The 54,171-nt window shown below is 68.8% G+C and carries 61 protein-coding genes and 1 tRNA gene (2 of these 62 only partly in view); 27 read left to right on the top strand and 35 right to left on the bottom strand.

The genetic code is table 11. The features are described 5' to 3' along the window. On the top strand, nt 1-116 hold the end of the coding sequence (locus ACIOTO_RS10760) for a right-handed parallel beta-helix repeat-containing protein (protein ID WP_400857786.1). It extends 3,064 nt beyond the left edge of the window; 116 of the gene's 3,180 nt are visible here — the last part of the coding sequence; its start codon lies beyond the left edge, outside the window; its stop codon occupies nt 114-116. A 30-nt stretch (nt 117-146) separates the two neighbouring features. Here ACIOTO_RS10760 and ACIOTO_RS10765 read toward each other — a convergent pair whose 3' ends face one another. Together ACIOTO_RS10765 and ACIOTO_RS10770 are read right to left on the bottom strand one after the other, a co-directional pair. Then, a complete protein-coding gene (locus ACIOTO_RS10765; RefSeq protein WP_400857787.1) occupies nt 147-869 on the bottom strand; it encodes a GDSL-type esterase/lipase family protein in 723 nt (240 codons plus the stop codon). Then, nucleotides 866-1,492, bottom strand: coding sequence for an HAD family hydrolase (locus ACIOTO_RS10770; RefSeq protein ID WP_400857788.1), 627 nt, complete (start codon nt 1,490-1,492; stop codon nt 866-868). The genes ACIOTO_RS10765 and ACIOTO_RS10770 overlap by 4 nt, the downstream gene beginning before the upstream one ends. Nucleotides 1,493-1,575: 83 nt before the next feature. On the opposite strand from ACIOTO_RS10770, the gene ACIOTO_RS10775 reads away from it, so the two are divergent. Beyond that, entirely contained in the window at nt 1,576-2,337 is a 762-nt protein-coding gene (locus tag ACIOTO_RS10775; RefSeq protein ID WP_167634596.1) for a glycosyltransferase family 2 protein, read from the top strand. Between the two features lies 1 nt (nt 2,338). Here ACIOTO_RS10775 and ACIOTO_RS10780 read toward each other — a convergent pair whose 3' ends face one another. Next, nucleotides 2,339-3,229, bottom strand: coding sequence for an alpha/beta fold hydrolase (locus tag ACIOTO_RS10780; RefSeq protein ID WP_400857790.1), 891 nt, complete (start codon nt 3,227-3,229; stop codon nt 2,339-2,341). A gap of 59 nt (nt 3,230-3,288) precedes the next feature. After that, entirely contained in the window at nt 3,289-3,903 is a 615-nt protein-coding gene (locus tag ACIOTO_RS10785) for a TetR/AcrR family transcriptional regulator (protein WP_400857791.1), read from the bottom strand. A gap of 33 nt (nt 3,904-3,936) precedes the next feature. Between ACIOTO_RS10785 and ACIOTO_RS10790 the strand changes: the two genes are divergently transcribed. The 5 genes from ACIOTO_RS10790 to ACIOTO_RS10810 are packed head-to-tail and all read left to right on the top strand — an operon-like array spanning nt 3,937 to nt 8,847. Beyond that, nucleotides 3,937-4,914 carry a DMT family transporter gene (locus tag ACIOTO_RS10790; RefSeq protein WP_400857793.1) on the top strand — a complete coding sequence of 326 codons (978 nt, stop codon included), beginning with the start codon at nt 3,937-3,939 and terminating at the stop codon, nt 4,912-4,914. 31 nt (nt 4,915-4,945) lie between these two features. Then, complete coding sequence (locus ACIOTO_RS10795) at nt 4,946-6,712, top strand: MDR family MFS transporter (RefSeq protein ID WP_105710562.1); 1,767 nt, start codon at nt 4,946-4,948, stop codon at nt 6,710-6,712. A gap of 1 nt (nt 6,713) precedes the next feature. Continuing rightward, complete coding sequence (locus ACIOTO_RS10800) at nt 6,714-7,169, top strand: MarR family winged helix-turn-helix transcriptional regulator (RefSeq protein ID WP_400857794.1); 456 nt, start codon at nt 6,714-6,716, stop codon at nt 7,167-7,169. Nucleotides 7,170-7,222: 53 nt separating this feature from the next. Continuing rightward, nucleotides 7,223-7,720, top strand: a complete 498-nt coding sequence (locus tag ACIOTO_RS10805) for a MarR family winged helix-turn-helix transcriptional regulator (RefSeq protein WP_029262195.1) — start codon at nt 7,223-7,225, stop codon at nt 7,718-7,720. A 38-nt stretch (nt 7,721-7,758) separates the two neighbouring features. Beyond that, on the top strand, nt 7,759-8,847 hold the full coding sequence (locus tag ACIOTO_RS10810; protein WP_400857796.1) for an alkene reductase: 1,089 nt from the start codon (nt 7,759-7,761) through the stop codon (nt 8,845-8,847). Here the strand turns inward: ACIOTO_RS10810 and ACIOTO_RS10815 are convergent. From ACIOTO_RS10815 to ACIOTO_RS10830, 4 genes are all read right to left on the bottom strand, one after another. Next, nucleotides 8,811-9,545, bottom strand: a complete 735-nt coding sequence (locus ACIOTO_RS10815) for a hypothetical protein (protein WP_400857798.1) — start codon at nt 9,543-9,545, stop codon at nt 8,811-8,813. The two genes, ACIOTO_RS10810 and ACIOTO_RS10815, sit on opposite strands and share 37 nt — an antisense overlap. Nucleotides 9,546-9,642: 97 nt before the next feature. Then, a complete protein-coding gene (locus ACIOTO_RS10820) occupies nt 9,643-11,172 on the bottom strand; it encodes an alpha-N-arabinofuranosidase (protein ID WP_400857799.1) in 1,530 nt (509 codons plus the stop codon). Between the two features lie 66 nt (nt 11,173-11,238). Further along, a complete protein-coding gene (locus ACIOTO_RS10825; protein ID WP_400857800.1) occupies nt 11,239-12,093 on the bottom strand; it encodes a carbohydrate ABC transporter permease in 855 nt (284 codons plus the stop codon). Beyond that, nucleotides 12,090-13,040 carry a carbohydrate ABC transporter permease gene (locus ACIOTO_RS10830; protein WP_400857801.1) on the bottom strand — a complete coding sequence of 317 codons (951 nt, stop codon included), beginning with the start codon at nt 13,038-13,040 and terminating at the stop codon, nt 12,090-12,092. Before ACIOTO_RS10830 ends, ACIOTO_RS10825 begins: the two co-directional genes overlap by 4 nt. A 247-nt stretch (nt 13,041-13,287) precedes the next feature. Between ACIOTO_RS10830 and ACIOTO_RS10835 the strand changes: the two genes are divergently transcribed. The 3 genes from ACIOTO_RS10835 (at nt 13,288) to ACIOTO_RS10845 (ending at nt 18,232) form a co-directional block, all read left to right on the top strand. After that, nucleotides 13,288-14,544 (top strand): ABC transporter substrate-binding protein, encoded by a 1,257-nt coding sequence (locus ACIOTO_RS10835; RefSeq protein ID WP_400857802.1) that lies wholly within the window; start codon nt 13,288-13,290, stop codon nt 14,542-14,544. 120 nt (nt 14,545-14,664) lie between these two features. After that, entirely contained in the window at nt 14,665-15,897 is a 1,233-nt protein-coding gene (locus ACIOTO_RS10840; RefSeq protein ID WP_400857803.1) for a family 1 glycosylhydrolase, read from the top strand. 106 nt (nt 15,898-16,003) lie between these two features. Further along, nucleotides 16,004-18,232, top strand: coding sequence for an RICIN domain-containing protein (locus tag ACIOTO_RS10845; protein WP_400857805.1), 2,229 nt, complete (start codon nt 16,004-16,006; stop codon nt 18,230-18,232). 80 nt (nt 18,233-18,312) lie between these two features. Here the strand turns inward: ACIOTO_RS10845 and ACIOTO_RS10850 are convergent, their stop codons facing one another. The 3 genes from ACIOTO_RS10850 to ACIOTO_RS10860 all read right to left on the bottom strand — a co-directional run bounded on the left by ACIOTO_RS10850 (nt 18,313) and on the right by ACIOTO_RS10860 (nt 20,691). Beyond that, a complete protein-coding gene (locus tag ACIOTO_RS10850) occupies nt 18,313-19,332 on the bottom strand; it encodes a LacI family DNA-binding transcriptional regulator (RefSeq protein ID WP_400857806.1) in 1,020 nt (339 codons plus the stop codon). 64 nt (nt 19,333-19,396) lie between these two features. Further along, complete coding sequence (locus ACIOTO_RS10855) at nt 19,397-20,182, bottom strand: DNA/RNA non-specific endonuclease (RefSeq protein ID WP_400857807.1); 786 nt, start codon at nt 20,180-20,182, stop codon at nt 19,397-19,399. Nucleotides 20,183-20,271: 89 nt separating this feature from the next. Then, nucleotides 20,272-20,691 (bottom strand): GNAT family N-acetyltransferase, encoded by a 420-nt coding sequence (locus ACIOTO_RS10860; RefSeq protein ID WP_400857808.1) that lies wholly within the window; start codon nt 20,689-20,691, stop codon nt 20,272-20,274. Between the two features lie 259 nt (nt 20,692-20,950). On the opposite strand from ACIOTO_RS10860, the gene ACIOTO_RS10865 reads away from it, so the two are divergent. Both ACIOTO_RS10865 and ACIOTO_RS10870 read left to right on the top strand, forming a co-directional pair. After that, nucleotides 20,951-21,388: a hypothetical protein gene (locus tag ACIOTO_RS10865; protein WP_400857809.1), complete on the top strand. Its 438-nt coding sequence runs from the start codon at nt 20,951-20,953 to the stop codon at nt 21,386-21,388. Nucleotides 21,389-21,392: 4 nt separating this feature from the next. Next, a complete protein-coding gene (locus ACIOTO_RS10870; protein WP_400857810.1) occupies nt 21,393-21,596 on the top strand; it encodes a hypothetical protein in 204 nt (67 codons plus the stop codon). Between the two features lie 138 nt (nt 21,597-21,734). On the opposite strand, the gene ACIOTO_RS10875 is transcribed toward ACIOTO_RS10870, so the two are convergent. Together ACIOTO_RS10875 and ACIOTO_RS10880 are read right to left on the bottom strand one after the other, a co-directional pair. Further along, entirely contained in the window at nt 21,735-22,436 is a 702-nt protein-coding gene (locus tag ACIOTO_RS10875; protein WP_400857811.1) for a cache domain-containing protein, read from the bottom strand. Nucleotides 22,437-22,473: 37 nt separating this feature from the next. Then, nucleotides 22,474-23,265: a FadR/GntR family transcriptional regulator gene (locus ACIOTO_RS10880; RefSeq protein ID WP_029273944.1), complete on the bottom strand. Its 792-nt coding sequence runs from the start codon at nt 23,263-23,265 to the stop codon at nt 22,474-22,476. A gap of 117 nt (nt 23,266-23,382) precedes the next feature. On the opposite strand from ACIOTO_RS10880, the gene ACIOTO_RS10885 reads away from it, so the two are divergent. The 8 genes from ACIOTO_RS10885 to ACIOTO_RS10920 all read left to right on the top strand — a co-directional run bounded on the left by ACIOTO_RS10885 (nt 23,383) and on the right by ACIOTO_RS10920 (nt 31,347). Then, nucleotides 23,383-24,450 carry an ABC transporter ATP-binding protein gene (locus tag ACIOTO_RS10885; RefSeq protein WP_105710605.1) on the top strand — a complete coding sequence of 356 codons (1,068 nt, stop codon included), beginning with the start codon at nt 23,383-23,385 and terminating at the stop codon, nt 24,448-24,450. A gap of 73 nt (nt 24,451-24,523) precedes the next feature. Continuing rightward, on the top strand, nt 24,524-25,711 hold the full coding sequence (locus ACIOTO_RS10890) for an extracellular solute-binding protein (protein ID WP_105710547.1): 1,188 nt from the start codon (nt 24,524-24,526) through the stop codon (nt 25,709-25,711). A 74-nt stretch (nt 25,712-25,785) separates the two neighbouring features. After that, complete coding sequence (locus ACIOTO_RS10895) at nt 25,786-26,613, top strand: ABC transporter permease (RefSeq protein WP_400857812.1); 828 nt, start codon at nt 25,786-25,788, stop codon at nt 26,611-26,613. Between the two features lie 7 nt (nt 26,614-26,620). Further along, a complete protein-coding gene (locus ACIOTO_RS10900; RefSeq protein ID WP_029262206.1) occupies nt 26,621-27,433 on the top strand; it encodes an ABC transporter permease in 813 nt (270 codons plus the stop codon). A 64-nt stretch (nt 27,434-27,497) separates the two neighbouring features. After that, nucleotides 27,498-28,859 carry an aminotransferase class I/II-fold pyridoxal phosphate-dependent enzyme gene (locus tag ACIOTO_RS10905; RefSeq protein ID WP_400857814.1) on the top strand — a complete coding sequence of 454 codons (1,362 nt, stop codon included), beginning with the start codon at nt 27,498-27,500 and terminating at the stop codon, nt 28,857-28,859. A gap of 11 nt (nt 28,860-28,870) precedes the next feature. Next, on the top strand, nt 28,871-30,106 hold the full coding sequence (locus ACIOTO_RS10910) for an aminotransferase class I/II-fold pyridoxal phosphate-dependent enzyme (RefSeq protein WP_400857815.1): 1,236 nt from the start codon (nt 28,871-28,873) through the stop codon (nt 30,104-30,106). 13 nt (nt 30,107-30,119) lie between these two features. Next, nucleotides 30,120-30,190, top strand: a tRNA-Cys gene (locus tag ACIOTO_RS10915). Nucleotides 30,191-30,234: 44 nt separating this feature from the next. Continuing rightward, nucleotides 30,235-31,347: a DegT/DnrJ/EryC1/StrS aminotransferase family protein gene (locus tag ACIOTO_RS10920; protein ID WP_105710542.1), complete on the top strand. Its 1,113-nt coding sequence runs from the start codon at nt 30,235-30,237 to the stop codon at nt 31,345-31,347. 21 nt (nt 31,348-31,368) lie between these two features. Here ACIOTO_RS10920 and ACIOTO_RS10925 read toward each other — a convergent pair whose 3' ends face one another. Then, on the bottom strand, nt 31,369-32,220 hold the full coding sequence (locus ACIOTO_RS10925) for an AraC family transcriptional regulator (RefSeq protein ID WP_400857816.1): 852 nt from the start codon (nt 32,218-32,220) through the stop codon (nt 31,369-31,371). Nucleotides 32,221-32,341: 121 nt separating this feature from the next. On the opposite strand from ACIOTO_RS10925, the gene ACIOTO_RS10930 reads away from it, so the two are divergent. After that, nucleotides 32,342-32,887, top strand: a complete 546-nt coding sequence (locus tag ACIOTO_RS10930; RefSeq protein ID WP_029262212.1) for a carboxymuconolactone decarboxylase family protein — start codon at nt 32,342-32,344, stop codon at nt 32,885-32,887. Nucleotides 32,888-32,942: 55 nt separating this feature from the next. On the opposite strand, the gene ACIOTO_RS10935 is transcribed toward ACIOTO_RS10930, so the two are convergent. From ACIOTO_RS10935 to gabT, 3 genes are all read right to left on the bottom strand, one after another. Continuing rightward, nucleotides 32,943-33,683, bottom strand: a complete 741-nt coding sequence (locus tag ACIOTO_RS10935; RefSeq protein ID WP_400857817.1) for a glutamine amidotransferase — start codon at nt 33,681-33,683, stop codon at nt 32,943-32,945. Then, nucleotides 33,680-34,690, bottom strand: a complete 1,011-nt coding sequence (locus ACIOTO_RS10940; RefSeq protein WP_400857818.1) for a type I glyceraldehyde-3-phosphate dehydrogenase — start codon at nt 34,688-34,690, stop codon at nt 33,680-33,682. Before ACIOTO_RS10940 ends, ACIOTO_RS10935 begins: the two co-directional genes overlap by 4 nt. Nucleotides 34,691-34,753: 63 nt before the next feature. Continuing rightward, nucleotides 34,754-36,091, bottom strand: coding sequence for a 4-aminobutyrate--2-oxoglutarate transaminase (gabT, locus tag ACIOTO_RS10945; protein WP_400857819.1), 1,338 nt, complete (start codon nt 36,089-36,091; stop codon nt 34,754-34,756). Between the two features lie 78 nt (nt 36,092-36,169). Here gabT and ACIOTO_RS10950 point away from each other — a divergent pair, with 78 nt between their 5' ends. Then, nucleotides 36,170-36,949, top strand: coding sequence for a YggS family pyridoxal phosphate-dependent enzyme (locus ACIOTO_RS10950; RefSeq protein WP_400857821.1), 780 nt, complete (start codon nt 36,170-36,172; stop codon nt 36,947-36,949). Between the two features lie 24 nt (nt 36,950-36,973). Here the strand turns inward: ACIOTO_RS10950 and ACIOTO_RS10955 are convergent, their stop codons facing one another. Then, nucleotides 36,974-37,180, bottom strand: a complete 207-nt coding sequence (locus ACIOTO_RS10955; RefSeq protein WP_400857822.1) for a CDGSH iron-sulfur domain-containing protein — start codon at nt 37,178-37,180, stop codon at nt 36,974-36,976. Then, on the bottom strand, nt 37,177-38,244 hold the full coding sequence (locus ACIOTO_RS10960; protein WP_400857823.1) for an iron-containing redox enzyme family protein: 1,068 nt from the start codon (nt 38,242-38,244) through the stop codon (nt 37,177-37,179). The genes ACIOTO_RS10955 and ACIOTO_RS10960 overlap by 4 nt, the downstream gene beginning before the upstream one ends. 148 nt (nt 38,245-38,392) lie before the next feature. Here ACIOTO_RS10960 and ACIOTO_RS10965 point away from each other — a divergent pair, with 148 nt between their 5' ends. Then, nucleotides 38,393-39,658 carry a hypothetical protein gene (locus ACIOTO_RS10965; RefSeq protein WP_400857824.1) on the top strand — a complete coding sequence of 422 codons (1,266 nt, stop codon included), beginning with the start codon at nt 38,393-38,395 and terminating at the stop codon, nt 39,656-39,658. Here ACIOTO_RS10965 and ACIOTO_RS10970 read toward each other — a convergent pair. The 7 genes from ACIOTO_RS10970 to ACIOTO_RS11000 are packed head-to-tail and all read right to left on the bottom strand — an operon-like array spanning nt 39,545 to nt 45,007. Continuing rightward, on the bottom strand, nt 39,545-40,030 hold the full coding sequence (locus tag ACIOTO_RS10970) for a hypothetical protein (RefSeq protein WP_400857825.1): 486 nt from the start codon (nt 40,028-40,030) through the stop codon (nt 39,545-39,547). The two genes, ACIOTO_RS10965 and ACIOTO_RS10970, sit on opposite strands and share 114 nt — an antisense overlap. Beyond that, entirely contained in the window at nt 40,027-40,590 is a 564-nt protein-coding gene (locus ACIOTO_RS10975; RefSeq protein WP_400857826.1) for a hypothetical protein, read from the bottom strand. Before ACIOTO_RS10975 ends, ACIOTO_RS10970 begins: the two co-directional genes overlap by 4 nt. Beyond that, nucleotides 40,587-41,279, bottom strand: coding sequence for a hypothetical protein (locus ACIOTO_RS10980; protein ID WP_400857827.1), 693 nt, complete (start codon nt 41,277-41,279; stop codon nt 40,587-40,589). The genes ACIOTO_RS10975 and ACIOTO_RS10980 overlap by 4 nt, the downstream gene beginning before the upstream one ends. Nucleotides 41,280-41,288: 9 nt before the next feature. After that, nucleotides 41,289-42,137 carry an endo alpha-1,4 polygalactosaminidase gene (locus ACIOTO_RS10985; protein WP_400857828.1) on the bottom strand — a complete coding sequence of 283 codons (849 nt, stop codon included), beginning with the start codon at nt 42,135-42,137 and terminating at the stop codon, nt 41,289-41,291. Between the two features lie 2 nt (nt 42,138-42,139). Then, nucleotides 42,140-43,537: an MFS transporter gene (locus tag ACIOTO_RS10990; protein WP_105710535.1), complete on the bottom strand. Its 1,398-nt coding sequence runs from the start codon at nt 43,535-43,537 to the stop codon at nt 42,140-42,142. A 43-nt stretch (nt 43,538-43,580) separates the two neighbouring features. Further along, on the bottom strand, nt 43,581-44,732 hold the full coding sequence (locus ACIOTO_RS10995) for a YbdK family carboxylate-amine ligase (protein WP_400857829.1): 1,152 nt from the start codon (nt 44,730-44,732) through the stop codon (nt 43,581-43,583). 8 nt (nt 44,733-44,740) lie between these two features. Beyond that, complete coding sequence (locus tag ACIOTO_RS11000) at nt 44,741-45,007, bottom strand: Rho termination factor N-terminal domain-containing protein (protein WP_029261060.1); 267 nt, start codon at nt 45,005-45,007, stop codon at nt 44,741-44,743. A gap of 120 nt (nt 45,008-45,127) precedes the next feature. On the opposite strand from ACIOTO_RS11000, the gene ACIOTO_RS11005 reads away from it, so the two are divergent. Further along, the gene (locus tag ACIOTO_RS11005; RefSeq protein WP_017201713.1) at nt 45,128-45,292 is read left to right on the top strand and encodes a hypothetical protein; all 165 of its coding nucleotides are present in this window, start codon (nt 45,128-45,130) and stop codon (nt 45,290-45,292) included. Between the two features lie 78 nt (nt 45,293-45,370). Here the strand turns inward: ACIOTO_RS11005 and ACIOTO_RS11010 are convergent, their stop codons facing one another. Next, nucleotides 45,371-45,580, bottom strand: a complete 210-nt coding sequence (locus ACIOTO_RS11010; RefSeq protein WP_029261061.1) for a CsbD family protein — start codon at nt 45,578-45,580, stop codon at nt 45,371-45,373. Between the two features lie 213 nt (nt 45,581-45,793). Here ACIOTO_RS11010 and ACIOTO_RS11015 point away from each other — a divergent pair, with 213 nt between their 5' ends. Beyond that, nucleotides 45,794-46,171, top strand: a complete 378-nt coding sequence (locus ACIOTO_RS11015) for a hypothetical protein (RefSeq protein ID WP_400857830.1) — start codon at nt 45,794-45,796, stop codon at nt 46,169-46,171. A 40-nt stretch (nt 46,172-46,211) separates the two neighbouring features. On the opposite strand, the gene ACIOTO_RS11020 is transcribed toward ACIOTO_RS11015, so the two are convergent. Beyond that, the gene (locus ACIOTO_RS11020) at nt 46,212-46,559 is read right to left on the bottom strand and encodes a hypothetical protein (protein WP_400857831.1); all 348 of its coding nucleotides are present in this window, start codon (nt 46,557-46,559) and stop codon (nt 46,212-46,214) included. Nucleotides 46,560-46,857: 298 nt separating this feature from the next. On the opposite strand from ACIOTO_RS11020, the gene ACIOTO_RS11025 reads away from it, so the two are divergent. Beyond that, nucleotides 46,858-47,352, top strand: coding sequence for an FBP domain-containing protein (locus ACIOTO_RS11025; RefSeq protein WP_400857832.1), 495 nt, complete (start codon nt 46,858-46,860; stop codon nt 47,350-47,352). Here ACIOTO_RS11025 and ACIOTO_RS11030 read toward each other — a convergent pair. The 6 genes from ACIOTO_RS11030 to ACIOTO_RS11055 all read right to left on the bottom strand — a co-directional run bounded on the left by ACIOTO_RS11030 (nt 47,349) and on the right by ACIOTO_RS11055 (nt 52,917). Then, complete coding sequence (locus tag ACIOTO_RS11030; RefSeq protein WP_400857833.1) at nt 47,349-48,188, bottom strand: PaaX family transcriptional regulator C-terminal domain-containing protein; 840 nt, start codon at nt 48,186-48,188, stop codon at nt 47,349-47,351. The two genes, ACIOTO_RS11025 and ACIOTO_RS11030, sit on opposite strands and share 4 nt — an antisense overlap. Further along, complete coding sequence (locus ACIOTO_RS11035) at nt 48,178-49,416, bottom strand: kynureninase (protein WP_400857834.1); 1,239 nt, start codon at nt 49,414-49,416, stop codon at nt 48,178-48,180. The genes ACIOTO_RS11030 and ACIOTO_RS11035 overlap by 11 nt, the downstream gene beginning before the upstream one ends. A 2-nt stretch (nt 49,417-49,418) precedes the next feature. Further along, entirely contained in the window at nt 49,419-50,372 is a 954-nt protein-coding gene (locus ACIOTO_RS11040; protein ID WP_400857835.1) for a hydrolase, read from the bottom strand. Beyond that, nucleotides 50,372-51,223, bottom strand: a complete 852-nt coding sequence (locus ACIOTO_RS11045) for a tryptophan 2,3-dioxygenase (protein ID WP_105710530.1) — start codon at nt 51,221-51,223, stop codon at nt 50,372-50,374. The genes ACIOTO_RS11040 and ACIOTO_RS11045 overlap by 1 nt, the downstream gene beginning before the upstream one ends. 70 nt (nt 51,224-51,293) lie before the next feature. Continuing rightward, nucleotides 51,294-52,349, bottom strand: coding sequence for an alpha/beta hydrolase (locus ACIOTO_RS11050; RefSeq protein WP_400857836.1), 1,056 nt, complete (start codon nt 52,347-52,349; stop codon nt 51,294-51,296). Nucleotides 52,350-52,392: 43 nt separating this feature from the next. Next, nucleotides 52,393-52,917: a TetR/AcrR family transcriptional regulator gene (locus ACIOTO_RS11055; protein ID WP_400857837.1), complete on the bottom strand. Its 525-nt coding sequence runs from the start codon at nt 52,915-52,917 to the stop codon at nt 52,393-52,395. Between the two features lie 81 nt (nt 52,918-52,998). Between ACIOTO_RS11055 and ACIOTO_RS11060 the strand changes: the two genes are divergently transcribed. Further along, complete coding sequence (locus tag ACIOTO_RS11060; protein ID WP_400857838.1) at nt 52,999-53,709, top strand: MBL fold metallo-hydrolase; 711 nt, start codon at nt 52,999-53,001, stop codon at nt 53,707-53,709. Nucleotides 53,710-53,716: 7 nt separating this feature from the next. On the opposite strand, the gene ACIOTO_RS11065 is transcribed toward ACIOTO_RS11060, so the two are convergent. After that, nucleotides 53,717-54,171: the 3' portion of a cysteine hydrolase family protein gene (locus tag ACIOTO_RS11065; protein WP_400857840.1), read on the bottom strand. 103 nt of this gene lie beyond the right edge of the window; only the last 455 of its 558 coding nucleotides appear in the window; the start codon falls outside the window, past its right edge; the stop codon is at nt 53,717-53,719.

Genomic DNA, 54,171 nt, shown 5'->3' on the forward strand with positions numbered 1-54,171 from the left:
GAACCGGCGGCGGGCTGGCGTTCACCGGGGCGGATGCGGCACCCGGGCTGGCTGCGGGCGTGCTGCTGCTCCTCGCGGGACTGACGCTGGCGATGCGCCGCAGGCCGCGCGTCTGAGATCGAGGTCGGTCGGCGCTCGCGTGCCGACTACTCCGCGGACTTCCCCGGGCTTTGGAGGGCTTCGGCGACCGTCTCGGCCACGAGGGCGCTGGCGCGGACATCGAGGTGGATGCCGTCCGGATGCCGTGTGACGGATCGGCGGGTGACGTCGAAGACGTCGATCAGGTCGGCCCCCAGCCTGCTCGCGACGGCGCGCACGATCGGGGCCACCTCCTCGGCGATGATCCGCTCGTGGACCCCGCGGCGATTCGGGAACGCGACGGGTGGAGTCAGCAGGAAGACGGTCGCGCCGCGCGTGCGGTAGCGCTCGACGAACGCGGCGAGCTGGGTCTCGTAGCGCTCCGCATTCCAGTTGTCGCCGCGGGCATCGTTCGAGCCGAGCATGACGAGCACGATGTCCGCCCCCGCGTGCAGAGACGCCGTGGCCTGGGGAGTCGCGTCGTACGGCCAGTCGCCTTCGTGCTGCAGCGTGCACCGATTCACGCCGTAGTTGAGCACCTGGTATCCGTCGCCGAGGATCCGCTCGAGCTGCGCAGGATACGAGTTGCGCTGGCGGCCACGGAGCAGTGCGCCGGCCCCGTAGGTGTTGCTGTCGCCCACGGCGGCGATCGTGATCCGTGCCTCGCGTCGACGCGGGAGCGGCGGAAACATGATGCGGCGGTAGACCACCGTGCCGACGCCGACCAGCACGGCGAGCGACGCGGCGAACGCCCGCGCGACCCCCGCGCGGGATCGTCGTTCCCGGGTCACTTCGCTTCCTCGAAGACTTCGCGCGCGGGGCGCCCGATCCCCATCCCCGCTGCGATCAGCTGCGCACGCAGGTCTTCCACTCCCGCGAAGAGGTGAGTGTGCATCGACAGGCTCTCCGCTCCGACCAGCTTCCCCGCGGAGTCGTCGGTGAAGAACACCTCCGTTGCCGAGACCTCGAGCGCATCGAGCACATGCTGGAACGCGCGTGCATCGGGTTTCGCGAAGCCGATATCGGCGGAGTTGAAGACGGCGTCGAAGCGGTCGGAGATGGCGTGGGCAGCGAGCTCGGCGGGGATGGTGTCGGTGCCGTTCGTGAGCACTGCTGTGCGGAGCCCGGCGGCGCGGAGCTCGTCGGACAGATCGAGCACGTCCCCGTCGACCATGGCCGGGTGGGCGCCCCACTCCGTGGCAGCCGCCGCGTTACCGATCCGTTCGCCGATCCGGCGCACCCACTCCGCGCGGGTGATCCGCCCGGTGGTGACCTCGTCGATCAGGGGAGCGGAGAATGCGGTGCCCGCGATGATTCCCGAGTCGAGGCCGTGGCGGCGCTCGATCTCGGCGACGTGGGCAGGATCGAAGTGACGGATCACCCCGTCGAGGTCGAACAGCACAACACGGATCATCCGTCCATCCTCTCTCAATCGCCGTCTGACGGGGCTGCACGCGGGAGACTGTCTCCGACGCCCACACGCACGACAGGAGAACGATGACGACCGTCTTCCCCCGCTCCGTCTCCGTGGTCATCCCGGTGCGGAACGACGCCGTCCTTCTGGAGCACTGCCTCCGCGCTCTTGAGCGGCAGACCCGCCGACCCGACGAGGTCGTGGTCGTCGACAACGGCAGCACGGATGACACGGTGGCCGTCGCCGAGCGGTTCGGCGCACGCGTGGTGACCGAGCCCGTGCAGGGCATTCCTCGGGCCTCGGCGGCGGGCTACGACGCGGCGACCGGCGACATCATCGCGCGATTGGATGCCGATTCGCGCCCGAGGCCCGACTGGATCGAGCGGATCGAGCGGACGTTCCGGAGCCGCGACGGCCTCGACTTCCTCACCGGCGACCCGAGCTTCTACGGCTCCACGCCGCTGGTGCACTGGATGGGGGAGCACCTCTACATCGGCGGCATGTACACGGTGCTCACCCCGCTGCTCGGGCATGCACCGCTGTTCGGCTCGAACATGGCGATGCGCGCCGAGACCTGGCGGATGCTGAGCGGCGAGGTGCACCGGGAGGAGCAGAACATCCACGACGACTTCGACCTGTCGTTCCACGTGCGCCCCGAGATGACCGTGCTGCGGGACCGGAGTCTGGTCGTCGAGGTGTCGGCGCGCCCGTTCCGGGACTGGGCGTCACTCCGGCGTCGGCTGAGCTATGTGCTCCCCACGGTCCGGCTGCATCTGTCGCACGAGCCGCTGCGCGTGCGGCGACGGGCGCGGCGTGAGGCTGATGCGGAGGCCCTCCGCGGTTGAGTCAGCCGTCGGCGCGCGCGTAGAGATCGAGCAGATCAGCCGTGAGTTGATGCGGAGTGGTCTCGCTCGGGCTGTGCCCGGTCGCGTAAGCGCGGAAGTCGGCGCCGATGTCGTGGGCGTAGCGTTCATGGGCGGCGAGCGGCCACAGGTCATGCGAGCCGGCGACGACCAGCTTCGTCATGTCCAGTGCCCGCACGCGGCCGCGCACATCGGGTGCGGTCATCATGAGCCCGACGATCTCGTCGACGCTGCGCCTGCTCGTGAGCGCGAACCGGGAGCGGACGAACTCGAGCCTCCGGGGTGGGACGCGGTTCTTGTTCGTCACGATCCCCCAGATCATGAGTCCGGCGCCCCGGCGAGGGCTTGCTATCGGGGCGATCGGGCCCAGCCACTTCATGGTCGCGAAGACGTTGCCGACGCCGGGGGGAGTGGTCAGGAGCGCCAGGGAGAGCACGAGATCGGGGCGACGGACGGCGACCAGCTGCGCGACCGTGCCGGCGAAGGAGTAGCCCAGCAGATGAGCGGGGGTGCCGGCTTCGAGGAAGGCGATGAGGTCGCCGATGAACAGCTCGTATGTGTAGCTCGTGTGCGCCCCGGCGGCGTGGGACTCGTACTGTCCGGCGAGGTCGAACGACTGCACGAAGAAGCCCGCCTCCGCCAGGAGCGGCAGCATCAGTGCGAAGTCCTCCTTGGAACCGGTCGCCCCCGGTACCAGGACCACGCGCGGATGCGCGGGATCGCCCAGCGACACCACGGCCAGCTCGCCGCTCGGCGCTGAGAACCGCGAGGCCGTCGACCCGGGCGGCGGCACCGTCCAGTCGACGTCGCCGATCGCCGCGTCGAGGTCTGCCGGGGCGATGTGCGCCCGCTCACTCCTCGAATCCGTCGACACGCTGAAAAGCTACTCCCCGGTGGACCTGTGCAGAAGGACCACGCGCAGGATGAGGCGGATCAGCGGGACGGTGAGAGGAGTCCCCGATCGCGCTCCAGCGTCGTGCGAGCCAGCCCGCGAGCCACCTCGAACGGCGTGCCGAACGTCTCCATGCCGACCGTGACGATGGCGCCCTCGTAGAGCAGCATCATCGCCTTCGACATCAGGTCGGGGTCCGCGGCGCCGGCTTCGCGGCAGAGCTCGGCGAAGAGGTCGAGCAGCCAGGCCTTCTGACGGGCCACCTCGGGGAAGACGGGATGCCCGTCGTGGCCGTCGCCGATCTCGGCGCGGGCGTTGATCGCGCTGCACCCCTTCGGGCTGTTCTCGTCCGACCAGGTGATCGCCGCGTCGAACACGGCGAGCACGCGCTCGATGCCGGGCTCCGGTACGCGGGACAGGTGCTCGGTGACGTGTGTCCGCCACCGTGCATCCCGGTGCTGCAGGTACGAGACGACGAGTGCCTCCTTGGACCCGAAGCGGTCGTAGAGGGTCTTCTTGGTGACACCCGCGGCCTCGGCGATCGTGTCGACTCCCACCGCGTGGATGCCGCGCTCGTAGAAGAGCAGCGACGCCGCGTCGAGCACGCGGGAAGCGCCAGGGGTGAGCGGGGCGAGGTCGGGAACGAGGACGGCCATATCCCGAGTATACCAACCTGTATAGTCGGGGGAATGGGTATACAGATCGGTATAGTTCGTGTCGGTGTGACGATCGCGGCATCCGTGGCGTTCGTCGTGACCTGGAGCTCCGGCTTCCTCGTGCCGGCGATCGCCGCCGTCGAGGTGCCGCCGCTGACGCTGCTCGTCTGGCGCTTCGTTCCTCTCGCTGTGATCCTGCTCGCGATCGTGCTCTCCACCGGTGCTGCTCGCGGTGTCACGCGGCGCGATCTGGGGCGCCAGGCGCTCATCGGACTCTTCGCCCAGTTCGGCTACTGCACGGCGGTGTACATGGCCATCGCCTCGGGCGTCGCCACCGGCACCACGGCCCTGATCGATGCCGTTCAGCCCCTCGTGGTCGCAGCGCTGGTCGGTCCGCTGCTCGGACTCCGCGTGCGCGCGGCGCAGTGGGCCGGACTCCTGCTCGGGGCCGTGGGGGTCCTGCTGGTCGTGCGCTCGCAGCTCGAGGGTTCCACGGCGTACCCGATCGCCTACCTATGGCCCGCCCTCGCGATGGCGTCCCTGATCGTCGCCACGTTCCTGCAGCGCCGCTCCGAACCGCGGACGAGCACCCTGGTGACGCTGACCATCCACGTCACGGTGACCGCTGTCGCCCTCGTGCCGGTCGCCGCAGTCCTCGGTGCCCTCGCGCCGCCGGCATCCGCATCGTTCTGGATCTCCGCCGGATTCGCCGCTGTCTTCCCGACGCTTGCCGCGTACGGGCTCTACTGGTGGTTGCTGCGCCGGGTCGGCATCACGGCTCTGAACGCGCTGCTCTTCTTGATCGCTCCGACGACCGCGCTGGCCGGAGCGCTGCTGCTGGGTGAGCCGCTCACGGTGCTCACCGTTCTCGGCTTCGCCCTGTGCGCCGGCGGTGTGGCCGCGGTGCTCGTGAGCGAGACGCGCGCCGTGCATAACTCCTCAAAATCGTCGGGATATTCGCGATCAGGGGCACTGGGGGCGGTTTCGCGCGCGTTCATTGAGGAGTCGTGAACGCCCACGCGATAGTTGCGCTTTCGCAACTATCGGAGTATGGTTGACCTCGATCAACTTTCTACGCAGGAGCGTTACCCCCGTGACACACACCCCATCCTCAGCACCCGAAGCCACCCGCTCGGCGCGCGAGGTCTTCACCGCGATCTCCGGACTCGTCGTCGGCATGTTCGTCGCCGTGCTCTCGGGCACCGTCGTGTCGACCTCGATGCCGGTCATCATCGCCGACCTCGGCGGCACCCAGTCGCAGTACACCTGGGTCATCACCGCGAGCCTGCTGGCCACCGCCGTCTCGACCCCCATCTGGGGCAAGCTCGCCGACCTCGTCGACCGCAAGGTCCTCGTACAGATCTCGCTCATCCTCTTCACCGTCGGCACCGTGATCGCCGGCTTCTCGACCGACACGAACATGCTCATCGCGGTCCGCGTCATCCAGGGCATCGGCGTCGGCGGCCTGATGTCGCTCGTCATGATCGCCGTGGCCCTCATCATCTCCCCGCGTGAGCGCGGCAAGTACATGGGCGTCGTCGGCGGCATCATGGCCCTCGGCACCATCGGCGGCCCGCTGCTCGGCGGACTCCTCACCGACGTGTGGGGCTGGCGCTCCAACTTCTTCGTCGGCGTGCCGTTCGCGATCCTCGCCCTCGTCCTGCTGCAGTTCACGCTGCACCTGCCCAAGCCGCAGCGTGACAGCAAGGTCTCGATCGACTACTTCGGCATCGTGCTCCTCGCGGTCGGCGTCTCGACCCTGCTCATCTGGGTCTCGATGGGCGGCAGCCAGTTCGACTGGGACTCCTCGACGAGCATCATGCTCGCCGTGATCGCCGGAGTCGCGATCGCCGCCTTCATCACGGTCGAGTTCTTCGTCAAGGAACCGATCGTGCCGATGTCGCTGTTCCGCAACCGCACCTTCACGCTGTCGGTGATCGCCTCGATCGCCATCGGCGTCTCGATGTTCGCCACCTCGGTGTTCCTCGCGCAGTACTTCCAGCTGGCTCGTGGCGCCACGCCCACCGAGTCCGGCCTGATGACCATCCCGATGATCATCGGCCAGATGGGTGCGTCGATCATCATCGGCCAGCTCGTGAGCCGCTTCGGCAAGTGGAAGGGCTGGATGCTGACGGGCTCGGTCCTCGCCACCATCGGCGTCAGCCTGATGGCCACCCTGCGCTACGACACCCCGTTCCCGCTGGTCGCCGTCTACATGTTCATCCTCGGTGCGGGCCTCGGCATGGTCATGCAGAACCTCACGCTCATCGTGCAGAACGACACCGCGCCGCAGCAGCTGGGCGCCGCGTCGTCGAACGTGAACTTCTTCCGCACGATCGCCGGCACCATCGGCGTCACGGTCATGGGTGCGATGCTGTCGACCAGCGTCGCGTCGTACATCACCGACTCGCTCGAGGGCTTCACGCCGACGACCCCCGCCGAGGTCGATGCGCTCAAGCACCTCGCCTCGGGTGATGTGCCGAAGGTCGGACAGCTGCCCGACACGATCCGCACGATCGTCGAGGGTGCCTACGGCCACGGCATCGCCGACTCGTTCATCATCGCCATCCCGCTCGCGGTGATCGCCATCATCGCGATCGCGTTCATCAAGAACAAGCCGCTGTCGACGAAGAACGCCGCCGAGCAGATGCTCGAGCAGGCGGAGGAATCCGTCATCGAGGTCTCCGAGGCCGAGGTCGGCGCGTCGCTCTCCACCGGGGCCATCCGGCTCGGGGGTGCGGAGTCCGCGTCGCCCGCGACCGGTTCGGTGCGCGTCCTCGAACGCGAAGATCGGGACCAGGAGCGCTGACATGCTGGCCCCCGAAGCGGTCGGACAGGCGGATGTCGACAGCGCGCTCGGTGACCTCCAGGCGCACCTGAACCTCATCTTCGCGAGGACCAGGTCGCTCTGGAAGGAGTCTGCAGCTCGGGTGCACCCCGAGCTGCAGGTGGCCGGGTACAAGCTGCTGACGTTCATCGCCCGGGCGGGCACCGCGAACGCGCATGAGCTGGCCGAGCGGTTCGAGATGGACAAGTCGGTCATCAGTCGTCAGGTGCGGATGTTGGAGGAGGCAGAACTTCTCGAGTCCCGGCCGGACGAGCGGGACGGGCGGCTCCGGGTGCTGAGTGCGACGCCGTCGGCCTGCGCGGCGCTCGCCGAGGTCCGCCGCGAATACGGCACCCGCCTGCAGGCCGTGGTCGACGAGCTGACGCCCGACGAGATCCAGGCCGCATCCAAGGTGTTCCGACTCCTCGCCGAGGTCTGAGTGAAGCCCCGCTGTCACGTTCGACAGTGGGGCTTCGCCGTACACTGGCGAGCATGAGCGCCTCGTCCGACGCCCCCGCCGACGCCCCCGCATCTCCCTCGGAAGAGGGCCGTCTGAGCGGGGCGGACCTCGACCAGGCCGTCACCAGGGTCGAGCAGGAACTCGGTCGTCTCTTCGCGCGGATCCGCATCAGCTGGCGTGAGGCCGCCGCGACCGTCCATCCCGAACTGCAGCCACTCGGATACCAGGTGCTCACGTCGATCGCGACAGGCAAGGCGACCTCGGCGGGTGCGATCATCGAGCACCTGCAGACCGACAAGTCGGCGGTGAGTCGTCAGGTGCGCCAGCTCGAGCAGCTCGGACTCGTCGAGAGCGTGCACGATCCAGAGGATCGCCGCGCGCGCGTCCTCGTCGCGACCGATCTGGCGCAGGAGCGGATCGCCGTCGCCCGCTCCCGCTACGAGGGCCGCATCGGCGAGCGGCTGCGCAAGTGGACGGCCGCCGACCTCGACCACTTCGCCGACCTGCTGTCGGCCCTCGGTGGCAACTGAGGGGAATACGTGGCTCGCCCCGAGCCTTACCTCCCTCTGTGACTCTCTTCGATCCGGCCGTCTTCGGCGCCCTGCAGCTGTCCAATCGCGTCGTCATGGCGCCGCTCACCCGCACACGTGCGGATGACGACGGGGTGCCCACCGAGGTGATGGTGGAGTACTACCGGCAGCGCGCGGGCCAGGGCCTCATCATCTCCGAGGGCACGTGGCCGGCTGCTGAGGGCAAGTCCTATGCGGGCCAGCCGGGCATCGTCACGCCCGCGCAGATCGAGGGGTGGCGGCCCGTCACCGCAGCGGTCCACGAGGCGGGCGGCACGATCGTCATGCAGCTGATGCACGGCGGACGCGTGGGGCATCCGGAGATCTCGGGGCAGCCGCGCGTGGTCGCGCCGAGCGCCCTCGCCGCACCGGGCCAGACGCACACGCCCGTCGGCAAGGCCGATCTTCCGGTCGCCCACGCGCTCACCCTCGACGAGATCCCCGAGGTCGTCGAGCAGTTCGCGCAGGCCGCGCGCAACGCGATCGCCGCGGGCTTCGATGGCGTCGAGGTGCACGGGGCGAACGGTTACCTGGTGCACGAGTTCCTCTCGCCCGTGTCGAACATCCGCGACGACCGCTACGGCGGTTCGCCCGAGAACCGCGCCCGCTTCGCGATCGAGGTCACGACCGCCGTCGCGGCGGCGGTGGGAGCCGACCGCACCGGCATCCGGCTGTCGCCGCAGCACAACATCCAGGGTGTGCTGGAGGAGAACGACGCAGATGTCCACGCGACCTACGCCGCCGTCGCTCAGGGCCTCGCCCCGCTCGGTCTCGCCTTCATCGATGTGCTGAGTGCTGCACCGACGAGCGAGCTCGTGCAGCACATCAGGCGCACGGCGGACGCGCCCCTGATCATCAACACCGGCTTCGGTGTCGTCACGACGCGGGAGGATGCCGAGGCGCTCGTCGCCGACGGATGGGCGGATGCCGTGGCCGCCGGCCGCCCCGTGATCGCCAACCCCGACCTGGTCGAGCGCTGGCGAGAGGGAGCGGAGCTCAACGACCCGCGCCCGCAGCTGTTCTACGGGCGCACGGCGGAGGGGTACACCGACTACCCGTCGCTGGAGGTCGTGCGCGCCGGGGTCTGAGGGCCCGTCGCGAGGCGCGTGACAGCGAGGTCGACCAGGGGCAGAGCATCTCGGGGGACGACCATCGAGCACACGACATGCTTGTCGACGCGGAATCCGACGCTGTAGACGAACGGGTCGGTGTCGATCTGCCGCGCGGGGCGGTGTTCTCCGTCGACATCGAGTGAGGCGTCCGACACCGCAGTGGTCGTCGCGGCCCACGCGTCGTCGTCATCGGCGCGCGGATCCCACGAGAGGCCGAGCTCCTCGCGGAACCGGTTGCGCAGGATGTGGTTGGTGTGGGCGACGAGCTGCTCGTCGAGGGTGCTCCCCTCGCGAGCAGGGGAAGCACGCCAGGTGGTGCGCACCGCCTCCCACAGCATCGGGTACCGGAACGCCCTCACCTGCTCGATCAGCCAGGCGGGGCGTCCCCACGGAGGTTCGTCTTCGAGGGAACGCCTCGTCGCCTCGTCCAGCTCGATCTCATTGCGGGGATCAGCGTGATCGTCGGGGTACCGCCACAGTGTGTAGCTGAAGTCCGCGGAGACCTCTTCGCGCCCGGTCTCACCGCCGATCTCCGTGAAGCCGGCGATCGGCAGACGCGTGAGCGCGGGCTGCGGCCTCAGTTCGAAGACGGGGAACGGAAGGCTCTGCAGTCGGGACTCCGCCGCGATGCTCGGGTCTGGCGCGTCCATCGGGACCACTCCGCTGTACTCCATCGATCCAGTGTGCCCGATCGGCGGGCGCCACACAGGGGCATCGGCGTGCTTGTTTTGCTCGATACGTATGCCGCCAGGCGCAGCGGCGGACCATCGGTCAGTGCGCTGCCGGTGCGACCCGGAAGCTGACGGCCGTCCAGGATACGGGCGGCAATTCGACGACCGCGACGCCATCGGAGACCACCAGGGTCTCGTTCTGGCGAAGAGCAACGCGCTCCGGGTCCTCGAGTGTGTTCACGGCGTACACGTCATCGTCGCTGAGCGTGCGGGCGTGGGCCTCCCGCACCGCTCCGAATTCTGAGACGTCGAACGAGAGTGTCACCGGGTCGGTCTGCGATCGGTTGACCAGGAACAGGCTGACGCTGCCCGTGGCGGCGTCGAACGTCGTCACGGCATCGATGACCGGCACGCTCCCGTACGTCTCGGTCTCATAGCGGTCGCACTCGATGTGCGTGGGGATCGACTGCCCGGATGCGAGCTCCGAGGTGACGGCGAACGGGAAGAACGTCGTCTGCTTCCAGGCGATGCCGCCGGGCTCCGTCATGATCGGGGCGATGACGTTCACGAGCTGAGCGAGCGAGGCGCTGGTCACCCTGTCGGCGCGACGCAGCAGCGAGATGAGGAGACTGCCCACCACCACGGCGTCTGCCACGGAGTAGGCGTCTTCGAGCAGCCTCGGCGCGGTGGGCCAGTTCTGCGCGCCGGTGATCTTGTCGACGGTCTCGAACCGGGTGTTGTACCAGACGTTCCACTCGTCGAACGAGAGGTTCACGACGTGGTCGCTGCGCTTCGTCGCTTTGACATGATCGACGGTCGCGATCACCGACTCGATGAACTCGTCCATGTCGACGGACGACGCGAGAAAGCTGCCGAGGTCGCCGTCCTTCTCCTCGTAGTAGGCATGACAGGAGATGTAGTCGACGTCGTCGTAGGTGTGGGAGAGGACGACGCGCTCCCATTCCCCGAAGGTGGGCATCGAGCGGCTGGAGGAGCCGCAGACGACCAGCTCGAGGGTCGGATCGAACATCCGCATCGCGCGAGCGGTCTGCGCGGCGAGCTTGCCGTAGTCGTCCGCCGAGCGGTGACCGAGCTGCCACGGGCCGTCCATCTCGTTCCCGAGGCACCACATCCGCACGTCGAACGGCTCGGCCCGGCCGTTCGCAGCGCGCTGGGAGGCCCGTGCCGAGCCCGATCGCAGGTTCGTGTACTCCAGGAGATCGAGTGCCTCCAGCGTTCCGCGCGTGCCCAGGTTCACGGCGAGCATGAGCTCACTGCCGACGGAGTCGAGCCACGACGCGAACTCGTGCAGGCCCACCTGGTTCGATTCCGCCGAATGCCAGGCGAGGTCGAGTCGGGCGGGGCGCTGCGACCGCGGACCCACACTGTCCTCCCAACGGAAGCCGGAGACGAAGTTGCCACCGGGGTAGCGGATCGCGCTCACGCCGAGCTCGGACACCAGCGCCTTCACGTCGGTGCGAAAGCCCTCGGCGTCGGCGCTCGGGTGTCCGGGTTCGTAGATGCCGTCGTAGACGGATCGGCCCAGGTGCTCCACGAAGGAGCCGAAGACTCGGCGGTTCACAGCTCCGACCGGAAGCTGAGGGTCGAAGGTCAATCGTGCGGCGGTCATTTCTGCCTTTCGGTCGGATCGTCACGGTGCTGGCGAGCGGGTCGCGGCCGGCGTGCGGATGGGGGTCTACTTGAGCCCGGTGCTCGCGACGCTCTCGATGAAGCGCCGTTGGACGAACAGGAACATGATCGCGAGCGGCACCACGGCGATCAGGGAGCCCGCCATCATGACGCCGTAGGGGATGATGCCGCTCGGCCCCGTGAGCAGCGTGAGCCCGGAGGTGATGGTTCCCATCTCCTGCTCCGTGGTGAAGACGAGCGGCCACAGCAGGTCGTTCCAGTTGTTGACGAAGGTGTAGATGCCGAGCGTGAGAAGTGCGGGGATGGCGTTGGGGAGCACGATGCTGCGGAAGATCCGGAACTCCGAGGCCCCGTCGATGCGGGCGGCGTTGTCGAGGTCGCGCGGCAGCGACAGGAAGAACTGCCGGAGGAAGAAGATCCCGAAGGCGTCGGCCGCGCGGGGGATGATGAGGCCCCAGAAGGTGTTCACCCAACCGAAGTCCGAGACGAGTTGGTAGATCGGGATGAGGGTCGCCTGGAACGGGATCATCAGGCTCGCCACGATCACGACGAGGAGCACGCGACTCCCGCGGAAGTCGATGCGGGCGAGCACGTACGCGGCGAGCGAGTCGAAGATGAGTGCGCAGATCGTGACCCCGCCCGCGAAGACGAAGCTGTTGAGGATCAGTCGGGCGAACGGCAGCTCCGTGAAGATCCGCTCGAAGTTGTCGAGGGTCCATGCCCCCGGGACGAGCGACGGCGGGAACGCGTTGACCTCGGGCACCGGCTTGAAGGCGGTGAAGACGATGATGAGGATCGGGAGCAGGATCAGGAGCGTGACGATCAGCATCGCCAGGAAGTAGAGTCCGCGCCCGACGCGGAGTCGCGGGGGTCGACGGCGGGGCAGGGTGATGGTGGTCATGCGGCGTCCTTCGCTCGACGGCCCGAGAGGGCGAACTGCACGAGGCTCAGGAGGAGCGTCGCGATGAGCAGTACGTACGACACCGCCGAGGCGAAGCCGAGTTCGAGGTCGCGGAATCCGGACTGGTAGATCTGCATGACGATCGTCTGCGTGCTGCGGTACGGGCCGCCGCCGGTGAGGACGTAGATCTGGTCGAAGGCCTGGAGTGCGGCGATCGTCGCGATGATGAGCACGAATCCGGTGGTGTTGCCCAGCAGGGGGAGGGTGACGTTGCGGAAGCGCGCGAGGGGGCCGGCGCCGTCCATGTTCGCCGCCTCGTACAGGCTCTTCGGGATCTCCTGGAGCCCGGCGAGGAACACGATCATGTAGAAGGCGAAGTTCTTCCACACGGCCACCAGGACGACGGTCGGCATCGCGAGCACCGGATCCTGGAGGACGTTGCCGATGCGGATGCCGAAGGCCTGCAGCCAGTAGTTCACCAGACCGACCTGCGGGTCGAGGAGGTACTGCCAGGCGAATGCGGCGACGGCGAGGGAGACGATGAACGGCAGGAACAGCCACGTGCGGAACATGCCGCGCAGGGGGAGATGCGGGCTGTTGAGCGCGAGGGCGAGCAGGAGTGCGAGCACGACGGCCACTGGCGTGAAGAGCACGGTGTACAGCACGGTGTTGCTCATCGCCTGGAGCATGTCGGGGTCGGTGAAGACCTCGACGTAGTTGGCGAAGCCCACGTATTCCTCGAGCCCGAATCCGCTCGCGTCGGTGAAGGACAGCCGAAGTGCGGACACCATCGGCCAGAAGACGAACAGGGCGAGGATCGTCAGGGCCGGCACGAGGAAGGCGAGGATCGTGAGGCGGCGCTTCGCGATCCCGGCGATCGGGCCGCGTCCGCCGAGCTGCGCCGGCGGGCGACGGCGGCGGGCGGGTGGGGAAGTCGTGGCGGTCATTGTCACTTCTCTCTACAACGTTGTAACCCACACAGTAAGGACCTTGGGGTCGGCTCGTCAACTCGCGGTCACGAGCGCTGGACGGCTGCGGGAGCGCCCAGGTGGGACGAGGGGCCGAGTGGCTTGACTTTTCTCGGAACATCGAGAACCATAACCTCTATAACGTTTACTTACAACGTTGTAAAGCGATGATGAGGACACCCGTCCTCCGCGCCGACAGAGTGGTCGAACAGTGGAGGTTCCCCTGATGAAGAAAGCACTACCCGCAGCATTTGCGAGCGTCCTTCTGCTCGCCCTGGTCGGCTGCTCGTCGGCCGGCACCCCTTCCGAGGAAGGCGGAGTGATCGAGCTCGACTTCTGGCACGGCTACACGGAAGCGGATGGCGAGGTGCTCAACGACCTCGTCGCCGAGTTCAACAAGTCGCAGGACGAGGTCAAGATCACGCCGTCGGTCAAGCCCTGGGCGACACTCCTGGACTCGGCTCTGCCCGCGCTCACCGCGAAGAAGGGGCCGCAGCTCATGGCGATCCCTCCCGAGAACATCCCGGTCTTCGCGTCGAAAGGCGCGCTCCAGCCCCTCGACGACTGGTACGAGAGCGACAGCGCCTCGGACGTCCTCAATCCCGGTGCCGTCGATACCGGCATCGTCGACGGCGAGCGCTTCGGGGCTCCGCTGAGCTTCACCCCGCTGACGATGTTCTACAACGCCGCGATGTTCGAGGCAGCCGGTGTCTCGGTGCCGACGACGTGGGACGAGTGGGTCGCTGCCGCGACCGCGCTCACCGTCGACGCGAACGGAGACGGTGAGCCCGAGCAGTACGGACTCGCGCTCCAGGACAATGCGACCGTGGGCAACGGCGTCTGGCCGTCTCTGTTCAAGAGCGGCGGTGGCGATGTCGTGACCGCCGACGGTGACGTCGTGGTCGATTCGCCGGAGAACGTCGAGACGCTCACGTACTGGGCCGATGCCGTCACCGCCGGCAAGTTCTCGCCGACGGGTCTCACAGGCGCCGACGCCGACGGACTCTTCAGTGCGGGAAAGGTCGCGATGACCCTCGGGGGGCCGTGGCTCGCCACCGTCTCCGAAGAATCGGGCATCGACTACGGCATCGCGCCGCTCCCGGCCGGGCCTGACGGCATCGTGGCCTCCGCTCTCGCCGTCGACATGAGCATCACGGCTCAGGCGTCAGCGGAGGAGAAGGCGGCGGCCGAGAAGTTCTTCAGCTGGTTCTACCAGAAGGAGAACATGGTCACGTGGTCGCTCGCTTCCGGCTGGCCCCCGCTCACGTCGGAGGTTACGGCCGAGGACGTGGCGGAGAACCCCGTCGTGTCGGCCCTCACTGAGCAGTCGCAATACGGTGCCGCACTCCTGCCGGGTGTCATCCCGTCGACGGATGTGCTCACCGCGCTCGACACCGCCACGCAGAAAGCGCTCGCCGGGGGCGACCCCGCGGAGCTGCTCCGCACGGCGCAGCAGGAGATGGAGGCGGCCCTGGCGGGCTGACTCCGTTGCACGACCACCCGCACCGACGCTCCCGATCGGTGCGGGTTGCCGTGTGTCGGGCGCCGACACGCGGCAGAGAGATCGAAACGGATCCGCGGATCCGAGAAGGAGAACGACGACGTGAACTGGTTCGAGGACGGACGCCTGCGATTCGCGATGGGAGTGGAAGACACCTTCATCCCTCAGACCCGGCCGGGTGAGCGCGCGCTGGATGAGTACGAACTCATGCAGCACTACCGCTTCTGGTCGGAGGATCTCGGCTACTGCGCCGACGTGGGCAGTGAGATGGTGCGGTGGGGCATCCCCTGGTACCGCGTGAACCCGGCCCCGGGTGAGTGGGACTGGGAGTGGCTCGATAAGGTCATCGACCGCTTCGACGAGCTGGGGATCGAGCTCATCGCCGATCTCGTCCACTACGGGACGCCGCTCTGGCTCGAGGATCAGTTCGTCAACCCGGAGTATCCGGAGCGCGTCGCCGAGTACGCCGCCGCCGTCGCCGAAAGGTATCGAGGTCGAATCCGGCACTACACGCCTCTGAACGAACCGCTTCTGAACATCATGTACTGCGGTGAGTTCGCGCAGTGGCCGCCGTACTGCTCCGGCGATCGTGGCTTCGTGGAGGTGCTCCGTGGGATCTCCCGCGGCATCGTCACGACGCAGCGGGCCATCGCCGCCGCCGATCCGGATGCCGATTTCGTGCATGTCGAGGCCTCCTTCCGGTTCGCGGGGGACACCGCTGCGCAGAGCGAGACTCACGAGCACCTCCGGCATCGCGCGTACATCGTCCAGGATCTCGTGATGGGTCGCGTCGGCGGCGACCACCCGCTCGCCGAATACCTGCGGGAGAACGGGTTCACCGACGAGGACTTCGCCTGGGCCATCGAGAACACGGCGATCCCCGACGTGGTCGGGGTCAACTACTACCCGCAGCACTCCACGGAGGTGTTCGAAGCAGGGGTCGTGCACACCGGGGGTCCGCGCGATCTTCGGCCGCGCCTCGATGCCGGCACCGAAGGTCTGGCGGACGTCATCCAGTCGTTCGCCGCGCGCTACGAGCGGCCCGTCTTCCTGACCGAGACGAGCTATACCGGCACCGTCGAAGAGCGGATCGCCTGGATGGATGCGTCGATCGCGGCGGTCGAGGACCTTCGCGCGGCCGGCGTCGACGTCATCGGATACACGTGGTGGTGCATCACGGACATGGTCGAGTGGTCCTATCGCCCGGGAGACGGCAAGCCGATGGACTACCGCCTTTCCATGGGACTGTGGGCGCTCGAGGAGGACAGTGATGGTGTGCTCCAGCGGCATCGCACGCCGGTGGCCGACGCGTTCCTGCGGCATTCCCGGCGCTGATCGCCGCGGCTCTTGACTGATTTACAACGTTGTGCAATTCTCCATTTACAACGATGTAAATCCTGATGGGGAACTCCGCGTCAGGACCTCAACCTCGGAGGACGCAATGAAGCGGTTATCGGCACAGAGATCGCGCGGGAGGCTGGCAGGACTGTCCGCCATCGCCGCGACGCTGGCACTCGTGGCGACGGGATTCGTCGCGACATCGGCTCAGGCGGTGACGACGGGCAACGGATCGCTCGTGTACGCCCCACCGGACGGTTCGTCGTTCAACGATGAGGGCGGAGACGCGACGGGCACTGCCTACGCGAAGATCATCGCCCTCAAGCACAACGGCACCTCCAACGGGACGCTCCTGAACACGTTTGACGACGGGCGTCTGATCAAGGACGTCAACCCGAGCTCCAACCCCACGACGGACACGCAGGCCTGCCTCGCGAACCCGGCCCTGGCGTGCCACCAGGAGTGGCCGATCTTCCGCAGCACCAACGACGGCACGAGCTGGCAGAAGATCTCGGCGGTCAACCCGGGGCTGCAGTTCCCCGGGACCGCCGGACAGGAGAGCACGACGCAGCTCGACCGCCTGGCGCAGCCCTTCCTCTTCGAGGTCCCGCAGACAACCGGAAACCTCGCGGCGGGCACGATCCTGCTCACCGGTCAGATCAGACCCGCTGACCGCAACGCCGCGTCGTCGGTGACGAAGCTCGTCGTCTACAAGAGCACCGACCGAGGGGCCTCGTGGAGCTACGTGAGCACGATCGACACGGGTGGACCGGCGATCTACGACCCCTCCTCGACGTCGACGACCACGACCGTCTGGGAGCCGACGCTGGCGATCGATGGAGGGGGCGGGCTCGTCGCCTACTTCTCGGATGAACGGCAGAAGGCGAATGGCGTTCTCCAGGCCGTGTCCTACCGGCGCTCGCTCGACGGCGGCCAGACGTGGGGCGCGCTCTCGAACGTGTCCGCTCCGACCGACTCCACGCATCGCCCAGGAATGATCACGGTGGACAAGCTGCCCGACGGCTCCTACATCGCGACGTATGAAGTGGTGAATGCGCAGGGATATGCCTTCTCGAACGCGTCGCCGGTGTTCTTCAAGAAGTCGCCCGACGGACTCAATTGGGGATCGACGACGAGTCTGGGAACGCCGGTCGAACTCGCGGACGGTCGCGGAATCGGATCGTCCCCGACGGTGAAGTGGGTGCCCACCGGCGGGCCGAAGGGAATGATCGTCGTCGCCTCGAAGTGGGGGCTCGATGCCGCCGGCAACCTCGACGGCGGACAGAACTTCTTCGTCAACTACAACCTCGGCGCCGGTCCGTGGGAGCGACTGCCCTTCGCGGTGACGTTCAACGGTCCGAGCTCGATCACCGGCTTCGCGCAGGGGATCGACTACAGCCCGGACGGACGCACGCTGTACCAGGCGGTGAACGTCGACAACTACCGCGCGAATCCGTCGAACCCTAGTCAGACCTACCTCTACAACGACATCCGGGTCGGGACGATCCCGCTCACCGCGACCGCCTACGAGGCGGAGAACGCCGCGCGGACGAACACCACGCTCGTCACGCACGGCGACGCCTCGAACGGGAGCAAGGTCGGCAACATCAACTTCGCGGACAGCACGGTGACCTTCACCGTCGATGCTCCGCAGGCGGGTACATACGACCTCAATGTCCGGTACGCCAACGGCATGGGTTCCACGAGCGGTCACGCGGTCTCGGTGAACGGAGGGACCGCGACGAACATCAGCTATCCCACCACCGCTGACTGGGGGCGCTACCTCTGGGCACAGAAGACCGTCACCCTCAACGCCGGGTCGAACACCGTGCGGTTCGCCTACTCGGGGACCTTCGCTGAATTGGACCAGATCCAGCTCCACAAGAGTGGAACGACCCTGCCGGCGACCTTCCAGGTGCAGAACCGCAACAGCGGCAAGGTGCTCGAGATCCTGTCCGCGCTCACGACCGACGGTGCTCCCGCCGGGCAGTGGGGGCCGACGGCGAATGCCACGCAGATCTGGAAGGTGCAGCCCGCGACGGGGGGAACGTTCGAACTCGTGAACAAGAACAGCCGGAAGCTCCTCGAGATCCCCGGCGCCTCCACTGCTGACGGCACCGACGCGGTCCAGCGGTCGGCGAGCGGCACCGCCACCCAGCGCTGGAACCTGTCACCCAACAGTGCGGGCTACTGGACCATCGCCAATGCGAACAGTGCGAAGCTCCTTGAGATCGGTTCGTGCTCGACGGCCGACGGCGCGGTCGCGCAGCAGTGGGGTCCGACCGGGGCGGCGTGCCAGGAGTGGCGTCTCATCAAGGAGGGCATCCAGTGACACGGGAGTGATGCGGGAGTAAAGCAGGGCGCGGGGCGGTCGGAGACATCGGCCGCTCCGCGCCTGTGTCCCGACCCGGGTCAGTCCGACGGGACGGCGGATTCGCGTACGACCACCTCGAAGTCGACCAGCACCTCGCGGGGGTCGGACGGCCGACCGGCGCCGTCACGGATGCGGGTGAGGAGCAGCTCCACGGCGAGAGCGGCGATCTGCTCCCGACCGGGGTCGATCGTCGACAGGCTCGGGAGCGTGTACTGGGCCTCGTCGATGTCATCGAAGCCCACGACCGAGACGTCATCCGGAATGCGGAGGCCCGCCTCCTGGAGAGCTCGCATCGCTCCGAGCGCGAGCGCGTCGTTGAGCCCGAAGACGGCATCGAACTCGACGCCGTCGCTCAGAAGGTCTCGGATCGCCTCAGCTCCGTTCGACCGGTGCCAGAGCGTCGTATACCGCACGAGCGACTGATCGACCTCGATGCCGGCGGCGGCGAGGGCCTGCTCGTAGCCCTGCGTGCGCAGGGCGGCGGATCCCACATCCTCATCGACGTGTGCGCCGACGAGAGCGATGCGTCGGCGGCCGGCCTTCAGGAGCAGTTCCGTCGCCGCCTGCGCGGCCTCGACGTTGCGCATGGTGACGTGATCGACAGGACCGCCGAAGATGCGCTCGCCGAGGAGCACCACCGGGAAGTCGACCTCGAAGTGCTGAGCATCCGCCTGCCCCATGCCGAGCGGGCTGAAGATGAGGCCGTCGGTGAGCTGCATGCGTGGGCTCGTCAGGACGGCGATCTCGCGGTCACGGTCGGCGCCGGTCTTCTCGATGAGTACCACGAGACCGTGTCTCTCCGCCTCGGCGATGACCGCGTCAGCGAGCTCCCCGAAGTAGCTGAGGCTCAGTTCGGGGAGCACGAGCCCGATCACGCCGCTCCGTCCGGAGCGGAGAGAGCGTGCCGAAAGATTGGGCTGGTAGTTGAGCTCTTCGATCGCCTGGCGTACGCGGGTCCTCGTCGATTCCTTGACATGCGGGTAGTCGTTGACGACATTGGAGACGGTCTTGATCGAGACACCGGCGAGATTCGCCACGTCGTGGAGGGTGGCTGCCATACGACCTCCCAGACGTCATCACCGTCCTTGATGATACAACGTCGTAATCACGTCGATGGCGGCTTCAGAGGGCGATGTCGTTGTTCTTTGTCAACGTCCGCCACCGCTCCGGCAGCGCGGTCTGAGCGCCGAGCACATCCGACCCGGTCAAGGGTCCGAGGTCGATGCCGGTCAGGGCGGCGATGTCGGCGACGGGCACTTGGAACGTGCGGAAGGCGCCGAGCGGCGGCACCGCGAGCACCCCCTCCCGCGTGTCGACGAGCTCGGACTGATCGAGAACGAAACCGGCGGCGGCGAGCCCGTCCGGCCCCTGCCAGGCGGTGATCTTCCAGAACCGCAGCGGAATCCGGATGCCGCGGTACGGCGGGTCGTCGTCGGCCAGGACCGGCGCGGTGAAGACCGACACCCGCTGATCGGTCGTCTCGGCGTAGGCGAGCACATGGTCTTCGAGGCCGAGCCAGAGCTCCTTCGACTGGTTGAAGCCGGCGGCCTGCGGTGCGGCGTTCGGGTAGAAGAAGGTCGCCTCGGTGGCGGCGCGAGCCGCATCGACCGGTCCCCATCCGGGATCGCGGCGGCGCACGAGGTGCCCGCGGTCGAGGTCGTTGCGGGCATAGGCCTCCGGCCCGGTCTGCTCGGCGGCCGGCACGCGTTCGTCGAGCCGCCAGTCGCCGGTGCGCGGGAGATCCTGCAGCGAGGCGCCGTCGATGTTCACCGCGGTCACTGCGGCGAGCTGCCGTGCAGGATCGAGCAGCACCGTGAAGCGCGGATAGGGGAGCGGGCGCACCGGCTGCGTCGGGCGTGGAAGGGGGAGGGTCGCTCCGAGGAACTCCGGATCGTAGCCGTCGGTCATGCCCCCATCGTGCCCGGTGCCACCGACGTTCGCCGGGCGTCGGTGTCTATTTCCTCGGAAGCTGGTTGCACCGGTTCACGCTGGCGTCGTCAGCGGAGAAGGACGAACGAGCGAAGTGGGTTCGGAGCGATGTCGTGCGCTTCCGTGAACCCGCGGGATTCGTAGAACGCCCGTTGTGCCGCTTCGTCGTCAGTGAGAAGGACCATTTGGCGGATCCCGTCCGTTCGGGCGATGACGGCATCGAGGAGCGTGCCCCCGATGCCTGCGCGTTGCTGGGAGGGTGTGATGAGGATGTCCTGGATGTACACGATCGTCAGGCCATCCGAGACGGTGCGAAGCAAGCCGATCAGTGTGCCCGTCTCGCTGCGTGCCGTCAGAACGGTGTGTGAAGCACGCACGGCCGCGAGGAGTCGAGCGGGGTCCGCGGCATAGGCCGTCCAGCCAACCGTTCGGTAGAGCTCAACAAGCTCGTCGACCGCAGGGATCTCATCTGTAACCGTGAAGCCCACCGTCCGAGTCTGACACGCATAGGAGCATCCAACCCTCACGACTGCCTCGTCGCCGCCGCATCAGGCGAGGCCGCCTGACCAAGTTCGTCAGGTCAGCCGACGATCACGTCGAGCGCGACGGTGGGGCACGCGACCCGCGGCAGATCGGCGAGACCACGGCCCCGCACGGAGTCGCCCGTCGCCCATCGCGGGTCGGGGTGTACACGGCGAGATCACCGTGCGAAGATCAGACTCTCATCTAAAGTGTTAGGGGTTACATGTGTTTGAATCGTCGCGGTTGCACTCACTCTTCACCGAACTCCGCGACAAGTTGGCGGAATCGAATGCGTCGATAGTGACCGGGACCACTGGAAATGCCGACGACGGGAGTTACGCGTTGGCGCCGGGCGTCACAATCACCTTCCCCGACGACCCCGGAGCCTTTGCGAGTGTGTTTGTGACAGGGGGCTCAGACCCCTTCCCCTACATTCAACTCACGGGAGCAGAGCAGCAAGCGATGGTGACCGGAGCGTCAGGCACGCTGGTCGTCGCGATCTGCGCCTTGCTCGGCCCTGAAACAGCCGGCGTCGGGTGCGGTGTCGGCGCCGCCGTGATCGCGATGATCGTCGGTATCATCGTCGCGAACGGAGTCTGCAAGAACAATCGTCAGATGCGCATCTACCCCCTTGCCGGTCCCGCTGGCTTCAGCTGTCAGTGACCTCGTGTCTCCCGTAGCAATGAAGAAGATCCATCCGGCGCTCCTCGCCACAATTGTGATGGCACCCGTCCTCGCGGTTCAGCTCACACTCCTGGGATTCGGGGCCTGGAAGTTCTCCGCAGATCTCATGTCCGTACTATCGATCGACGTCGGTTTCTGGCTGCTGATCCTCTTCATCGTCTACGCGGACCGACGCAGAAGAGAATAGGCACTCAGCCAACACACGCACCAAGAATGGGCGCGATCGCATTAGCGATTCGTGCCCATTCTTCGTCGCTCCTCCACCGCCTGTAGGGCGCTGCGCGCCTCGCGGTCGGGCTATTGCGCGTGGCGGCATCGCCCCAGGTCAGCCGACGATCACGTCCAGCGCGACGGTGGGACAGGCGACGCGCGGGAGGTCGGCGAGACCGCTGCCTCGCACCGAGTCGCCGGTCGCCCATCGCGGATCGGTCGACACGACCACGCGTCCGACGCCGTTCGTCAGCGTGACCTCGCTGCCCAGCGCGGCGAACCGGTGGGTCAGGTCCCGCTCGACCGCCGAGACGAGCAGATCGAGTCCGGCGACGCCGATCCGCTCGCCGTCCACATCGGCGGGCACGGCGATCGTGATCGTGTACTCGTCGCTGCAGAGGTAGTCGACGTAGGGGCCGGCCACATGCGGCTCCCCGGTCGTCATGGGCACGCGGTACCACTCGAGCGCGCTGTAGTCGATGTTCTCCTTGTTGAGCGACTGCGAGGCGAGCACGAGCTGCCGCCGGTCGTCGCCCTGCCACCACGCCAGGTGGCTGTGGGCGTCGGCGAGCAGATCGATCGCCGCGATGAACCCGGCGCCGTACACGGGCACGCCGCGCAGGTCGAGTGTCTTCAGGGCATGCGGTCGCACCAGGGCATCGATCTTCGAGCGGGTGAGCGGTCCGCTGGCCCTGGCCTCGGCGACCTGGGTGGCGAACGGGCCCACCCAGTCGACCAGTGCCCGCACGGGCGCTGCGAAGTAGTCCTCCACGATCGCGGCCGCGGCCTGGGTGGCGGTGTCGGTTGCTGTGTTCATCGCGTCCTCCTGTGCACGTCGATGCGGGTCTTCGGAACTAACCGTTCGCGGCCTGGAGCCGGATCAGCGCGTCGATGGTCTCGGCGGCCATGAGCTCGGTCCTCGCCCCGGCGGCGTCGGGGTCTCCGGCCTCCACGGCGTCGATGACGGCGGCGAGGTGCGCGCCCTGCCGTCGAAGATTCTCGGTCTCGTGCGCGACGAGACGCAGGTAGGGCGAGAGCTCCGCCTGCAGCTTCATCTGCTCACGGGTCAGTCGCGCGGACTGGCTGAGGGCCACGATCTCGATCTGCACGTCGTCGAGCAGCCGGCGCTGCGCCTCGGTGTCGAGCTCGTCGATCCGGTCCATCCGACGGCGCACCCGCTGCGTCTCGCTCGGGTCGGCGCGCCTCGCCGCGAGGCGGACGCACGCACCGGTGATCGCGGCGTAGTGCGCGCCGAGGTCACGCAGGGCGACGCGCGAGGTGCGCCGCACCGCTTCCCGCGCGAACGTCAGGGGGTCGGCGTGTGCGGCGACGAAGCTGCCGCCGTTGCGTCCGCGTCGGGTCACGACGAGGCCGCGACCGCGCAGCGCGAGCAGCGCTTCGCGCACGGTCACCGGAGCGACGCCGAGGCTCTTGCTGAGGTCGGCTTCGGAGGGGAGGCGCTCGCCGGCGCGGAGGTGCCCGCGGGTGATCGCGTCGACCAGGCGGCGCTCGACGAGCTCGGCCCTGCCCTCGTCGCCGATGGGCTGGAACAGTGCGCCCTGAAGGCGGTGTGGTTGTTCGTGCTCCGCGTCGGGGGAGGGGTCGGCAGGGGCGTGCGTCGGATGCGTCGTCGAGCTCGATGCCATTCTGCGATTCTCCCTTCCGCGCTCACCATACCCAAGAAACTCGCTGTTGACATATTACCTCTGGGTTTATATGTTTTGGGGAATCTTCCGAGTTCGACGATGACCGAGGAGCGCGAGATGATCGCCACGGCACCCGCAGCACCCGCAGCCGCAGAGGCCGCCCGCCCCGACGGGACGGTGACCCTGAGCGGCGTCACGAAGTCGTTCGGCGAGTTCACCGCCGTCCGCGACCTCGACCTCGAGGTCGCCTCGGGCGAGTTCCTGTCGATGCTCGGTCCGTCGGGCTCGGGCAAGACGACGGTGCTGCGCATGATCGCCGGGTTCGAAGACACCACCTCCGGCAGCATCCGCCTCTCCGGCGTCGACGTGACCAGGACCCCTCCGCACGCCCGTCCGGTCAACACCGTCTTCCAGGACTACGCGCTGTTCCCGCACCTGACCATCGCCGACAACGTCGGCTACGGGTTGCGCGTCCGCGGCGAGGGCAAGAGCGCCAGGGCCGCTCGGGTGCAGACCTCGCTGGAGCAGGTGCGGCTCGACCACGTCGCCGACCGCCTGCCGCACCAGCTCTCCGGCGGTCAGAGGCAGCGGATCGCCCTGGCCCGCGCCCTCATCCTGCGCCCTCAGGTGCTGCTGCTCGACGAGCCGCTCGGTGCGCTCGACAAGCAGCTCCGTGAGCAGATGCAGATCGAGCTCAAGCAGATCCAGCGCGAGGTCGGCATCACCTTCATCTTCGTCACCCACGACCAGGAGGAGGCCCTCACGCTCAGCGACCGCGTCGCGGTGTTCAACGGCGGCCGGATCGAGCAGGTCGGCACCGCACGCGATGTGTACGAGCGCCCGGAGACCGAGTTCGTCGCACGCTTCCTCGGGCTCTCGAACCTCATCGGCGGAGAGCTGGCCGAGAGCCTGACCGGCGACCGGCGGACCATGAGTGTGCGCCCGGAGCGGATGCGGCTGATCGGACCGGATGCGGCGCTCGCCGCGGGCGAGGTCTCGCTCACCGGCACCATCAGCGAGGTCGTCTACACGGGCCCCGCCACCCGCTACCTCGTCACGACCGATGCGGGCCTCGACCTCATCGCCGAACGCCCGAACGCGCGCCACTCCGCCGACGACGACCTCGCCCGCGGACACCACGTCCGTGCCGTCTGGTCACCCGACCACGCGGCCCGGCTTCCCTGAAGAACCGCACGTGAAACACCGCAACACCCGAACACCTGAGAACACAGCAGCACCGATCACGAAGGAGCGATCCATGCGTAAGAAGATCCTGGCCACCGCGGCGATGACCGCGGTCGCCGCCCTGGCACTGTCCGGCTGTTCCACCGGCGGAGAGGAGACGCCGGCCGAAGGGGGCGGCGGACTCCAGATCGACGTTCCCGACATCGCGATGCAGGAGGAGCTCGGCGACTACGAGGGCGAGGTCAACATCGTCGCCTGGAGTGGATTCGTCGAGCCCGCCTGGAGCGACGCCTTCACCACCGAGACCGGCTGCGTCGTGAACCGCCGCGTCGCCGGCACCAGCGATGAGATGGTCCAGCTCATGCGCACCGGCGACTACGACCTGGTCTCCGCCTCGGGCGACGCGAGCCTGCGCCTGATCGCCGGTGGCGACGTGCAGCCGCTCAACCTCGAGCTCATCCCGAACTTCGGCGACGACATCGTCGAGGGCATGAAGGGTCAGATCTACGACACCATCAACGGCAAGTCCTACGGCATCCCGATCGGTCGCGGCGCGAACATCCTCCAGTACAACAGCGAGGTCGTGACCGAGGAACCCACCAGCTGGGACATCGCGTGGGAGAAGGACAGCCCCTACGCGGGCAAGGTCATCGCCTACGACGCCCCGATCTACATCGCCGACGCCGCGGTGTACCTGATGGCGCACGAGCCCGACCTCGGCATCACGAACCCGTACGCGCTCGACCAGAAGCAGCTGGATGCGGCGATCGACCTGCTCAAGCAGCAGAACGACATCGTCTCCGAGTACTGGTCCGACCCGGCCGCGCAGATCACCTCGTTCGCGGGCGGCACCACGGTGCTCGGCACGTCGTGGGAGGTGCTGCGCAAGCTGACCGAGGATGACAAGTTCAAGAGCGTGCTGCCGGAAGAGGGCTCGACCGGGTGGTCGGACGCCTGGATGATGGCGACCGAGTCGAAGAACCCGAACTGCGCCTACGCGTGGATGGACTACTCGTCCTCGCCGGAGGTGAACGGCGCGATCGCGATGAACTTCGGCATGGCGCCCGCGAACGCCGCCTTCTGCGACACCAGCGACGAGGCGAAGGCGCACTGCGACTACTTCAACGCCACGGACGAGGAGTACTTCAAGAACGTCTGGTTCTGGACGACGCCGATCGAGCAGTGCATCGACGGCCGCACCGACGTCACCTGCACGAACTTCCAGCAGTGGACGGACGCCTGGCTCTCGGTCAAGGGCTGAGCCGCATCGAGGGGCGGGTCTTCCGGCCCGCCCCTCACCTCCGCAGATCTTCCGCCACCACGAACGGGATCGACATGAAGCGCCGCCTCCGCATCGCCGGGCTCCTCGCTCTTCCGATGACCTGGCTCATCGGGATCTACATCTTCTCGCTGGTCATGCTCCTCGTGACCGCCTTCTGGATCACCGACCCCTTCACCTCGAAGGTGAAGCCCGGTTTCACGCTGCGCAACTTCGAGCAGCTCTTCGTCAATCCGGCCTACCTGTCGACCTCGCTGCGCACCCTCGGGATCGCGCTCGCCGTGACGGTGCTCGCCGTGCTCATCTCCGTCCCCCTCGGCATCTTCATGGCGAAGGTCGCCGCGCCCTGGTTGCGGGCACTCCTCGCGGTCTCGATCACCCTGCCGCTGTGGGCCGGATACCTGGTCAAGGTGCTCGCGATGCGCATCACCTTCACCGAGCAGGGCTTCGCGAACTGGCTGCTCGCGCCCCTCGGGCTCTCCGGCCCCGGCTTCAGCATCCTGACCGTCGTGCTGACCCTCACGTACCTGTGGCTGCCGTACATGGCGGTCCCGGTGTACACCGCGATCCGACAACTGCCGCCCAACCTCTTCGACGCCTCCGCCGACCTCGGTGCGGGGTCGTGGCGCACGATCGTCTCGGTCGTGCTCCCGCTCATCAAGCCCGCCCTCATCGCGGGTTCGGTGTTCACGTTCTCCCTGAGCCTCGGCGACTACCTCGTCGCCCGGTTCGTCGGCGGCGACACGCAGATGATCGGCAGCGTGATCGCGTCGAACATCAACCTGAACCCGCCGCTGGCGGCCGCCTACTCGCTCGTGCCGATCGCCTTCGTCGTCGTCTACCTGGTGAGCGTCCAGCGCACCGGTGCTCTGGAAAGGATGTGAGTCGCGCATGCTGAGACTGTCCCGCACCTCCAAGGTCGTGCTCGGAATCATCGTCGCGATCGTGCTCGCGTTCATGTACATCCCGCTCGCGCTCGTCGTGCTCAATTCGTTCAACTCCGCGCGCATCGTGAGCTGGCCGGTCACCGGGTTCTCGCTCGAATGGTGGGGGAAGGCGTTCACGAGCGAGCCGGTGCGCGCGGCTCTGCTGAACTCGGTCCTCGTCGCCTCCGGTGCCACCGTGATCGCCGTGATCCTCGGAACGCTCGTGGCCTTCGCGCTGCAGCGGTACTCGTTCTTCGGTCAGCGTGCGGTGAACCTCCTCGTGGTGCTGCCGATCGCCCTGCCCGGCATCGTCACCGGTGTCGCCCTGAACAACACGTACAACCAGATCCTGGAGCCCATCGGCATCCAGGTCGGGTTCTACGGCATGATCATCGCGCACGGCACCTTCTGCATCGTCATGGTGTTCAACAATGTGCTCGCGCGGCTGCGACGGATGAACCCCGGCATCGAGGAGGCGTCGAAGGATCTCGGAGCGAGCCCGTGGCAGACGTTCGTGCTGGTGACGCTGCCGCAGTTCCGCAGCGCGCTCATCGCCGGCGCCATCCTCGCCTTCGCCCTCAGCTTCGACGAGGTGTACGTGACGATCTTCACGGCGCCTCCCGGCGTCGACACCCTGCCGCTGTGGATCATGAACCAGATGGCCCGGCCCAATGAGGCCAACGTCGTCAACGTCGTCGCGACGGTCGTCATCGTCGCGTCCTTCATCCCGGTGTGGATCTCACAGCGGCTCGGGAAGGAGGTCGACGAGCGCGGCTGACGCGGACGGCGCCGGATGCCGGAAGAATTTTGACATAGGCCAAAATCTCGAATAGCGTCGAGCCATGGCACAGGCACGCGATCGCGACGACGTCTCCGACCGCATCTCGGGCGCCTCCGCCGCCGAGATCTCCGAGAGCGTGCGCGATCTCGTCGATCGCGGAGAGCTCGCCGCGGGCGATCACCTCCCCTCGGTCCGGGCCCTCGCCGCGCGTCTCGGCGTCAATCGCAACACGGTGCTCGCGGCCTACCGCTCGCTGGTCACCGCACGCATCGCTATCACGGGCGGTCGCACCGGTACGACGGTGCTCGGTCCTGCGCAGAACCCCGACGAGGGCTTCACCGCGGGGACGGTGCTCCGCGACATCGGCAGCGGCAACCCCGATGCCGCGCACCTTCCCGACCTCGCCGCCGCCTTCGCCGGTATCGAGCCCGCCCACGTGCTCTACGGCGAATCCGTGATCGATCCCGCACTGGCCGAATGGGCCACGGAGTGGATCGCCGCCGACCACCCTCGACCCTTCCGTCTGTCGATCACCGCCGGTGCCGTGGACGCCGTCGAACGCCTGCTCGCCCAGAGCCTGGTGCAGGGCGACCGCGTCGGCCTCGAAGACCCGTGCTTCCTCTCCAGCATCCACACCGCACGCCTCGCTGGGTACACGCCCGTCGCGATCCCCGTCGACCGCGAGGGGATGACCGTCGAGGGGCTGCGCACCGCACTGGAGAGCGGCGCCCGCGCGATCGTCTGCACGCCGCGCGCGCACAACCCGACCGGGGTCGGCATCACCGCGGCACGGGCGATGGCGCTTCGCGAGGTGCTCGCCGAGCACCCGCACGTGCTGATCATCGAAGACGACCACTTCTCGCTGCTCTCCACGACGCCGTACTCGAGCATCATCGCGCCCACCCATCAACGATGGGCGCTGGTGCGCTCGGTGTCCAAGTTCCTCGGACCCGACATGCGCCTCGCGGTCACAGCATCCGATCCGGTCACCGCGAACCGGCTGGCCCTGCGACTCAGCCCCGGCACGATGTGGGTGAGCCATGTGATGCAGCGGCTTGCCGCCGGGATGCTGCGCGATACGGCGACCCAGAACCTGATCGCCGACTCCGGCGCGCACTATGCGGCACGCAACCGCGCGTTCGTCGCGCTGCTCGCCGAACGGGGAGTGCACGCGCAGGGTGACGACGGACTCAACGTCTGGGTCGACGTCCAGGGCGATACCGCCGAGGTGTCCCGTCGTCTCGCCCTGCGGGGCTGGCTCGCCCGCTCCGGTGCGGAGTTCGCGCTCGATCCGGACGGCTCGACGGGTGACTCGCACCTGCGCCTGACCGTGCACGACCTCGACGACGCCGACACGCAGCGCCTCGTCGAAGACCTCGCCGCGGCCATCGCCGGTGTCCGCGCGACGCGGGAGGGGGCGTGAGGGCGGGCGGTATGGCGGGCGCCGAGTACCGGATCGGGCGTTCCTCCCGGCTGGAGGGCGTGCTGTACGACCTCCGCGGCCCCGTCGCGGCACGCGCAGCCGAACTCGAGCGCAGTGGTGAGTCCATCCTGCGGCTCGACATCGGCAACCCGGCCCCGTTCGGGTTCGAGGCTCCGGCGGCCATCGTCGAGGCACTGCGCTCCGCGCTCCCGCACGCGCACGGCTACTCGGAATCGGCGGGTCTGCCCGAGACCCGCGAGGCCATCGCCGCGCACTACGCCCACCGCCGCGGTTTCCCCGCTCTCTCGATCGACGACATCACGGTCGGCAACGGCGTCTCCGAGCTCGTCGGGCTCACGCTGCAGGCGCTGCTGGAACCGGGCGACGAGGTGCTGATCCCGAGCCCGGACTATCCGCTGTGGACCGCATCGACCGTGCTCTCCGGAGGGCAGCCGGTGCATTACCCCTGCGTCGAGTCCGACGGCTGGATGCCGGATATCGCGGCTATGGAGGCGCTGATCGGCCCGCACACCGCGGCGATCGTGGTCATCAACCCGAACAACCCGACGGGCGCGGTCTACGGGCGCGAGGTGCTCGAGCAGATCGCCGAGCTCGCGCGACGACATGGGCTCCTCCTGCTCTCCGATGAGATCTACGACCGCGTCGTCTATCCCGGATTCGAGCACCTCTCCACCGCGCAGGTCGCGCCGGATGTGCCCTGCGTCACGTTCGCCGGGCTGTCGAAGACCCATCGCGTCGCGGGCTACCGCGCTGCCTGGATGACGGCCACCGGGTTCCATGCCGATGACCAGTTCCTCTCCGGCGTGCGACTGCTGGCATCCATGCGGATGTGTGCGTCGGTTCCCGCGCAGCACGCGATCACGGCCGCGTTGACGCAGGATGACTCGCTCGACGTGCTGGTCGCATCCGATGGCCGGCTCACGCGGCAGCGGGACGCAGCGCTCGCAGCGCTCGACGCGATTCCGGGTGTCCGCACCCAGGTCGCGGGTGGTGGGCTGTATCTCTTCCCGCGCCTCGATCCGGAGCTGCACCGCATCGACGACGATGAACGGCTGGTCCTCGACCTCCTCGACGCGGAGCGCATCCTCCTCGTGCACGGGAGGGCGTTCCACCTGCGTACCCCCGATCACGTGCGGATCGCCTTCCTCCCCCAGACCGACGTGCTCGCCGACGCGCTCCGACGCTTCGGCTCCTTTCTGAGCGGATACTCTCCGCCAGGGGGCTGAGCGCCTCCGACCCGGTGGAGTGACCGAGTGGCCAGGTCGCGGTCCGCAAGACCGTGCACGCAGGTTCGATTCCTGCCTCCACCTCAGACCGGGCTCGAGAGAGCCGACGCCGACGAAGGGCATCCGCCGTGGACAGCGCATTCATTCCCGCAGCCAAACCGCTCATCGGCGACGAGGAGGTGGCAGCTGTCGAGCGCGTACTGCGCAGCGGGATGCTCGCCCAGGGCCCGGAGGTCGCCGCGTTCGAGGCGGAGTTCGCCGACCAGTTCCTCCAGGGGCGCACGGCGGTCGCCGTCAACTCCGGCACGAGCGGGCAGCTGCTGGGCCTGATCGCTTCGGGAGTGGGACCGGGAGACGAGGTGATCGTGCCGTCGTTCACGTTTGCGGCGGTCGCGAACTCCGTCGTCCTCGCGGGCGCGACCCCCGTCTTCGTCGACATCGAGCCGGTGCACTTCACCCTCGATCCGGCACGGGTACGCGCGGCGATCACGCCGCGGACGAAGGGCATCATGCCGGTGCATCTTTATGGGCATCCGTTCCTCGTCGACGAGATCGAAGCGGTGGCGGCCGAGCACAGTCTGGCGATCTACGAGGATGCGGCGCAGGCGCACGGCGCGGCCTGGCGCGGTCGTCCCGCCGGCACGATCGGCGCATTCGGGATGTTCAGCCTGTATCCCACCAAGAACATGACGGCCATCGAAGGCGGCATCGTCGCGTGCGCCGACGAGGACATCGCCCGCACCATGCGGCTGCTGCGCAACCAGGGGATGGAGACGCAGTACGCGAACGAGATCGTCGGATACAACAACCGCATGAGCGAGGTGCACGCCGCGGTGGGACGCGTGCAACTGCGGAAGGTCGGGGAGTGGACCCGGCAGCGTCAGCGGAATGCGGCGCTGCTGGATGCGGCTCTCGCCGGCATCGACGGGCTCACGATCCCGCGGGTCGCCGACGGCGCCGAGCACGTGTATCACCAGTACACGGTGCGCATCGCCGGGGGCGAGCGCGACCGGGTGCGAGATGCTCTGCGTGATGAGCACGCGGTCGGGGCGGGCGTCTACTACCCGATCCCCAACCATCGGCTGCCCTCGCTGCAGCGATACGCCCCCGGGGCCGACCTGCCCGAGACCGAGCGGGCGGCGCAGGAGGTGCTCTCGATCCCGGTGCACCCGTCGCTCACGCGCGAGGACCTCGACCGGGTCGTCAACGGTCTCGAGGCCGTGATGTCGGCCGGCGGCTGATCGCCGGGGTTCCGCTGCGGGTTAGGCGGCCAGGGCGAGCCACGCTCTCGGCGAATGGCCGATGCGCTGGGCGAACACCCGAGAGAAGGCCGAGGCGCTGGCGTAGCCGAGCTCCGCGGCGACGGTGCTCACCGGCATCCCGGCGCGCAGCTGCTCCTGTGCGACGGTGAGACGCCACTCGGTGAGGTGGTCCCCGGGCGATCGTCCGAGGACGTCCTTGAACCGCGCGGCGAACGCACTCCGCGACATGTTCGACCGGCGCGCCAGCGACTCCAGGTTCCAGGGATCGCCGGGCGCCTCGTGCATCGCGACGAGTGCCGGGGCGAGCCGTTCGTCCGCGAGCCCGGGAAGCAGGCCCGGCGGGAGGTCGAGGCGCCCGCTGTTGTCGAGCATCCACCGCAGCAGCTGGATCAGGACCACTTCGAACATGCGGTCGGCGACGAGAGGGCGTCCGCAGCGGACGTTGTCGACCTCGGAGAACAGCAGGTCGAGCGCCGGGGCGAGCGTGGCGACCTCATCGAGGGGCAGCACGATCGTCGAAGGAAGCGTGCGCACGAGCGGATGTGTGGCCCCGCCGTCGAAGTCCAGCGTCGCGCACGCGAAGTCCGACTCGTCGGTCGGCGCGTTGAGGAAGGTGTGGTCGAGCGGACGCGGGAAGAACAGCAGGCTCGGCCGCGTGATGAGCTCGCGCTCGGTGCTGCCGTCGGGGCGACGGTGGGTCACCTCCATCTCGCCGCGTCGCAGCACATGCAGGTAGCCGTGGCCGCCGCTCGCCGGGAAGACCGTCGTGCCGCACAGGGCGCCGGAGTGGAACAGGCGCGTGCGCACGCGGAACCGCTCGAGCAGCGCGGTGAGTCGGTCTACAGGAGGCATACCTCCAGTATCTGGACGATCTGTCATGAATGCAAGACGTTCTGCTGCGCATCGTCCGATGATTCTCGGAAGACTCGAGGGGAGGCCGATCGGCCTCACCCGACTAACGAAGGAGCATCACATGCCCAACGTCTCTCTCATCGAACGCGAATCGGCCACCGGACCCGTCAAGGAGCAGCTCGACCAGATCGCCGGCGCCTTCGGGACCGTGCCGGCGATGTTCCGCGCCGTCGCGAACTCCCCGGCTGCCCTCACGAGCATGTGGAGCGCATTCGGCGCGTACGGCGGCGGCACCCTCGGGGCGGCCCTCGGTGAGCAGATCGCCGTGGCGGTGGCCGACCGCAACTCGTGCAACTACTGCCTTGCGGCGCACACCGCGCTCGGCAAGAAGGCCGGTCTGACGCGCGAGACGCTTGCTGCAGCACAGGTCGGCGAGTCCGACGACCCGCGCACCGCCGCGCTGCTCGCATTCGCGCTGAAACTCGTCGACGCCCGCGGACAGGTGTCCTCGGCCGATGTCGACGCGGTCCGCGCGCAGGGGTGGAACGACGAGCAGATCGTCGAGACCATCGGCCAGGTGGCGCTGAACCTGTTCACGAACTACGTGAACATCGCCCTCGATGTGCCGGTGGACTTCCCGAGCGTGGCACTGCGCCGCGCGAGCTGATCTGCCGCAGACGAAGGGCCGGGTCCGTCAGGTCCCGGCCCTTCGTCGTGCCGTCTCAGTTCGCATCGGCGTGGTGCGCCGGGCTGTCGACCTCGTCCAGCCAGGTGGCGATCGCGGCACGGGCGGCGGCCTCGAGTCGCGGGCCGTGGATCCTCGCCTGCTCGCGGATAGTGCGCGGGTCGATGCCGTGGTGGTGCAGCTCGTGCGCGTGCCCGATCAGCCAGTTCCCGATCGTGCGATGGTCGGCCTCCAGGTGGAACTGCAGTGCGAGCACGGTGTCGGTGGCGAACGCCTGGTTCGGGAAGTCCGGAGTGCGGGCGAGCTGGCGGGCGCCCTCAGGGATGGTGAAGGCATCGCCGTGCCAGTGCAGGACGGGCAGACCGTCGAGGGGACGCAGGGGAGAGTCGAGGCCCTCGGGTGTGAGTTCGAGCGGCGCATAGCCGATCTCCACGGAGCCGGTCGGAGCGACCGCTGCTCCCATCTCCTCGGCGATGAGCTGTGCGCCCAGACAGATGCCCAACATCGGCCGGCCGTCGCGCAACCGGTGCGCGATCGCCTCCTTCGACGCGTGCAGGAGCGGATAGTGCACGGTCTCGTACACCCCGATGGGGCCACCGAGCACGATGAGCAGATCCGCGTCGTCCACCCGCTCGATGTCGATCGCCTGCACGCCGAGGTCGACGTACTCCACGCGATACCCCCGCTCGATCAGCAGCGGCTCGAGGATGCCCAGGCCTTCGAAGTGGACGTGCCGGAATGCGAGCGCGGTGCGCGGCGGCGAGGACGAGGTCGTCATGGAGTCCGTCCTTCTGCGACGTGCGCGACGAGCTCGGTGAGACGGTGCGAGTATCCCCACTCGTCGTCGTACCAGGCCGAGATCTTCACCTGCGAGCCGATCACCCGGATCAGCGTGGTGTCCAGAATCGACGAGTGCGGGTCGATGACCGAGTCCGAGATGGCGATCTCGTCGTCGGCGCAGCGCAGGATCCCCTTGAGTCGATCGTCTGCGCCGGCCTGGTACGCGGCCCGCACCTCGTCGGCGGTGACGGTCCGATTCGCGGTGACGGTGAGATGGGTGATCGACCCCCTGAGGGTGGGAGCCCGCAGCGCCGTGCCCTCGAGCCGCCCGTCGAGGTGCGGGAGGACGCGCGTGACGGCCTCGGCGGCGCCGAGACTGCTCGCCGTGATCCTCGCGTCTCGGGTTCCCGCGGGCAGCAGGTCGGCGTGGGGGATGTCCTGGACGCAGTCGTCCACGGAGCCTGAGTGGACCGTCGTCATCAGCGCCGCGTCGATCCCGAAGGCGTCATCGAACACCTGCAGCACCGGCGCCAGGCAGAGCGTGGTGCACGAGCCGCTGGAGATCACGTGGTGCCGGTCGGGGTCGTACGATCCCTCGTTCACGCCGAGCACGAAGGTCCCGTCGTCGCCGGCCGCGGGCGACGTCATGATCACCTTCTCGGCGCCGGCGGCGACGTGCTCCCTCGCGGTGTCCGCGCGGGCGGCCCGGCCGGTCGACTCGATGACGATGTCGACACCGAGCTCTTCCCAGGGCAGGCCTCGGCGGTCGTGCGCGGAGTACACGCGGATCGCGTGACCGTTGACGAAGAGATGCTTGTCGTCGTGTCGGGCCGCGGCCGTCGGCCGGCCGCTTCCCCGGTCGCTCTCGAGGAGGTCGGCGATCCCGCGAGCGCCGCGCGGGTCGTTCAGCGCGACCAGCTCCAGGTCGGGCCTGCGCGTCATGAGAAGGCGGAGCTGGTTGCGCCCGATCCGCCCGAGTCCGTTGATGGCGATCTTCGTGGGCATGGAGTTCTTTCGGGGGTGGTGAGGATCCGGAGCGATCTGTGAGGATGTTCGGTCGAGCACGGATCAGGCGAGAGCCGTCAATGCTCGATCGATCACGTCCATCGCGATGTCGAGCTGCTGGTCGGTGGTGGTGAGGGTCGGCAGGAAACGGATCACGTTCGCGTCGCTGCCCGCGGTGAGGAGGAGGATCCCCTCCTGTGCCGCGAAAGCCGCAATGGCCGAGGCCGCGCCGGCCGCCGGACGTGACGTCCCGGGTTCGGTCAGCTCGAACGCGTACATCGCACCCCGACCGCGCACGTCCCCGATCAGCGGATGACGCGTGGCGAGGTCGTTCAGCTGCTGCTCGAGCCTCTCGCCGATGCGCGACGCCTCGGCGAAGAAGTCTCCGTGCTCGAGCTCATCGAAGACGGCCAGGGCGGCGGCGATGGACACCGGATTGCCGCCGAACGTCCCGCCGAGGGTGCCGGGGTCGGCAGCATCCATGATCTCGGCGCGCCCGGTGACACCAGCGAGCGGGAGGCCCGCCGCGATGCCCTTGGCGGTGAGCACGAGATCGGGCACCACACCGAATCCCTCGCTCGCGAACCAGGTCCCCGTGCGGCCGAGGCCGGTCTGGATCTCATCCGCGATGAACACGACGCCGTTGCGGGTGCACCACTCCTGCAGTGCGGGCAGGTAGCCGTCGGCGGGCACGACGAAGCCGCCCTCGCCCTGGATGGGCTCCGCGATCAGGGCCGCGAGGTCGGTGACGCCGATGCGCTGTTCGAGGTGGTCGATCGTGCGCTGCGCCGCCTGTTCTCCGGTGAGTCCGTCGCGGTACGGGTACGAGTTCGGTACGCGGTGGATGTCGGGAGCGAAGGGACCGAAACCAGTGCCGTACGCCGCCTTGTGGTTCATGGCGAGCGTGAGGTTCGTGCGCCCGTGGAAGGCGTGGTCGAGCGCGGCGACCGCGCGGCGGCCAGTGTGTCTGCGGGCGATCTTGACCGCGTTCTCCACGGCCTCCGCCCCGGAGTTGGCGAAGAAGGAGCGCTTCTCGTGGTCGCCGGGAGTCTTCTCGGCGAGGCGCTCCGCGAGGCGCACGTATCCCTCGTAGGGGGTCACGGTGAAGAGGGTGTGCGTGACCTGTTCCATCTGCGCGGCGGCCGCTGCGATGGCGGCGGGGTTCCCGTGGCCGATCGTGGTCACGCCGATGCCGCTCCCCAGGTCGAGGAAGCGGTTGCCGTCGACGTCGGTCACCCACGGTCCGTCCGCGTGGTCGATGTAGATCGGGAGCACGCTGCCGACCCCGCGGGCCACGGATCTCTGACGCCGCTCGTGGATCGCACGGCTCCGCGGCCCCGGCACCTCGGTGCGCAGGGAAGGGGCGGATGAGCGGTCGGGAAGCACGTCGAGCGGGGACATGGTGGCTCCTGTCGGGTGTGGCGCGAGGCGATCCAGCCTCGCATCAGATCGGCCTAAGACTATGTTAGACTTTGACCTATGTCAAAACCAGAGCAGCCGAGCGGGGTCGACGATCGATACCCCACGGCGTTCACCGTCGACGACTTCCACCACAACGTCGCAGCCGTCCGCACACGCATCGACGAGGCGGCCCGTCGCGCCGGACGCCTCCCGGAAGAGGTCACGCTGCTTCCGGTGAGCAAGACCGTCCCCACCGAGCGCGTCAGGGTCGCCATCGAGTCGGGCATGCGGCTGCTCGGAGAGAACAAGGTGCAAGAGGCGGTGCGCAAGCACGGCGAGACGAGCGACCTCGACGTGTCCTGGTCGATCATCGGACATCTGCAGACCAACAAGGCACGGGACGTCGCCACCTTCGCCACGGAATTCCAGGCCCTCGACCGGTTGCGTGTCGCCGAGGCGCTCGATCGGCGCCTGCAGGCGGCAGGACGCAGCCTCGACGTCTTCGTGCAGGTGAACACCTCTGCCGAGGATTCCAAGTTCGGGATGCCGCCGGCGGAACTCCCCGCCTTCCTCGAGGCGCTGCCCTCGTGTCAGAGCCTTCGCGTGCGCGGACTCATGACGCTCGCCATCCTGACGCCCGACGACCAGCGGGTGCGCGAGTGCTTCTCCCTCCTTTGCACGCTGCGAGACCAGGCCAGGGAAGACGCCCCCGACCTCATCGGCTCCGGCGAGCTCTCGATGGGGATGTCGGGGGACTACGAGATCGCGGTCGAGGAGGGGGCGACCTGCGTGCGTGTCGGTCAGGCGATCTTCGGCGCCCGTGCCCTCCCCGACAGCTACTACTGGCCCGAGGCCTGAACCGCGACGACGTCGGCGCGGCGATCAGTCGTCGGTGCGGAAACCCGCCGCCTTGTGGGTGCCGTCGCAGAACGGCTTGAGGGCCGAGAGCCCGCAGCGACACAGGGCCACCGTTCGGCGATGCGGCTCGATCGGCTCCCCGTCGGCGGTGCGCAGTTCGACGGCGCCGCGCACGAGCAGCGGTCCGTCGGGATAGGGCGTGATCGACGGCGGTTCGGTCCGGGCACTCATGACGCCACCCGCGGTCGGAGCGACGAGGTGCCCGCCTGCCAGGACTCCAGGATGTGTTCGCCGCCCCAACCGTCCACGGTCAGACACGCCGCCGCGCCGAACAGGATGTCGGGCAGCAGCTCGGGGTGGTCTTCGGCGAGGCTGCCGGCCAGGTCTCGCGCGGCGATCTGCTCGTGCACCGCATCCGCCTCGACGTGCTCCTCGAAGTAGGCCGCCACATCCGGGTCGAATCCCAGACGATGCAGGCCGTCGGCATACAGGCGGCAGGGGATGGACGAGGTCATCTCGAATGCGGCCAGGTGCCCGACGATCGCGCCGACGAGGCGGCGGTTGAGCCCGAACATCGACATCATGTTGTGCGAGGCGAGAGTGATCGCCGGCACGTCGTCGACGTACGCTCCATAGGTGGCATCGAGGCCCGCGGCACGCATCGCGCGGGCGAAGAGCTCGGCATGCACGCGCTGCGGTCGCCCGCCGCCGTACTCGTCCGACTGGATCTCGACGAGGGCGGCCTTGGCGCGTCCCTCCAGGCGCGGGATGGCCCAGGAGTGCGGATCCGCCTCGCGCAGCGTGTACACCGAGCGCTGGATGAGGGTCTCCTCCGCCTGCTCCCTGGTGGCCTTCTTCGCGATGTGCCGCGAGAGGCTCGGTCCCGTGTCGGCGGCGGCCAGGGCGAAAAGCGCGCGGCCGACGGCATCCACGGTCGGCTCGGGGGACTCCGGCAGCGGCACCCTCGCCCGCAGCGCGCTCTCGAACGCCTCCTCAAGGATCCGGCGGGTGGTGAGAAGGGCGGGGTCCCACTCCAGGTCGGCATCGAGCTGCGGGAGCGATCCGTAGGACGAGGCGTAGAGGACGAAGAGCGCGAGCTGGATGTCGTCGTCGCGCACCACGTCGGCGCTCGCCGCCACGGCAGCGGTCGCGAGGCCCGTGTGGTCGGCGGCAGCGGCGTCGTCGCCCGTCAGTTGCGACATGACGGCGTGACTCAGCGGCCCTCGGTCGGTGAAGGGGAGGGTTGCGGCCGGGGCGGATGCCGGGGCGGATACGGTCATGAGCAGGGCTCCCATCGGTGCGATGCTTCGCATCCTGCCGCGTGTGGATCATCCGCTCCAGGGACTTGACGCAGACGGGCGTGCGGGGCATACACGCCGCGGCGCGGGCGGGGTGTCGACATCCGCTCCGCAGGGGCGGTCAGCGAACCGGTACCGTGGGGGCATGATCCCGGCCGTGCGCACCTTCGGGCGCCTCCTCGCACGGCACGGCCTCGCGCTGGCGGCCTGGTATCTCGCCGGCGAGGCTCTTCACGAGATCTTCGTGCAGCTCGCGGGTTTCATAGGCGGACTCACCACGCTCGGCGGACTCCTGCTCCTGCCGCTCGCCGTGGCCGCGCGCCTGGTGTCGTACGTCGCCATGTACCTCACGGTGCAGCGGTCGCTGCCGCACAGTGCATCCGACCACCGCCCGGGCTACCGGCAATTCGCGCAGACGACGCTGGTCGCCATCCTGCCGTTCTTCGCCTTCTATGCCGCCTGGGGAATGCTCGACGTCGACATCAAAGCGTTCTTCAACATCGCGAGCGGCATCGCCCTGCGTGACGCCAGCTACGACGCCGCCCAGCTCGGCGACCGCGGCGGCCTCATCGCGGTGGGCGTGCTGCCGGTCGCCGTGCTGGTCATCGCGCTCGTCGTGCGCGTGCTCCTCGCTCGGATCGGCGGGAGACTTCCGACATGGACGCTCGCGCTCGCCGCGTACGCCGAGGTGGTCTGGACCTTCATGCTCTTCACCCTGGTGGGCCAGTGGTGGGCGCAGGCCAAGGAGTGGATCGCCGATCGAGCGGGCGTCGCCTGGTTCGAGGGCATCGGCGACTGGTTCGGGGCCAACGTGCTCCCGGTGGCGACGCTGTGGGAGACGGTGCTGTGGCTGGTCGGACTGGTGGTCGCCGCGGTGGTCGTGCCCGCGGCATGGTTGACCGTGGCCGGCGTCATCTACGGCACGACCTTCGACGCGACTCCGGCGGTGCTGGGGCGTATCGAGCAGGCGCCCCCTGGTGCGGTGTCGAACCTCGCGCGAAACCTCGCACTCCGCCTCGAGGGGCTCTGGGCGGCACTGGCCCTGATCTGGCGCGGCGGCCCCGTCGTGTTCGGCTGCACGGCACTGGCGTATGCCGTGTGGTCGTGGGCCGAGCAGGTCGGCTCGCGCGGTCTGCTGCAGCTCGTCGGCGCGCACGACACCGCGTTCTGGTCGGGCTTCTTCCCGCTTCTCCTCGTCGCCGTGGCCGCCGTGGCCGAGCCGCTGCGCGTCGCGATCGTGGCGACCGCCTTCGACACGGTTGTCGGTCGCCCGGAAGCAGGGATGGGTACCCGCGAATCAGGGTTCGATGGGGAAGCGCGCGATCTCGTCGGTACCGGGGACGTCGAGCACGAACGGCCCGTCGGCGTCGTCGGGGAGCAGGAAAACCGCGAGGATGGCGTAGGAGCCTGACTCCTTCTGGCAGCCCGACTCGCCCTCGTCATAGGGCACGTCGAGCGCAGATCGGGCGTTGGTCCAGACGCGCGCGCCGTCGGTCTCGGCGAGGGTGAACATCCCGCATCCGGCGGACTCGCCCTCCGCCCTGGCATCGATCCGGATGCTGAGCGTCCGCGATCCCGCCGGTGCCTCGAACTCATCCCAGCGGGCGGAGTCCAGACGGAGTTTCTGCCCGGCGACCTCGGCCCTCCCGTCCTCCGCCTCCTGCACCTGCGTACTCTTCGGGGCGGCGGGCAGCACATCGAACCAGACGTGCACGGCGATCGCGGCGGCCGCGGCCACCACGAGCGCCACCAGTGCGAAGCGCTGTGTCCGCCACCAGGTCATGGCGCCCCCAATCGCGGCTCGTCGAGTTCCCTGTCGGTGTCCTGCGGCACCTCATCGAGGGAGAGGGGGAACGTGATGACGTCGTCGAGACGCGGCGTCGGGTACTCACCGGTGAGTCGCAGCTCTCCGTTCCCGGTCCGTAGGCCCTCCGGAAGCTCGAACGCCAGTGTCCCGATGGTGTCGGTGCCCACTCGCAGCTTGGCCCGGAGCAGCGATGTCGGCGGACGCTCGCTCGCCAGGAAGACCTGCCCGTCGATCACGAGGCTGGCGACGCCGATCACGGCATCCTCCTCGGTCGTCGGTGCGGACACGGCGAGTTCGATCACGAGCCAGTTCCCGTCGGCCTCCCACTTGTCCGCCACCGTCAGCCGGTCGGCGAACGAGGCCCCCTGCACCGCGGCGATCAGGGTACGGGACGTCGCCGTGTCGTCGACGGCCGCCCTCGTGAAGAAGGGATCGGTCAGCGCATCCTCGGGCGGTGTGACCGCCGTCACCACGCCGGCCGCGAGGACGAGCGCGATACCCGCGGCCCACGGAATCCATCCGCCGCGCGCGCTCACGGACCGACCTCCACGGGGGTGCGGGCGATCAGGTCGGTCCGTCGCCACGTGATCGCCGACGACGAGAGGATGACCTGGCCGGACTGCTCCCTGGCGTCGTACACATCGAGGTGGGCCTCGTGCTCGTCGAGAGCATCGTCGGCGACGGGGAAGGCGATGCGCACATCGGCGGGGACGCCGGGTTGCAGCACCACCGCGCGCAGCGAACCGTCCGCCCGCCAGGAGCGCGCGGTGTCGGTCACGGTCACGCCTGAGAGTTCGAGAAGCGGTGTGCTCGAGGAGAGCAGCCGTGAGGCAACCTGGTCGGCCGTGCCCTCCACCCCGACCGCGCGGTCGGAGAGGTTCTCCAGTCGCACCGTGACGATGAGCAGGGTCTCACCCGGCTCCGCCTCCAGATACTGCTCCTCGACCTCGTCGGTGACCTCAGCGTCCATCACGGTCACGGTATACAGCGAGGTGCGCACCTCGCTGCCGACGGGAACGAGCGACGGCTGCGTCGTCGCCGGAGCGAGGCCGCCGAATGCCACGAACGCTCCCAGCAGGCCGACGATCGCGACCACGGCGGCCCAGAGCGGCACCGCCGCACGGCTGAAGGCACCCGAGGCGGCCCAGAGCGGCACCGCCGCACGGCTGAAGGCACCCGAGGCGGCCTGGCGTACGGAATCGACCACTCCGCCTGTCCTCGTCACGCAGTCAGCCTAGCGACAGGTCTCGAACACGTAGTCGTCGTCGGTCGGGGTGACCAGGTCGCGGTCGCGGAGCACCATCGATGCCGGGGAGTCGTCGTCCGCACACATCTCGGCGAACGGGCGGGGCAGCTCGTCGGCGTACTCGATGTCGATGACGTGATCGCCGTAGACCGCGGTGTAGGCGCCGCACTCGGCGTAGACCGCGCACTCCTCGGTGACCGCGAAGTCGAACCCGGCCCGCTCGTGCAGCACGGCCGCATCCTCGGCCGTGTTCTTCTGCCCGGCCGCGAGGCCGGCCGTATGGGCCGCATCGACGAACAGTGTGGCCAGCGCCAGGTTGTCGTCGAACGAGAGCGCCCCGTCCGACCGGGTGTACGAGTCGAGGTTGTCGAACTCGACGGCGTCGAAGCCGTCATCCCCGCACCCCTCGATCCACGGGATCACCGTGGCGGCGATCCGGTCGCGGCGCTCGGCTGTCGACGTGTCGAGCAGTGCCTCGTCGGGCCAGTCCGGGTCGAAGACCACCTCGCCGTCACGCTGCAGCAGCAGGTCGCGGGGCCAGGAGTCGAGTTCGTCCGGTTGCGTCTGGAATCCGTTGACGTAGCAGATCGAGTACACGCCCTCGGCCGGCTCCGCGCTCCGGTCCCGGCCGATGATCCCGACCTCGGACGCCGGTTCGTACGCACCGCCGAGCTGGTAGTCGGGGGTCGCGCCGGACGGCGGAAGGCTGAACGACGCGGCGGGTGCCGACGATTCGCCGGACGCGGGGGGAGCGGCGGGCGCCGCGCATCCGCCGAGCGCCAGCACCAGCGTGGCAGCGGCGAGCGGCGTCCCGCCCCGGCGCGTCCTCGTGGGCACGGTCACTGCGGGGCGCCGGACGCGGCGACGTCGGCCGGTGCCGGTTCGGCCGGGTTGCGGCGGATGCCGATCCACGACACCACGCCGCCCACGACGAGCAACGCCGCCGTGACCCAGGCCGCATTGTGGAACCCGTCGAGGTCGAGCGTGCCGCCGACGATCGTCGAGAGCATCGCGACGACGAGCAGGCCGGCGACGCGGGAGATCGCGTTGTTCACCGCCGAGGCGATGCCGGAGTGGTTCTCATCGATCGCCCCGAGGATCGCCGCGGTCAGCGGCGCCACGGTGAGCGAGAGGCCGAGACCCATCACGATCATCGCGGGCAGCACCTGCCACCAGTAGTCGAAGTCGTCTGCGACGAGCAGCAGCATGAGTGCGCCGACCGCCATGATCAGCGGACCGATGGTCATGAAGATCCGTGGCCCCCACCGGCCGGCCCATTGTCCCGCGCGGGAGGAGATCAGGATCATCAGGATCGTCATCGGGAGGCTCGCGAGCCCGGCCGCCGTGGCGCTGAGACCCGCGCCCTGCTGCAGGTAGACGCCGACCACGAAGCCGTTGAGCGACAGCGCCGCGTACACGAAGAGGGTGGCGAGGTTGCCCCAGCCGAAGTCGCGCACCCGGAACAGCCACAGCGGCATGAGCGGCGAGGCCGAGTGCTGCTGACGCCACAGGAACAGGGCGAACAGGGCAGCGCCCACGACGGCGGGGATCCAGATCGCCGGCGACTGCCACCCCATGTTGGGCTGCTCGATCAGGGCGAACACCACGGCGCCGAGGCCGAGCGCGCACAGCGCACCGCTCCACCAGTCGACCTTGATGCCGCGCGGGTGCTCCGGCAGCTTCAGGCGGGCGAGCAGCAGCAGGGTGATGCCGATGGGGATCACATTGATGAGGAAGACGAAGCGCCAGGACAGGTAGTCGACGAACAGGCCGCCGAGCAGCGGGCCGACGAGCTGGGCTCCGGTCGTGAAGGCGGTCCACACACCGATCGCCCGGGACTGCACGTCGGCGCGCATGGTCGCGGTGATGAGCGCGAGCGAACTCGGCACCAGCAGCGCGCCGGCCGCACCCTGCGCGGCCCGGGCGATGATCAGCATGAGCGGATCGAAGGCCGCGGCCACCGCGATGGAGGCGATTCCGAACGCGATCAGGCCGATGCGCATCACCAGCACGCGGCCGTAGGCGTCGGACACCGATCCGGCGAGCAGGATCAGCGCGCTCAGCGTGATCAGGTATGCGTCGACCACCCACTGCTGGGTGGTGATGCCGCCGCCGAGTTCGCGGCTGATCGCGGGCAGAGCGACGTTCACGACGGTGCCGTCGAGGAACGTCACGAACGAGGCGAGCACGGCGATCGAGATGACGAGCCGCTGGAGCGGGGCGAAGGAAGAGGCCACAGGCCGACATTACTCCCGGCGGCGGACACCCGGGCGGCGGTGGTCAGGCTGCCGGCGTGGGCGCGGGCTCCTGTCGTTCCCCGTGCGGATCCGGTCGAGGCGCAGGGGGCGCCGGGTGGGGTGCCGGCGTTCCGGCGCGGAGGAGTCGCGCGAGCCCGGCCATCCCGTCCTGCTCGACGCTGCGGCGCTGCCGAGTGGCGCCGGTGCCGTCGGTACCTTCGGCGCGCAGGCGGGCGAGCCCGTCACTCACCCACTCCTCGTCGCCGAGTTCACGAAGCGCCGGGGCGATCACGGCCTGCATCCGTTCGGCGACGGTCCGCGCGTCGTCGATCTCCCCGGTCGTCGGGTCGATCACACGCGCGTCCATGCCGCGGCGAGCAGCGGTCCACAGCGACGCGTCGATCACATCTGCGCCGATCGCGGCGGGAGGCTGGTCGTCGGTCAGCACGATCGCCCGGCTGAGCAGTGCGGCGAGCACCGATTCCTCCGGAGTCAGCTGCGCATCGAAGACGCGCACCTCGACCGTCGGGTAGCGCTCCGAGATGCGCACCGCCCAGGAGAGCGACGCGGCATCGGCGATGGCCCGCAGATCGATGAGCCGCTGCACCCCCGCGCGGTAGTCGGCGAGATCGCGGAAGTGCGGCGGGCTCCACGAGCCGGGCAGACGACGGATCAGGATGCTGCGCCAGCTGGCGAAGGAGGTGTCGCGGCCCTCCACGAACGGGCTGTTCCCGGCGAGGGCCAGCAGCACGGGCAACCAACCGCGCACGCGGTCGAGTGCGCGCACCCGCTCCTCGTCGTCGAGCACCTCGACGTGCACGTGCAGGCCGTTGACCTCGTGATCGCGAGTGAGGTGACCGAGCTGCTCGGCGACCACGTCGTAGTGCGGAGACGGGGAGACGGCGGAGGAGCGCGTCGTGGCGAACGGTGTTCCCGACGAGGCCGCGATCGCCTGCTGCTCCTGCGCGTGCCACCCGATCAGCTCGCGCAGGTGTCGCAGCTGTGCCTCGGCATCCGCTCCGGTCGAGACGGGCTCGGTGAGGCACTCGATCTGCGAGGTCAGATACTCCTTCGTGACCTCGCCGCCGGTGCGGAGCCGCGTGATGCGCTCGCGCGTGCCGGCGGCCAGGGCCACGGGCACCAGCGAGTGCTCATCGAGGAAGAGGAACTCCTCCTCGATGCCGAAGCGGGTCATCCCCGGCCTCAGTGATTCCTGAGGGCGGAGATCAGCTCGGACTTCCGCTTTCCGCTGTAGCCGGTGAGTCCGAGCTCCTTCGCGCGTTTGCGCAGCTCCGGAACGGTCCAGTCGTCGTAGTCGCCGTGTTCTCCGCCACGGCGCCCGACGGTGCTGCGACCTTCCTTCGCGGCGGCGTTCGAGATGCGCGCCGCCTTCTCCTTGGACGCCCCGTCGTCCCTGAGCTCTTCGTACAGCTCGGGGTCCTTGAGCGAATTGTTCCGTCGTCCTGGCATTGGTTCATCCTTTCGCGCACTCGGAGGGTAGAAGTCAACCCCCTCGGGAAGATGGCTCCGGGGAGCTAGCGTGGGGTCACCGCAGGCGGGCGTTCGCGCCCCGAAAGAAGGGAAAGACCGATGAACATCCTCCTGATCATCGTCATCGTCGTCGCAGTGATCCTCGCGATCACCGGAGGACTGGTGCAGTCGCTCCAGTTCCTCCTGTGGGTCGGACTCGTCCTCCTCGCGATCGCTGTGATCGCCTGGTTGATCCGAGCGATCAGCGGCAGCCGCAAGGTCTGACCGAGGTCTGATCCCGAAGAGGTGGGGCCCGCCCGATGGCGGGCCCCACCTCTTTGCCGTTTCCGGGGGACTCTCGTCCTACTTCTTGTCGAACGCGTCGCGCACGCTGTCGCCGGTCTTCTCGGCGGCGTCCTTCACGTTCTGACCGGCCTGCTTGGTCGAGGCCTTGACCTGATCTGCCTGGCCCTCGGCCTCGAGACGCTCGTTGTCGGTGAGCTTGCCGACGCCCTCTTTGACCTTTCCTGCGGCCTTCTCGGCGGCGTTCTTGACGTCATCTGCAGCACTCATGTTCTGCTCCTCTCCTAGGGCGGATTCGATTGATCCCGACCTTTCCACGCGTGCGCGGAACGGGCCACGGGATTGACAATCCGGCCCGCTCATGTCAGCGTTCCGCCCCATCGACGCGGGGTCCCCGAGGGACTAGCCTGGCGCCAGGCGGGTGGTCCTGCCCGCGGACCTCGAAGGAAGCGGTGAGCGATGGACTCGATGATGATGGGCGCCATGTCGAAGAACATGGAGTCGATGCCCGACATGGGAATGATGGACATGTCCGTCATGCAGGCGTGCATGGATGCGTGTGCCGCGTGTGAGCAGGCGTGCACGGTGTGCTCGACGCAGATGATGGACTGTTCGCCTGCGTGCATGAACTGCGCAGACATGTGCAACACCATGATGCGTTCGATGATGCGGATGCAGGGCATGACCCCGGCCGCGATGATGGCCATGCTCAACGCGTGCATCGCGATGTGCCAGGTCTGCATGGACGAGTGCATGCGACATGCCGACGACAGCGACGTGTGCCGCATGTGCGCTCAGGCATGCCAGGCGTGCATGGATGCCTGCACGGCCATGAAGGACATGATGATGGCGAGCGCCTGAGGCGCGATCGCTCTCGACGCCCCGTCGGTGACGGGCCGCGTCAGACGGTGGCGACGTTGAACTGCGTGCGCCCCACGGCGAGCACGCCGTAGCGGGCATGCAGCGCGACCGGCGTGCCCGGGGCCGCTTCGAGTGCCGCGCCGGATCCGTTCCACAGCTCGTGGACCTCGCCGTCGAGCGTGCGCACGACGAGGTCGCCGGCGATGGCATCCGTCGTCACGACCAGGGCGTCGACCCACTCGGCGGGTGTCGCCGAGGCGATGCGCGCCTGGATCAGGTGCAGCGCGTGGCCGGGTGCGAACGAGGAGCACCGGTCGCCGTGGCTGCACATGCACGCTGCACGCTCACGCACCGGGAGGGGCGAAAGGCGGTTCAGCGGCGTGGACACGGTGGTCTCCTTCAGGATCGACGTTCCGGAAAGACTAGGTCGGCTTCCGGGTCGGAGCCAGGCGGGCCGACACGGAGTGAAACAAACGGGTGTAGTCTCTCGGGGTGCTGTCGTCGATGAGCGCCCCTCGGGCGCAGAGCGGAGCTGCAGGCGCCTTCCGCGCCGCAGGCAGAGGCTGAAGACCGGCCGGAGGCGGAACCCCCGTCCCCGGTGCTGCGTCGTACCCCGGCATCCGTCCGGGGATCCTCACCCCGATCGACTCGCCCTCCGGGGCGACCACTCCGAAAGCACTTCTCTCATGCGTCCCATCGACGAGCGCGGCATCCGCGCCTCCTTCCTCAACGCCTCCCGCAAGGAGGTCTCCGACCTGACCCTCCCGCCCGGCTTCGCCGAGATCGACTTCGATCGGCTCGACTTCCTCGGCTGGGTGGATCCGAAGATGCCCCGCCGCGCGTACGTCGTCACGTGGGTCGACGACGCCCCGGTCGGCGTGTTCCTGCAGCGTGCCGAGCAGCGCGTGATCGCCCGGGCGCAGTGCTCCTGGTGCGAAGACGTCACGCTCCGCAACGACGTGCAGTTGTTCGTGGCGCGCAAGGCCGGTGCCGCCGGACGCAAGGGTGATTCGATCGGCGTGCTCACGTGCGCCGAGTTCGGCTGCAACCGCAACGTGCGCATCCTCCCGCCGCTGGCCTACCAGGGTTTCGACCGCGAGCTCGCGCGCGATCTGCGCATCCTGCGTCTGCAGGAGCACGTCGCCGGCTTCCTCGCCGAGGTGGCGGGGCCGAGGTCCTAGACGGCGCGTGCGCGTCCGGTCGTTCGGGCGCGCACGTGCGCGCGGGCGGGAGCGGCCAGCGCGGCGGAGAGCCGCGCGAACTCCTCGAAGCTGCGTCGCCCCGGCCAGTCGGCCGGCAGCATCGACGGCGGAAGCCCGGGGTCGGTGTACGGCAGCACCCGCCAGCGGTCGATCAGCTGCACGTAGGCGGCGAACGGCTCGGACGGCAACGCGGCGAGCTGAGCCTGGAAGGCGAGGTGCTCGGCGCGCAGGGCCGCGAGGTCCCACCACTGCGCGGCAGCTTCCTCGAGCGTGCCGGCCGGCGCGGGGGCGGACGCCTGGAACAGGGTCGCCCAGCTCCGGGCGCCGAGCTCTTCCAGGATCTGCTCCACCTCCTCCTGGAGATGCCCCGGACAGATCCACAGCGCGGGGGAGACGACGCCGGCGCCGATCCACTGCAGGCGGCGGCGCAGCTGGTGGCGGATGCTGCGTGCGCTCTCGGGAATCGAGAACGTGATCAGGCACCAGGGGTCGGCATCCGTCATCTCGCGCATCTCGAAGATGCGGCGGTCTCCGCGCTCGAGCATCCCGACGGCGGCCGGGTTGAGGCGATAGCCGATCCCGGCGTTGCGCTCCGCGAGCAGGAGCCCTTTCTGTTTCAGGCGGGTGATGCCGGTGCGAGCGGGGCCCGCCTCGATCCCGAGGTCGCCCGCGAGCGCGACGAGGTCGGCCGCCGAGATCCAGCCGCCGAGCGGGCGCAGGAACACTCCGACGAGTGTCCGCAGCAGCGAGGCGGTACTGCCGGGGCGTGCATCGATGTCGTCGAGCACGGGCGCGGCGGCGAGGTCAGAAGTCACCGGACTCCAGGGCATCGCGCACGGCCAGGATCCCGGTGATCGTCTCGGCGTGCGAGGTGCTCAGCGGGGAGAGCCCGAGGCGGATGCCGTCGGGGAAGCGGAAGTCGGGGATGATGCCGTCGGCCCACAGCCGTCGTGTCACGTCACGGAAGTCCGGGTGGCCGATCGTCACGTGGCCGCCCCGGAGATCGGCGTCGCGCGGGCTCAGCAGCCGCACGCCGAGAGGTGCGAGCACCTCGTCGTACGCGCGCACCGCGAGGTCGGTCAGCGACTGCGACTTCGCCCGGACACCGGCGATCGTGGACTGCTCGATGAGGTCGAGCATCCCCTGCATCGCGAGCATCGACGTGACCGGCGGGGTGCCGCTCAGCAGCTGACGGATGTCTCCCGACGGCACGTACTCCGGGCCCATGGCGAAGATGTCGGCGGCGCTCCACCAGCCCTGGATCGGCTGACGCAGCACGCCCTGCAGTCCGCGGCGCAGGTAGGCGAACGCGGGGGAGCCCGGTCCGCCGTTGAGGTACTTGTAGGTGCACCCGACGGCCATGTCGACGCCCCACTCGTCGAGCTGCATCGGGATCACCCCGGCCGAATGGCAGAGGTCCCACATCATGAGCGCGCCCGCGTCGTGCGCCGCCGCCGTGATGCCGGGCATGTCCGCCAGGGCACCGGAGCGGTAGTCGACGTGGCTCAGCGAGACCAGGGCGGTGCGTTCCGACACGACGGCCTCGACGTCGGCGACGGTCACCCCGTGCACGGGATCGGGTTCGAGCCAGCGCAGGGTCATGCCCGTCTCGGCGGCGACGCCCTCGGCGAGGAATCGGTCGGTGGGGAAGTTGCCGGCCTCGATCACGAGCTCGGTGCGGTCAGGGTCGGCGGCCGCGGCGGCGCGCATGAGCTTGTAGATCAGCACGCTCGTCGAGTCGGCCACGACGGTCTGTCCGGCGGCTGCGCCGAGCGCGACCTGACCGATGCGGTCGCCGAGCTCCATCGGCAGTGCCATCCACTGCTCGTCCCACGAGCGGATGAGCCGGGTGCCCCAGTCCTCGCGCACGAAGGCGGCGAGCTTCTCCGGGATGTCGCGCAGCGGCCGGCCGAGCGAGTTGCCGTCGAGGTAGGCCGTGACGCCCGGAGCCTCGGCGAACGCGTCGAGGTGGGCGCGCAGCGGATCGGCGGCGTCGAGGGCACGGGCGGCGTCGAGCAGGTCGGTATCGCGGGAGTCGGTCATCGTCACACCTTCAGGTCGGCGGGGGTGAGGGGGCGGGCATCGAGCGGGTCGGCGGCCGCGGGGGTGCCTCCGGGGAGGAACAGGAGGGGCGAGGCGGGGTCGAGCAGGTCCACCGGGGAGAGAGCACGCAGGAGAGCCGCGTCGTCGAGCCCGGCCTCGCGGAGGGCGGTGATCTCGCGCGGGTTCAGGTCGACCGGCATCGGCCCGTTGCCCAGATCTGTGCCGTAGAGCACGGTGCCACCCGCCGCGTGGAAACGGCGGACGTTGTCGATGGCGATCTCGCGCTCGGGGTCGTCGTGGATCGCGAGGGTCGAGATCCAGGAGGCGCTCGCTGCCTGCCGCTCGATCACGGAATCGTCGAGGCGTTCGGTGAAGGGCGCGTGCGCGAGTCGGGCGGCGCCGAGACCGACGACCCGCTCCGCTTCGCCTGCGCCCTCGGCATGTGCGACGACGAGGAGCCCGCCGTCGGCGGCGAGCCCGACGATGGTGCGCAGGAGCTCGTCCGAGAACACCGGCCCGGCGGTGCCGTTGCTGGTGACCTTGATGCACGAGGCTCCAGCCGCGGCCATCTCGGTCACGGCCGCGGCGGCGGCATCCGCATCGGCGATCTCCCGCACCGACCCCTCCGGCGCCCAGGAGCGGTCCGACGGATAACCGCCCGGCGCGGTCAGGAAGGCGCCGCCGAACTCGATGCGGACCTGGTGAACAGCGAGCCGCCGAACAACGTCCGGATTTCCGCCGAGATCGACCACCCGGCCGAGGCGCGAGCCCGCCAGCTGGGAGTGATCCACGAGCTGCAGGTGCACGTGATGGTCGGTGAATCCGCCGACGACGACACCGTCGAGGCGGGGGAGTCCGGCGGTCGCAACCGCATCCTGCAGCCGCACGCGCCCGTCGACGAGCTCGACGACGCCCTCGCGCCAGCCGATCCCGTCGAAGAACGTGGCGGCGGGCATCAGCGGCCGATCTCGGTGCGCACGGTGTAGAGCTCGGGGAAGAAGGTCAGATCGAGGGCGCGCTGCAGGAAGCCGACGCCGCTGGAGCCGCCGGTGCCGACCTTCATGCCGATCGTGCGGGCGACCGTCTTGAGGTGCCGGAACCGCCAGAACTGGAAGTTGTCCTCGAGGTCGACGAGGTCCTCGCACGCCTCGTACAGGTCCCAGTACCGGCTCGGGTCCTGGTAGATCTCGCGGATCGCGGGTACGAGCTCCGGCGTCTCACGGTAGGGCTCGCGCACATCGCGGTCGAGGATCTCGGTCGGGACGGGCAGTCCGCGGCGCGCGGCGAAGCGCAGGAACTCGTCGTACAGCGTGGGCTTCTCCCACTCGGCGGTGAGCAGCGCGAGGTTGGCCGGGTGGTCGGCGAAGACGCTCAGCATCTTCTCGTTCTTGTTGCCGAGGGCGAACTCCACCGCGCGGTACTGCACGGACTGGAAGCCCGAGGAGTTGCCGAGCGCCCCGCGGAACTGCGCGTACTCGGTGGGCGTCAGGGTGGCGAGCACCGACCACTGCTGCGTCATCACATCCTGGATGCGCTTGACGCGGGCGATGCGCTTGAGGGCTTCGCGCAGGTCGTCTCGGGCCAGCAGCTCGCGGGCGGAGGAGAGTTCGTGCAGCAGCTGCTTGAGCCAGAGCTCGGTGGTCTGGTGCTGGATGATGAACAGCATCTCGTCGTGGTGCTGCGGGTCGCTCACCGGATGCTGCGCGGTGAGCAGCTGGTCCAGCGCCAGGTACGACCCGTAGGTCATCCGCCCGGAAAGGTCGGTGACGATCCCGGATTCGAGGGCGCGTTCGTTCTCGGTGTGCATGCGCCGAACATATCACTTCTGAGTCGATCGTCACAGAAGTGAAATGTCTGCGCGGTCCGCAGTGAGACCGTCAGCGTGTGGTGTTCGCGTCCAGGAAGTCGATCGTCTTCTGCAGAGCGGTCCGCGCATCCGGCAGGTCGAGGTGGAACTGGTACTCGTGCGGGAGCCGCGGCTCGTGCGGTGCGGGCCAGAACTGTGTCGTCACGTCGACCCCGAGCTCATCCAGGCGCTTCGCCATCGGGATCGACTGCAGCCAGGTGAGCCCATCGCCGTTGCCGCCGGAGATGTAGGTCGTCGGGAAGTCCTCGGTGACCCAGTCGATGGTCGACATCGTGGCGCCGGTCGAGTCCTCTGCCCAGGTCTTCGTGCCCGAGTAAGCCCACATGGCCGATTTGAACCCCCAGCCGGCGATGCCGTCGAGCTGGGCGAGAGCCGACAGGTCGTAGACGCCGCAGTTGAGCACGGTCGCGACGAGTTGGTCCGGCGCGAGCGATGGGGTGATGCCCATGATCTCGGCGTAGTCCGGGCTGGTGATGAGCGTCGCCATCTGGCTGGCGAGCTGGCCTCCCGCGGAGTCGCCCGCGAGGATGAGCTGGTCGGGGTCGACGCCGAGCTCCTCGGCATGCTCGTCGATGTAGGCCAGGGCTGCGTCGAGTTGGTGCACGGCGAGCGGGTACACGCCTTCCGGGCCGATCGTGTAGTTCACGGCGATGGTCGTGTACCCCTCGGCGGCGAGGATGCGCATGTACGGGTCGACGTTCTCCTTCGTGCCCGAGATCCAGGCGCCGCCGTGGATCCAGACGACCGTCGGCAGGGGGCCGTCGGCGGATGCCGGGCGGAAGACATCCATCGTGGTGTCCGCCCCGTCGTCTCCGTAGGCGACATCGGTCTGCACCGCGAGCTTCGTGTCGGGGACGTGCTTGTCCATCTCGGCGGCGGTGTCATCGCCGCCCTGGGTGAACACGGAGCGGATGACCATGGCTGACGGCCAGGGCGTGATCGTTCCGATGATCGCGACCACGGCGACCGTGGCGAGGATGATGCCGAGGGCGATCTTCGTCCGATGCCACGGCTTGCGGGCCTTCGCCGGGCGTGCGGGTTCTTCGGTGTGCGCGTCGATGCTCATGGACCCCTCCACCGATCAGTGTGCCAGTAGTCCGGGGCCGGGGTCAGTCGGCCAGCCCGGCGAGGAGTCGACGCAGGCCGTAGTCGAACGCGCGGTCGACGTCACCCCCGAGGCGGAAGGCTCCGGAGAGTTCCATCTGCAGGAACCCCGTCGCCCAGGCGGTGAAGAGACGGGCGGCATCGAGTGCGTCGTCCTCGCCGACCAGCGCAGCTGTCGCACGGATCAGCGGCGCGGCCGAGCGATCGAGTGCATCGTGGGGCGCAGCGACGGTGAACATGAGCCGGAAGCCCTCCGGATGCGCGTGGGCGAACGCCCGATAGGCGTGGGCGAGGGCGGTGAGGTCGTCGCCCACGGCCTCGAGTCGAGCCGTGAGCGCCTCGATGGAGGCGGTCGCCACCGCGGCGAGAAGCGCGTCCCGGTCCCGGACCCGCTTGTACAGCGATGGGGCGCGCACGCCCACGCGCTCGGCAACGGCCTGCATCGTCAGTCCCGCGGGGCCGGCGATCTCGAGGATCTCGCGGCCCGCGGCGACGATCTCCTCGACGGATGTGCGTTCGGGTGTCGGCATCGCGTCCTCCTGCATGGCTATTGACAATAGCCATGATAGCTACGTAACGTAGCCATCGCAAACGCTCCGAGAGGATCCGCCATGAAGCTCGCCCCCCACCTGCACCGCATCGGCAACGACATCGTCGCCGCGTACCTCGTCGACCTGCCCGAGGGCATCACCCTGATCGACGCGGGCCTCCCCGGGCACTGGCACGACCTTCAGCGCGAGCTCGACGACATCGGTCGTCCGCTCACGGACATCCGCGGTCTGGTCCTGACCCACGGCGACAGCGACCACATCGGCTTCGCCGAGCGGCTCCGTCAGGAGGTGGGCGTCCCGGTGTTCATCCACGCGGCCGACAGTCACCGGGTGCGCACGGGGGAGAAGCCGAAGACGCCGATGGGGCCCGCCAAATTCGGTCCCACGCTGGGCTTCTTCGCCTACGGAATCCGCAAGAATGCGCTGCGCACGCACCACGTCGCCGAGGTGGTCGAGGTGGCCGACGGCGACGTGCTCGACCTCCCGGGCGCTCCGGTCGTGATCGGAATGCCCGGTCACTCTCCCGGCAGCATCGCGGTGCACGTCCCGGCCGTGGATGCCGTGTTCGTCGGCGATGCCCTGACCACGCGGCACGTGCTGACCGGGCGGACCGGTGCGCAGCCCGCGCCGTTCACGGACGAGCCCGCCGAGGCTCTCGCCTCGCTCGACCGGCTCGGCTCCCTCTCCGCGTCCTGGGTGTTGCCGGGGCATGGAGCCCCTTGGCACGGCTCGCCCGCCGACATCGCCGCCGCGGTCCGCGCCTCGGCCTGACGACGTATCAGGCGAGGATGGTCGCCGTGTCGCTGATCGTGATCTGCGGGGGATAGAGCCCCAAGACCTGCAGGGCGGCCGCATGGTTCTCGGCCGTCGACCCGGCGCAGGCATCCGCCGCGATCGTCAGGTGCGTGCCCGCGTCGGCCGCGGCCAGCGCCGTCGAGATCACGCAGCAGTCGGTGGAGACGCCGGCCAGCACGACGTGAGCGCCGTGGCCGACGACCGCCTCGATCTCGGGGCCCCACTTGCCGAATGTGGGCAGGTCGATGGTCGGATGCGGTGACAGCCCGGCCGCCTCGGGGACGAGCTGGAACAGCGGATCGCCCGGCGGCTGGTCGGCGAAGGGCCAGGCGGCGAAGTAGTCGCCCCACGAGGTGGACCGGTCGGCGGTCGGCATCCACCGGGTCACCAGCACCCGGTCGCCGAATGCCGCGGCCAGAGCGCGGATGCGCGGCAGCG

Source organism: Microbacterium sp. NPDC087592 (genome assembly GCF_044743585.1).
Taxonomy (GTDB): Bacteria; Actinomycetota; Actinomycetes; order Actinomycetales; family Microbacteriaceae; genus Microbacterium.

Coding starts and splice junctions, on each gene's coding strand:
- ACIOTO_RS10770 (WP_400857788.1), bottom strand. CDS start 1,492: ATGATCCGTGTTGTGCTGTTCGACCTCGACGGGGTGATCCGTCACTTC.
- ACIOTO_RS10775 (WP_167634596.1), top strand. CDS start 1,576: ATGACGACCGTCTTCCCCCGCTCCGTCTCCGTGGTCATCCCGGTGCGG.
- ACIOTO_RS10785 (WP_400857791.1), bottom strand. CDS start 3,903: ATGGCCGTCCTCGTTCCCGACCTCGCCCCGCTCACCCCTGGCGCTTCC.
- ACIOTO_RS10790 (WP_400857793.1), top strand. CDS start 3,937: ATGGGTATACAGATCGGTATAGTTCGTGTCGGTGTGACGATCGCGGCA.
- ACIOTO_RS10800 (WP_400857794.1), top strand. CDS start 6,714: ATGCTGGCCCCCGAAGCGGTCGGACAGGCGGATGTCGACAGCGCGCTC.
- ACIOTO_RS10805 (WP_029262195.1), top strand. CDS start 7,223: ATGAGCGCCTCGTCCGACGCCCCCGCCGACGCCCCCGCATCTCCCTCG.
- ACIOTO_RS10815 (WP_400857798.1), bottom strand. CDS start 9,545: ATGGAGTACAGCGGAGTGGTCCCGATGGACGCGCCAGACCCGAGCATC.
- ACIOTO_RS10820 (WP_400857799.1), bottom strand. CDS start 11,172: ATGACCGCCGCACGATTGACCTTCGACCCTCAGCTTCCGGTCGGAGCT.
- ACIOTO_RS10825 (WP_400857800.1), bottom strand. CDS start 12,093: ATGACCACCATCACCCTGCCCCGCCGTCGACCCCCGCGACTCCGCGTC.
- ACIOTO_RS10830 (WP_400857801.1), bottom strand. CDS start 13,040: ATGACCGCCACGACTTCCCCACCCGCCCGCCGCCGTCGCCCGCCGGCG.
- ACIOTO_RS10835 (WP_400857802.1), top strand. CDS start 13,288: ATGAAGAAAGCACTACCCGCAGCATTTGCGAGCGTCCTTCTGCTCGCC.
- ACIOTO_RS10845 (WP_400857805.1), top strand. CDS start 16,004: ATGAAGCGGTTATCGGCACAGAGATCGCGCGGGAGGCTGGCAGGACTG.
- ACIOTO_RS10850 (WP_400857806.1), bottom strand. CDS start 19,332: ATGGCAGCCACCCTCCACGACGTGGCGAATCTCGCCGGTGTCTCGATC.
- ACIOTO_RS10855 (WP_400857807.1), bottom strand. CDS start 20,182: ATGACCGACGGCTACGATCCGGAGTTCCTCGGAGCGACCCTCCCCCTT.
- ACIOTO_RS10875 (WP_400857811.1), bottom strand. CDS start 22,436: ATGAACACAGCAACCGACACCGCCACCCAGGCCGCGGCCGCGATCGTG.
- ACIOTO_RS10880 (WP_029273944.1), bottom strand. CDS start 23,265: ATGGCATCGAGCTCGACGACGCATCCGACGCACGCCCCTGCCGACCCC.
- ACIOTO_RS10885 (WP_105710605.1), top strand. CDS start 23,383: ATGATCGCCACGGCACCCGCAGCACCCGCAGCCGCAGAGGCCGCCCGC.
- ACIOTO_RS10890 (WP_105710547.1), top strand. CDS start 24,524: ATGCGTAAGAAGATCCTGGCCACCGCGGCGATGACCGCGGTCGCCGCC.
- ACIOTO_RS10895 (WP_400857812.1), top strand. CDS start 25,786: ATGAAGCGCCGCCTCCGCATCGCCGGGCTCCTCGCTCTTCCGATGACC.
- ACIOTO_RS10900 (WP_029262206.1), top strand. CDS start 26,621: ATGCTGAGACTGTCCCGCACCTCCAAGGTCGTGCTCGGAATCATCGTC.
- ACIOTO_RS10905 (WP_400857814.1), top strand. CDS start 27,498: ATGGCACAGGCACGCGATCGCGACGACGTCTCCGACCGCATCTCGGGC.
- ACIOTO_RS10910 (WP_400857815.1), top strand. CDS start 28,871: ATGGCGGGCGCCGAGTACCGGATCGGGCGTTCCTCCCGGCTGGAGGGC.
- ACIOTO_RS10925 (WP_400857816.1), bottom strand. CDS start 32,220: ATGCCTCCTGTAGACCGACTCACCGCGCTGCTCGAGCGGTTCCGCGTG.
- ACIOTO_RS10930 (WP_029262212.1), top strand. CDS start 32,342: ATGCCCAACGTCTCTCTCATCGAACGCGAATCGGCCACCGGACCCGTC.
- ACIOTO_RS10935 (WP_400857817.1), bottom strand. CDS start 33,683: ATGACGACCTCGTCCTCGCCGCCGCGCACCGCGCTCGCATTCCGGCAC.
- ACIOTO_RS10940 (WP_400857818.1), bottom strand. CDS start 34,690: ATGCCCACGAAGATCGCCATCAACGGACTCGGGCGGATCGGGCGCAAC.
- gabT (WP_400857819.1), bottom strand. CDS start 36,091: ATGTCCCCGCTCGACGTGCTTCCCGACCGCTCATCCGCCCCTTCCCTG.
- ACIOTO_RS10950 (WP_400857821.1), top strand. CDS start 36,170: ATGTCAAAACCAGAGCAGCCGAGCGGGGTCGACGATCGATACCCCACG.
- ACIOTO_RS10955 (WP_400857822.1), bottom strand. CDS start 37,180: ATGAGTGCCCGGACCGAACCGCCGTCGATCACGCCCTATCCCGACGGA.
- ACIOTO_RS10960 (WP_400857823.1), bottom strand. CDS start 38,244: ATGGGAGCCCTGCTCATGACCGTATCCGCCCCGGCATCCGCCCCGGCC.
- ACIOTO_RS10965 (WP_400857824.1), top strand. CDS start 38,393: ATGATCCCGGCCGTGCGCACCTTCGGGCGCCTCCTCGCACGGCACGGC.
- ACIOTO_RS10970 (WP_400857825.1), bottom strand. CDS start 40,030: ATGACCTGGTGGCGGACACAGCGCTTCGCACTGGTGGCGCTCGTGGTG.
- ACIOTO_RS10995 (WP_400857829.1), bottom strand. CDS start 44,732: ATGACCCGCTTCGGCATCGAGGAGGAGTTCCTCTTCCTCGATGAGCAC.
- ACIOTO_RS11000 (WP_029261060.1), bottom strand. CDS start 45,007: ATGCCAGGACGACGGAACAATTCGCTCAAGGACCCCGAGCTGTACGAA.
- ACIOTO_RS11005 (WP_017201713.1), top strand. CDS start 45,128: ATGAACATCCTCCTGATCATCGTCATCGTCGTCGCAGTGATCCTCGCG.
- ACIOTO_RS11010 (WP_029261061.1), bottom strand. CDS start 45,580: ATGAGTGCTGCAGATGACGTCAAGAACGCCGCCGAGAAGGCCGCAGGA.
- ACIOTO_RS11015 (WP_400857830.1), top strand. CDS start 45,794: ATGTCGAAGAACATGGAGTCGATGCCCGACATGGGAATGATGGACATG.
- ACIOTO_RS11025 (WP_400857832.1), top strand. CDS start 46,858: ATGCGTCCCATCGACGAGCGCGGCATCCGCGCCTCCTTCCTCAACGCC.
- ACIOTO_RS11035 (WP_400857834.1), bottom strand. CDS start 49,416: ATGACCGACTCCCGCGATACCGACCTGCTCGACGCCGCCCGTGCCCTC.
- ACIOTO_RS11040 (WP_400857835.1), bottom strand. CDS start 50,372: ATGCCCGCCGCCACGTTCTTCGACGGGATCGGCTGGCGCGAGGGCGTC.
- ACIOTO_RS11045 (WP_105710530.1), bottom strand. CDS start 51,223: ATGCACACCGAGAACGAACGCGCCCTCGAATCCGGGATCGTCACCGAC.
- ACIOTO_RS11050 (WP_400857836.1), bottom strand. CDS start 52,349: ATGAGCATCGACGCGCACACCGAAGAACCCGCACGCCCGGCGAAGGCC.
- ACIOTO_RS11055 (WP_400857837.1), bottom strand. CDS start 52,917: ATGCCGACACCCGAACGCACATCCGTCGAGGAGATCGTCGCCGCGGGC.
- ACIOTO_RS11060 (WP_400857838.1), top strand. CDS start 52,999: ATGAAGCTCGCCCCCCACCTGCACCGCATCGGCAACGACATCGTCGCC.